A 57,671-nucleotide genomic window follows, 5' to 3' on the forward strand; every position below is an offset into this window, starting at 1 on the left:
AGCTACCGCGCAGCTCGCCGTTTTCGTCAAACAGGTCGAAGAAGCGCACTTCCGGGTGCCATACGTCCACATCCTTGCGCTCTTTGGCGGTGATGCCGTAAATGCGCTTAACCACTTCAAACAGCCCCTCGACGACGCGCTGTTCCGGGAAATAGGGGCGGAGCTGTTCGTCGCTGATGGCGTAGAGATGCTGTTTTTGCTGTTCGCTGTAGTAGGTGATATCCCACGGCTGCAGCGTCTCGACGCCGTAATGCTCTTTGGCGAAGGCGCGCAGCTGCGCCAGCTCCTCTTCCGCCTGAGGGCGCGCGCGTTTGGCCAGATCGGTCAGAAAATCGATGACCTGCTGGGGGGTTTCCGCCATTTTGGTGGCCAGGGATTTGTGCGCATAGCTGTCGAATCCCAGCAGCTGCGCCAGTTCATGGCGCAGCGCCAGCTCTTCCGCCATGACGCCGCTGTTGTCCCATTTGCCGGCGTTCGGCCCCTGGTCGGACGCGCGGGTGACATAGGCGCGGTACATCTCCTCGCGCAGCGCCTGATTGGCGCAGTAGGTCATCACCGGCAGATAGCTGGGAATATCCAGCGTCAGCAGCCAGCCGTCCTGCCCTTTGGCTTCCGCCTGCGCTTTGGCGGCGGCCAGCGCGCTTTCCGGCATGCCTTCCAGTTCGGAAACGTCGGCGATCGACTTGCTCCAGCCCATGGTGGCGTCCAGCACGTTGTTGCTGAACAGCGAACCCAGTTCGGACAGGCGCGCGGCGATTTCACCGTAGCGCTTCTGTTTTTCGGGCGGCAGGCCGATGCCGGACAGTTCAAAGTCGCGCAGCGCATTATCGACGGCTTTTTTCTGCGCCGTGCTCATGGCGGCGTAGTGTTCGCCGTCTCTCAGACTGCGGTACGCCTGATACAGCCCGGCGTGCTGGCCGACCCAGGTGCTGTGTTCGGACAGCAGCGGCAGACACTGTTCGTAGGCGCTGCGCAGCTCGGGGCTGTTTTTTACCGCATTCAGATGGCCGATCGGCGAAAAGATTCGGCCGAGACGATCGTCGCTGTCGGCCAGCGGCTGGCAAAGGTTATCCCAGGTAAAAGGGCCGGGTTGCGCGACCACGCGCTCTACGGTCTGACGGCAGGTTTCCAGCGCGGCCTTTACCGCCGGGACAATGTCTTCCGTTTTAATTTTGGAAAAAGGGGGCAGGGTAAATGGGGACAGTAATGGATTCGTCATAGCGCAGTCCTGATGTTATGGGGTCGTTATTGACCGACAAGGCTGATACAAATTGCTGATTAAGTCCAAGATGAGGGTGCCGATGGTTAAAATCAATGGCGGCGCGCGCGTTCGGTGTAAATTCGCCGCCGCCGGCCCCGGTTGAAAACGCGCCGGACTCCAGGCGTCGCCCCGGCGTATCGGCATAATATGACGCCGTGCGCTTACCCGCCATCATGAGGAAAATTCAAGTTGGGCGCGGCGGGTGAAGAGTTTTCAGCTCGGCGCGGGAACGTTGCGTGCTAGTCTCTCTGCATGATTTCCAAATGAAAAATAGAGACTGAACCCATATGGCCGTATCACAACAGCTGATCCCCCCTTTCCGCGCCGATGTCGTCGGCAGCTACCTGCGCCCGCAGTATCTTCATGACGCTCGTCGTCAATTCGCCGACGGCGAACTGTCCGCCGAACGGCTCGCGCAAGTGGAAGACAAAGCGATTGCCGAACTGGTTGAGAAACAGAAGCGCGCCGGATTGCAGGTTATCACCGACGGGGAGTTTCGCCGCAGCTGGTGGCATCTGGACTTTATGTGGGCGCTGAACGGCGTTGAAAAAGCGTCTATCTCCAAGGGATACGTGTTTGCGGATAAAGAGACGCGCGCGGAAACCGCTCGCCTGACCGGGAGGATTTCCGGCGAAAACCATGCGTTTGTCGAACATTTCAAATTCCTGAGCCAGTTCGCCGAACCGGGCATCGTGCCTCGGATGACGGTGCCGTCGCCGGCGCAGTTTCTGGCTGAGCTGCAGCGTGCGGACAACCAGGCGTCGACCGCTGCGATTTACCCGACGCTGGATGCGCTGGTGGCGGATATCGCCGGGGCGTATCAGACCTTTATTCAGGAAATTTATGCCGCCGGCTGCCGCAATCTTCAGCTGGACGACTGCACCTGGGGCATGCTGGTGGATCCGAAATTCGGCGGGGCGGGCGCGGCGGAGACGCCGGGAGCCACCCGTTGCGGCTGCGGTCAGGCGCATGACGAAACGCCGGAAAACAGCCGGGTCGGCACGTTGGCCGAGCTCTATCTGACGGTCAACAATGCGGCGATTGTCGGCGCGCCGGCGGATCTGGCGTTGACCACCCACGTTTGCCGCGGCAACTACCACTCATCCTGGGCCGCCAGCGGCGGCTACCAGCCGGTGGCGGACGTTCTGTTCGCGCGCGAGAATGTCTCGGCGTATTACCTGGAGTTCGATACCGAACGTTCCGGCGACTTCTCGCCGCTGGCGCAGGTCTCCGGCGACAAACAGGTGGTTTTGGGACTGATCTCCTCGAAATTCGGCGAGTTGGAAGACCGGCAGGCGGTGATTCAGCGCATCAACGAAGCGACCCGCTATATTCCTCTGGAGCGCCTGTGCCTGAGCACCCAGTGCGGCTTCGCCTCCACGGAAGAGGGCAATATTCTGACGGAAGAGCAGCAGTGGGCGAAAATCGCGCTGGTGAAGGCGATCGCCGACGAAGTGTGGGGCTAACACGCCAATCTCTGCGGGGGGCGGCGATATCCGCCGCCTTCGCTTTACGCCAAACCTGCCCGGCGCGCCCGCGCGCCGTCATTCCTGTTCTTACCCGCTCCCTGTTTGCCCACCGCCTGCTGCGTAAATTCACTGCCGTAACCGAGTAAAAGTAAGCGAAACAATCGTTTTGGTTGCCTGTTGGTTTATAATGCCGGCCTAGCGCCAGACCGGTGTAATGTAATAAAGAGGAACAACGGCATGACTCATTCCCAGCATACTTCTCTGGCAATCGGTATCGATCTGGGAACCACCAACAGCCTGATTTGCGTCTGGCGGAACGGCGAAGCGCAGCTGATTCCGAACGCGCTGGGCGAGTATTCCACGCCGTCGGCGGTCGCCATCGACGATGACGGCAGCATATTGGTCGGCAAACCCGCGGTTTCTCGTCTGACCACGCATCCCCATCTGTCGGCATCGCTGTTCAAACGCTATATGGGAAGTCAAAAAACTTTCCGCCTGGGCGAGCAGAGCTTTTCCCCCACCGAACTTTCCGCCATGGTGCTAAAGTCGCTCAAGGCGGACGCCGAAAGTTTTCTTGGGTGCGCCATCGAGGATGTGGTGATTTCCGTTCCCGCCTATTTCAGCGATGAGCAGCGAAAACAGACGCGTTTTGCGGCGGAACTGGCGGAGTTGAATGCCGTGCGGCTGATTAACGAACCCACCGCCGCCTCTATGGCCTACGGTCTGCACACGCAGGATCTGGGCCGGACTCTGGTATTCGATCTGGGCGGCGGAACCTTCGACGTCACGGTGCTGGAGTACGCTTTTCCTTTGATTGAGGTGCATAGTTCGGCGGGCGATAACTACCTCGGCGGCGAAGATTTCACTCAGGCGATAGTGAAAGCCTGTTTGCAGCGCTGGAAACTGGATGAACAAGATATTCCGGCACAGGCGCTGGCGGGGTTGTATGGTCATGCCGAAGCCCTGAAATGCCGGCCGGGCTATCCTGCCGCTGAGAACATCATGCTTTGGCGCTGGCGGGAGCAAGAGTGGCCTATGGTCGCGGATGAGCAATCGATAGAAGCGGCCTGGCTGCCGTTGCTGAACCGAATACGCGCGCCGATTGAACAAGCGTTGCATGATGCGCGTTTGCAGCCCGAACAGCTGGATCACGTGGTGCTGGTGGGGGGCGCGTCGAAAATGACCGTTATTCAGAAGCTGGTCGCCAGGCTTTTCGGCAAGCTGCCGTATCAACATTTGGATGCCGACACCGTGGTCGCGCAGGGCGCCGCGGCGCAGGCCGCCTGTCGGCTGCGTGAACAGGATATTGAAGAGATTATCCTCACCGACGTCTGCCCGTATACCTTAGGCATCAGAACGGCCAACGATACGCAGGACGGTCTTTTCTCGCCGATATTAGAGCGCAATACGGTTGTGCCTACCTCGCGGATAGAAACCTTCTCAACGTCTTCACCCGGTCAGGAGAGTATCCGTATCGCCGTCTATCAGGGGGAAAACCCCTATGTCGCCAATAACGTGTTTATCGATGAATTCGATATGTCGATAACGCCAAAGGCGTATCACCAGTCTATCGATGTTCGCTTTAGTTACGACATCAACGGGCTGCTTGAAGTGGACGTCAATTTGCCGGATAGCGGGGACACCTTTACCAAGGTGATTGACCGTAGTCCCATGGGGCTAAGTCAGCAGCAACAGCAGACCAGCCGCCAGCGATTAAAGGCGTTGAAAATTCACCCCAGAGATAACCTGATCAATCGTAATTTACTGGCGCGGCTGGAGAAGGCATGGGCGCAATCGCGGGCGGATGAGCGCGCGTTGGTCGGCGGCTGGCTAGGTGAGTTCGAGCGGCAGCTGGCGGCGCAGAATACGCAGGCGATTGAGGAAACGCGACGGCGTATTGAGCGGAATTTGGATGAAATACAACGCTGATCCCGTAAAGCGGCACGAGGGGCGTACCGCTCTACCCGACGGATGAGGGTTAGTCGCGCGCCTTCGAACGCGGCGGTCCAAATTTATTCCACCGCCTCGTACCGGGGGCGATTAGCGGGATCGCGAAGAGTATCGGCAGTATAAACGTGACGATCGTCGCGGTTTTCGGTGAAATAAACCCCATGTCATTAAATCGCCGGCGCGTCGCGATAAATATGTTGCACAGTATCAGCGACCACGGAATCAGGTAATAATAGAAAACGTCCGTGAAGAGGAGAAAGTCGCTCACGGAGCTGATAAGCATGCTGCCCAGCCCGGCCTGAAGTAGGTATTCGCGCCGGCTGATGCGGTCGTCTAGACGCCAGCAGCGCCATAGGCTACGCGTTTTGACCGACGTATCCCTGAGCCGGTTTTCCCGCTGTTCGGTCAATTGCAGCAAAATTTTTGCTATCAGTCGCAGGGTTATCTCTTCATGCGGATCGTTGACGCGTTCGAGCAAAAACGTCAGGCTGAGGTCGGTCGGCAAAACGTCGTTCCGCTCATACAGATGGCGCAGGATATCGGCTATTTGCGCGGCCTTTTGATCGTTGGAAAGCCGTTTTAACCGCGCCGAAAAAGCGTGTGACGGCCCCTCAAGCAGCGCATTTCTGATTTGCTCTTCCGGTTCGGTTTTAACCTCCAGCCGTTCCAAGCGGCTGCGATGCCGTTCGGCTGACTCGCCTTCGCCCAGCGATGCGTAAAGGGCGTGGAACAAAAGCTGATAGATAACCGGGGATTGCGCCACTATTGCCGGCCAATGGCGGTTTTTATCGTAGCAATCGCTGGCGGAGGTAAAAGGGGTATCTTCCTGATTATCGATATACTCTTCCGGCGAAAGCGGCAGTTGGAGCCAGCAGTGGCGATGCAACGGATCGCTCAGCGTCAAGCGCTGCTTCAACGCCGCCGCCGCTTCTTCCTGCGGTTTGCCCATCCCATCGAATAGCTTAACGAGCGAATAAACCGGGTGCGTCGGCGCAGGCCGCGGCAGCGTCGGTTTGGCGGCGATAATGATGTCGTCCAGCGGATCGTTCAGGATGACGATCAGGAGGATGGCCTGCCGCAACGCGTCCCGGGCGCCGATGTTCGCTCCGGCGCCGGCGAGATCGAGCGCAACCGCCGGCAGCAGATCGGCCAGACAATCTTTGATCGGCTCCGTCGTCTGGCGCGGTAGTGCGCCGTTATAGAGTTTTCGCAGGCTGTCCGGCGGCAACGCGCGAAATTGCCGGAGCCAGGCCTGAGCCTGCTGCCAGCCGGCGGCGTCTTCCCGAGCGAACGCCTCAGGCAGCGGGGATGCCGGGTCCGCCAGCCATTGGGTGAAAGATTGAATAATCGCGGAGGACTCCAGCCAAGACAACCGCTGCGCCGCCTGCGTCTGCAACCCCCGGAGAATCAAGGCGTGCAGCGGGTCTTCCGGCGGCGGCTGATCCAGTATGTCCTGCAACAGGCGCTCATCCCCCAGCGTCAGCATGCAGGCGTGCCAGTAGAGCGTCTGGGCGATGTCGGCGCCGTCGTTTTGCAACAGGCGGCGGTAAATGGGCAACACATCCTGCCTGCCGAGCTTCCACAAGATATAGTCCTGCGCCTGCGGGGCCGGCGACAGCCGCAGCGCCTGTCCCCAGCGCGTCATCATTTGCGTATTCTGCGGCGCGATAAAGAAGCGTTGCTGCGGCGCGTCAGCCGGCAGTCCGGCCAGATCCGGCGCCGGCGTGGGGTTTAGCGACTGAATCAGCAAGGGCAGCAGGTCGCTGCGATCGCGGGCGCACCAGCTCAGCAACCACTGCTCGGCGTGAGGATGGCCGTTACGCTGATACAGCCTGAGCCAGAGCGTCAGGGCCTGCTGCCGGTCATCGCACAGGGAGCAGTGGCGGGCGGCGAGATAGAGACAGTCATCGTCTTCCGGGGTTTCCGCCATCTGTTGCAGGCAGTAATCCCGCAGTTGGGCGTTGGGCTGTTCCGCATAGCTGTGCCAGCGGGCCAGCCGTCGCATTATGTCCGGCGCGTCGGGCCAGTAAAGAGCCGCGGCGTCGCTCAGCAGGCTTTTCAGCATAAACGGCGGACGGCTCCAGAACAGCTCGTTGGCCTGCTGAAAGTAGGCGATGGTTTGCAGCTGCGCGGGCAGGCTGAGGTGCGATAAAACAGAAAAATCGAACAGATCGTCATGCTCGAGCGAGTCCAGAAAATCTTGGATCTCCTTCGGCAGGCCTGCGTCGAGGTCGTTCAGACGCTGCTGCCAGCGCAGACGATCGGCCAGTATCCGCGCGCAGCGGTTTGACAGGCCGGGCTCCTGATAAAGACGTTGCAGCATGGGCCAGCGAAGGCGGTCAATGACGTCTACGCTGTGCTGGTTTAGTAAATGGATGTAACGTTGCCAATATGGCGGGTCGCACCGCTCCGCCGCATTACTTAACAGTTGATCAAAAGCGTCCTGTAGCGACGTCAATTCACTATCGGCTTCCGGGATATCCGCTTCGTCTTTATCGTTGTTTTCGGTGGGCGGGGTTTGCGCCAACTTACAGGCGGTATCGTAGGCCTGACGCAGCAGTTTGAAGCCTTGCGGGTCGGTCTCCGGGTGGAATTGCGGCACTTTTTGTCGATAAGCCTGACGAATAACATCTTGATCTTGTGTTGGCGGTATACCCAATATCTGCCAGCAGCGTGTGTCCATTATATCTCTACTCCTGATAGCGACTCAGGTCTGTCTATTTGAAAAACATTAACGTCCCATTCAAGGTCATGAATCGGGCTGTCGGGGTGGGTGTAAAGCGAGCCGATTTGGTTGATATAGCTAGGCTCTTGAGTGTAATGGCTATAGGCATGACGTTGCAGAATCGGATCGTCTTCATCCGATGCAAGCCAGTAGGTGCGGCCGACGAAAAAAGCGGCGAAATAGTTCTGCCAGCTGCGGTAGTAGTAGCGGGCGCGGTCGGCCAATCGGGTATGGAGCCACAGGCTTTCCGTTTCATTAATCCATCCATTTAATACGCCAATTCGGCTGAGAAAACTCATCCTCCCCAGATCCCAGGCGCGTATTCCCCCTTCGCCGCACAGCGCCGCCGTTTCGCCGACCAGCGTCATTATCGCCTGCTGCTCCGGCGCTTGATGGGCGCAGTAATCCCGCCATTCCGCCAGCGATATGTGATGCCACAGGAAATAGTGGTAAGCCAGATGCTCCGCATGACCGCCATCGGTCATGTTATTGATCGTGGCGATCAGGGTATCGCGGGAGTCTATCCCCCAGGAATCGTTAAGATCTACGGTCGATCCGGGTGGGTAAAGCGAATGGATGCCGTAATTGGCGCCATATTTGATATTGAGTGCAGCCATAGGCGCGGAAAGCGCCAGTAGCCAACGCTGATGTTCAGGTTCCATGCCAATAATGTTCCGTTTCATCATTTGTGGCAGAAAATCGTACTTCATATTCGTTAATATCGGTAATTTTCTATGTGTTGCAAACGGCGGCGCTTAGAACAAAAGTAATAAAAATCATACGCAAACCCGCGGTTCGTCAGCCCGTACTCCGCCTTGGGCCGCATTGTGAGGATATTTTTCCCGACGGAGCGTTTATACTGTGCGCTATGGCTTTTCTTTCCCGTTTACTGTGTTTTCTGAGGCGTTGAGGTCGCCGCGGGTCGGCACGGGGGAATAAAAAAGCATTAACCGATTTTTCTTATAAAATATCTCACCCGCAAAGCAAGAGAGCCTAATGCTAAGTTACCGCCACAGTTTTCACGCCGGCAATCATGCCGACGTGGTGAAACACACCGTTCAGAGCCTGATCGTCACCGCGCTGAAAGAGAAAGAGAAACCCTTCCTGTATCTGGATACCCACGCGGGCGCCGGGCGTTATCAATTGAGCGGCGAACATGCGGAACGCACCGGAGAGTATCTGGACGGCATCGCCAAAATCTGGCAGCGCGACGACCTTCCCGCCGAACTGGAGCCTTACATGCAGGCGGTGCGCGCCTATAATCATAACGGCCAGCTGCGCTACTACCCCGGCTCGCCGCTGATTGCCCGCCAGCTGCTGCGCGAGCAGGATAAAATTCATCTGACGGAGCTGCATCCCAGCGATTTTCCGCTGCTGCGCAACGAATTTCAGAAAGACGCCCGCGCCAGAGTGCTGCGCGAAGACGGCTACCAGCAGCTGAAATCGCAGCTGCCGCCGCTGTCCCGGCGCGGCTTTATTCTTATCGACCCGCCGTATGAGTTGAAAACCGATTATCAGGCGGTGGTGAAGGGGATTCAGGAAGGGCACAAACGCTTCGCCACCGGCGTGTTCGCGCTGTGGTATCCGGTGGTGCTGCGCCAGCAGATCAAACGGCTGCTGAAAGAGCTGGAGGCCACCGGCATCCGCAATATTTTGCAGATCGAACTGGCGGTATTGCCGGATAGCGATCGGCACGGCATGACGGCTTCCGGGATGATTGTGATCAATCCGCCGTGGAAGCTGAAAGCGCAAATGGAGAGCGTACTGCCCTGGTTGCACGGCGCGCTGTCGCCGGCCGGCACCGGGCACGTCGGCGTTGAACAGATCGTGCCCGAGTAGCGCGGCGAAATGCGCCGACCCGCGCCGCGGTTTTTTCCTATTGCAATCATAGGAACAACCTTTGCGGCGCGCCGGACGCCGACGTTACACTTTAAAAAACTATTTACCCAAGTATGGATATTGTGATGACTAAACACTATGACTACCTGGCAATTGGCGGCGGCAGCGGCGGGATCGCCTCGATCAACCGCGCGGCGATGTATGGGAAAAAATGTGCGTTGATCGAAGCGAAATATCTGGGCGGTACCTGTGTCAACGTCGGCTGCGTGCCGAAAAAAGTGATGTGGCATGCGGCGCAGATTGCCGAGGCGATCCGCCAATATGGCCCGGATTACGGTTTTGACGCCACGGTTAACCGCTTTGACTGGGAAACGCTGATTAAAAATCGCAGCGCCTATATCGACCGCATTCACCAGTCATACAACAATGTGCTGGGCAAAAATAAGGTTGAAGTGATCCGGGGATTCGCCCGCTTCGTCGATGCGCGCACGGTGGAAGTCAACGGCGAAAAAATCACCGCCGACCATATTCTGATCGCCACCGGCGGCCGTCCGGTGCGGCCCGATGTTCCCGGCGCCGAATACGGCATTGATTCCGACGGCTTCTTTGCCCTGGAGGCCTTGCCGAAACGCACCGCCGTCGTGGGCGCCGGCTATATCGCGGTGGAAATCGCCGGCGTGGTGCACGCGCTGGGTTCGCAAACGCATCTGTTTGTGCGTAAGCAGTCGCCGCTGCGCAGTTTCGATCCGCTGATCGTCGAGACGCTGGTTGAAGTGATGAACAGCGAAGGGCCGACGCTGCATACCGGTTCGATCCCGAAAGCGGTGGTGAAAAACGCCGACGGCAGCCTGACGCTGCGGCTGGAAAACGGTAAAGAACAGACCGTCGACTGCCTGATTTGGGCCATCGGCCGCACGCCGGCGACGGATAACCTGAACCTGGAGGCGGCCGATGTCGAGCGGGATGATAAAGGCTATATCCGGGTCGATCGCTTCCAGAATACCAACGTCCCGGGCATTTACGCCGTGGGCGATAACACCGGCGCGGTCGAGCTGACCCCGGTCGCCGTCGCCGCCGGCCGCCGTTTGTCCGAGCGTCTGTTTAACAACAAGCCCGATGAGCATCTGGATTACAGCAACATTCCGACCGTGGTATTCAGCCATCCGCCGATCGGCACCGTCGGGCTGACCGAGCCTCAGGCGCGCGAGCAGTATGGGGAGGGCAAGGTGAAGGTGTACACCTCTTCGTTCACCGCCATGTACACCGCCGTGACGCAGCATCGCCAGCCGTGCCGTATGAAGCTGGTCTGCGTCGGCAAAGAGGAGAAGATCGTCGGCATCCACGGTATCGGCTTCGGTATGGACGAAATGCTGCAGGGCTTCGCGGTGGCGCTGAAGATGGGGGCGACCAAAAAAGATTTCGACAACACGGTGGCCATCCACCCGACGGCGGCGGAAGAGTTTGTCACCATGCGCTGACTTTCAGTCGACAACCCGCGCTTATTAATCCGCTTAACGGCGTTCGCCTTGAGCCGCAACGGTAGCCGGACGGCATAGTCCATCCGGCAAACCCGCGGCGATTGGCGGCGCAAAAAGGTCATGATAAGGCCGCATCCGCTTTGCTTGGGTCACCAGCGATATTTTAGGGACGCGGTGATATTCCTCTCTTGTCCCAAATAGCAGTAGCCTTCATTGCAGACGGTGTCGCGATGATCGGCAATATTGCGCGCGCTGAGGGAGACCGTCAGCCCATCATATTTTTTGACGATGGCACCGAAATTATAGCTGAGCGTAGCGTCAAGATAATAAGCGGCGTCATTCTTGGTCGTGTTGGCCGTACTGGTATAATTCGAGCCGGTATACCGCAGGCCCGCGCCGGCCGACAGGCCCGGTATTAAGCCGCTGGCGGCGAAGGTATGGTTCACCCAGAGGCTGGCGGCGTGTTCAGGGGTGACGGCGGGCGAATTTCCGTCATCGTCTCCGGCCGTAATCCGGGAGTGAGCGTAGGTGTAAGCGGTAATAATGTCCCAGCCGTCGGCGATATCGGCGCGGGCTTCCAGCTCGACGCCTTTGTTCGTTACCTCGCCGAGCGCACGATAGGTCAGCGCCGTCGCATCGACCAGAACCGGCTTGTTCTTCTCCACGAGATGGTAAGTTGTGGCCGACAGCAGGATGTTCGAGCCGGGAGGCTGGTATTTCATCCCCAGTTCGAACTGCTCGCCTTTGGTTGGCGCCAGAATATCCCCCGATGCCGAGCGGTTAGCCACCGGCTCGAACGAGGTCGCATAGTTGGCGAATGGCGAGAAACCATTGTCGAAGGCGTAAAGCAGGCCGGCCTGCGTGGTGAAGGCGTCTTTTTTCAGACTTTCGTCGATGGGAACGCCGCTGCTCGGATAGAGGCCGGTACGGCTCTGTTCGACCCAGGTGTGGCGTCCGCCAAGCGTGAAATGCCAATTGCCGAGCGCGATCTGATCCATGGCGTAAAGCCCGCTCTGCCGCAAATCCGCATTGCTCTGATAGTAGCCATATCCCCCTGTCGGGCCGGACACGCCGTAACTCGGGTTGGCGATGTCGAAGTCGAAGGCGGAATCGACGGCGCCGTATCCATACGCGACGGAGGAGTCGATGTCCGTGTAGTCGAAGCCGGTCAACAGCGTATGGGAAAGCGCGCCAGTATCGAACGCCCATTCCAACTGCGTGTCCACCTGGAAAACATCCAATTCGTCGCGGATCTCCCACGGATAGCGGTGAGCGACCGTTCCGGTCCAGTGGCTTACGCTCAAATACTGGCCGTGCAAATTGAGGTGCGAATAGCGCAGGTTCTGCCGGAAGGTCACCAGGTTGTTGAAGTTGTGTTCAAACTCATACCCGACCTGTTGCTGGCGGGTCTTCTGGTGGTCGTATTCCGGATCGCTGGACCTAAAAGGTCGCACCTGGCCGCTTGCATCGGTGATTGCGCTGACCGATGCATCGGATTCGCTGTTTTGAACCAGGCTGTATACCGTGAGGCTGGTCCGATCGGATGGTGTCCAGGTCAGCGACGGCTGGAGAAAATAGCGATTATCGGCGATGTCGAAATTCGTTTCGCCCTCCCGCGCCAGACCGACGAGACGATAGGATAGATCGCCGCTGTCGCTCAGCGTGTCGGCCACATCGAAGGCGAACTGCTTACGGTTTTTGGTACCGTAAAGTATCCCCGCTTCGCGAATACGGCTGCCGTCGGCAAATTTCGAAACTTTATTCACGATGCCCGCCGGCGTTCCGGCGCCATAGAGTACCGAAACCGGCCCTTTAACGATTTCCGTACGCTCCAGCGAATAGGGATCCGTCCGGAACATGCCGTAGTTCAGATAAGGTTGTCGCAGGCCGTCTTTGTAGTCGCCCATTGTCGTCGCGCTGTAGCCGCGGATGTAGATCTGATCGAAACGGGGATCAAAACCATAGGGGCCCGTCGTTACGCCGGCGGAATAGCGGACGGCTTCGACGGTGTCCTGAACGCCGCGCTGTTCCATCTCCCGCCTGGTGATAACGGACACGGAACGGTCGGTCTTGATAAGAGGCGTATTCAGCTTCGTAGCGGCGCGACTGTCTCTGGCGACGGTCGTGGCGTTATCATCGCCAGCGGCGTTGGCCTCGACCACTATCGTGTCGCGCCCCGTCGGGTCGGCGGCGGTTTTTTTGCCGTCGGCATCCAACGGATCGGCCGGAGCCGCATAGTCGCTCTCCGATGCCGCTTGGGCATGCGCCGAGTGGGGGGCAAATCCGGCGGTAAAGATGAACATAGACGGCAACAGCAGTGAAAATCTGGTCATGGCTTGGTTATAGGCAAGTACCCTGCAACGCATATGTACTCCGAAAATTCAAAGAGATAGATTTAGGTTGTTGACGTTGTTGGTTCGGAGCGTCGATGAGTCGCCCTAATCGGCGGCATGGCGAAAGAAAAGTCGATATCGCCTTCAGCGAAGGCCGCATGACCTGGTCAGATTCGGTTATTCAGAACATATCCGTCTGCCGTAAGAGAAAATATCGCCGCGAACCTGCAACCGCGTAGATGACAGGTATCTACTATCTACATGAAAAAATTAGAATTGTATTTATTTGCAGGCTAATGAGCCGGAGTATACTATCCATTGAATCTTTATGTAAATAATTTTCATTCGTATTTTATGCCGATCGGCATCAGCGACACCGCCAGAGAGACGCTAAGCGCGCCTTTGGGGGAGTAACGGTAACGCGGGTGAAATAGGATTCGAACCCGGCCGGGGGAACGCGCGTTGTCCCGACGTATGATGGACTACGAGAATTTGACGGCAAAAAACCGACCGGCGCATTGCGCCGGTCGGTAGGGGCGGGTGTTTCGGCCTGCGCGATTACGCCAGGTCAAAGCGATCCAGCATCATCACTTTGTTCCACGCGGCGACGAAATCCTGCACGAACTTCGCCTGGGCGTCGGCGCTGGCGTACACTTCCGCCAGGGCGCGCAGCTGCGCGTTGGAGCCGAACACCAGGTCGGCGCGCGTTGCGGTCCACTTCACTTCTCCGCTGTCGCGGTCGCGTCCTTCATAGAGGCCGGCGCCGTCCGCAACGGCTTTCCACGCGGTGCGCATATCCAGCAGGTTGACGAAGAAGTCGTTGGTCAGCGTGCCCGGCCGCCGCGTAAAGACGCCGTTGGCGGAGCCGTCGGCATTGATGTTGATGGCGCGCAGGCCGCCTATCAGCACGGTCAGTTCCGGCGCGCTCAGCGTCAGCAACTGCGCCTTGTCGATCAGCGCCACCTCGGCCGGCGTCGCCAGTCCGGCCATCTCGTAGTTGCGAAAGCCGTCCGCGGCCGGTTCCAGCTTGGAGAAGGAATCGACGTCGGTCTGCTCTTGAGAAGCATCGGTGCGGCCCGGCGTAAAGGGGACCGTCACCTTCTGGCCGGCCGCCTGCGCCGCCTGTTCGATCCCGGCGTTGCCCGCCAGCACGATCAGATCCGCCAGAGACACCTGCTTACCGCCGCTCGCTTCCTGATTGAACTCGCGTCGGATGGCTTCCAACGCGCCCAGCACTTTGGCCAACTGTTCGGGCTGGTTGACTTCCCAGTCTTTTTGCGGCGCCAGGCGGATGCGCGCGCCGTCGGCGCCGCCGCGCTTATCGCCGCCGCGGAAGGTGGAGGCCGAAGCCCAGGCGGTGCCAACCAGTTCGGAGACGCTCAAACCCGCTTCCAGCACTTTGGCCTTAAGCGTCGCGGCGTCCGCCTCGTCAATCAGCGGATGATTGACGGCGGGCAGCGGATCTTGCCAAATCAGCTCTTCCCGCGGAACTTCCGGGCCGAGGTAGCGCGAGCGCGGCCCCATGTCGCGGTGGGTCAGCTTGAACCAGGCGCGGGCGAACGCTTCGGCGAACGCCTGCGGGTTCTCCAGGAATCGGCGTGAAATTTTCTCGTAGATCGGATCGACGCGCAGCGACAGGTCGGTGGTCAGCATGGTCGGCTTGCGCTTTCTCGACGGGTCGTGCGGGTCGGGAATGATCTCCTCGGCGTCCTTAGCCTCCCACTGGATCAGGCCGGCCGGGCTGCGGGTCTGGACCCACTCATATTTGAACAGGTTTTCGAAAAAGTAGTTGCTCCACTGCGCCGGCGTCTGCGTCCAGACGACCTCCAGGCCGCTGCCGATGGCGTCGCCGCCGTGGCCGGCGCCGTAATCGCTGGCCCAGCCAAGCCCCTGCGCCTCCAGGCCGGCGGCTTCGGGGTCCGCCCCTTTATGCGACTCCGGCGCCGCGCCGTGGGTTTTGCCGAAGGTGTGGCCGCCGCCGATCAGCGCGACGGTTTCCTCGTCGTTCATCCCCATGCGCGCGAACGTCACGCGGATGGCGTGGGCCGCCGCCGCCGCATCGCCGCTGGCGTTCGGGCCTTCCGGGTTGACATAGATCAGGCCCATCTCGGTGGCGCCGAGATTCGCGTCGAGCTTATCGGCCGGCCGGTGGGAGGCCCAGGTGGTTTCGGAACCCCAGTTGACGTCCAGATCCGGCTCCCAGGTGTCTGCGCGCCCTCCGCCGAAACCGAAGGTGCGGAACCCCATGGTTTCCAGCGCCACGTTGCCGGTCAGGATAAACAGGTCGGCCCAGGAGATCGCCTGGCCGTATTTTTGCTTGATCGGCCACAGCAGGCGGCGGGATTTGTCGATATTGACGTTGTCCGGCCAGGCGTTCAGCGGGGCGAAACGCTGCTGACCGCGCCCGCCGCCGCCGCGGCCGTCGGCGGCGCGGTAGGTGCCGGCGCTGTGCCACGCCATGCGGATAAATTGCGGTCCGTAGTGGCCGAAGTCGGCGGGCCACCAATCTTGCGAATCCGTCATCAGCTTGCGCAGATCGTTCTTCAGCGCCTGATAATCCAGCTTCTTGAAGGCTTCGCGATAGTTGAATGTCGGGTCGAGGGGATTCGAGCGAGATGAGTGCTGACTCAGCAGATCGACGCGCAGTTGATTCGGCCACCAGTCGCGGTTGGTGGTGCCGCCGCCGGCGAGGCCGTGTTTACCGGCGGCGTCGTGTGAAAATGGGCACTTTGCTTCAGTTGACATAATATCCTCTACCTTGTTCTGAGTAATCGGCTATCCGGTCTCGTCGGGCTGCCGGATTCCAGATGATGGGCACGACAATGCTTTTACTGACGCGGTTCGGTAATGCCGTCCGCCGTTTCCGCGCGGCCGTCGTCTGCGGCGCCGGTTGCGGCGGTCTGGCTGCGTTGACCGACGTCGTCCGTGGGGCGCTTCGGTTAACGCTGGATTCATCTTAGAGTTTGTCTGGTTATAGATAAAATCGAATACAATTAACATTGCAATAGGAGGGGGCTATCTAAACGGCCCGGGGCGGCGGGAAGCGCGAACGGCGCCGCCCGAAGCGGCGCTGAATGTGGTGCGCGAAGGTTGAAGATGCGGCGGGCCGCCTTTATAACGTGACGCCGCTTTTAAAGATCGCCAGTTCGCGAAAGTCATTCACTTCGTTGCATGCGGGTTTGCCGTTGGCAATCGCTACGATCAGATCGACGAACTCCTGCAACAGCGTATCCATATCGACGCCGTGGATCAGCCGGCCGGCGTCAAAGTCTATCCAATGCGGTTTTCTCGCCGCCAGCTCGCTGTTGGTGGCCAGCTTGACCGTCGGCACGAAGCCGCCGTAGGGCGTGCCCCGTCCGGTACTGAATAGCACCATATGGCAGCCGGCGCCCGCTAATGCGCTGGTGGCGACGGCGTCGTTGCCGGGAGCGCTTAACAGGTTCAATCCGGCGGTTTTTAGCCGTTCGGCGTATTTTAATACATCAACCACCTGACTCTGCCCGGCCTTCTGGGTACAGCCCAGCGACTTTTCCTCAAGCGTGGTGATGCCTCCGGCCTTGTTTCCCGGCGAGGGGTTCTCATAGATGGGCTGATGGTGGTCGATGAAGTATTGCTTGAAATCGTTCACCATGCTGACGGTTTTGTCGAATGTCTCCGCGTCGCGGCAGCGGCTCATTAAGATCCGCTCCGCGCCGAACATCTCGGGCACTTCGGTCAATACCGAGGTGCCCCCGTTGCCGATCGCATAGTCGGAAAAGCGTCCCAGCAACGGGTTGGCGGTAATACCGGACAATCCGTCGGAACCGCCGCACTCCAAACCGAACTTTAACTCGCTCAGCCAGCCAGGCTCGCGCCGGTCCTGCCGCATCGCCTGGTATAACGACTGTAACAGCGCCAGACCGACCGACACCTCGTCGTCCTGCTGCTGACACACCATGAATCGCACCCGCTGAGGATCGACATCCCCCAGCGTGTTGCGAAAGGCGTCCACCTGGTTGTTTTCGCAGCCCAGGCCGATCACCAGTACCGCGCCGGCATGCGGATGGTGAACCATATTCTGCAGCATGGTTCGGGTGTTGTCGTGGTCGTCGCCGAGCTGCGAACAGCCGAACGGGTGGCTAAACAGATAGACGCCGTCGATTCCCGCGGTCTCGGGGTGGGCGCGTAAAAAGCGCTGCTGGATTTGCCGGGCGATGCCGTTGACGCAGCCCACGGTCGGGACGATCCACAGCTCATTGCGAATGCCCACCGCGCCGCCGGCTCGGCGATACAGCCGTATCGGCCGATCCGGCAACGGCGCCGGCAGTACGCCGGGCTGCGGCCGGTAGGTATAGCTATCCAGATCGCTCAGATTGGTTTTGGCGTTGTGCGTATGGATATGTTCGCCGGCCGCGATCGCGCTCAGGGCATGGCCGATAGGCAAACCGTATTTCATGATGTGCTGTCCGGCCTGTAGCGGGATCAGGGCGCATTTATGCCCGCGGGCCACCGGCGACGCCAGGATGAGCGTGCGGCCCTCAACCTCGACCCGTTCGCCGCCGGCGAGGTCGCGCAGTGCGACGCCGACATTGTCCAGCGGATGTATTTTTATCATATCTTGCATGGGAGCACCTTAACGACAAGCGGCCAAAGCAGCGCGCATCCCCTGAGTTTGGATATCCTGCAGCCGGCGGGCGACGGTTTCCGTCAGCTGTGGAACCGTATTCAGATCCGCGCCCCAGTGTTCGCGGTCGGCCAGCACGCTTTGCGCCAGGTCGCCGAGCGTGGCGGCGCCGGCATCGACCGCCTGCCAGAGGGCGGCGAAGCGATCGAGCCAGCGGGCGTCGTCCTGTAAGGGGTAGCTCTCGTCCCGGCGTTTGCCGCGATAAAACATCAATAGCGCGGCGAGGGCGAAGGTCAGACGCGGCGGCAGCCGATGGTTCCTGCGCTGATAAGCCAGCAGCTGCGGCAAAATTCGGGTGCGGAATTTGGTCATGCCGTTAAGGGCGATGGCGAGCAGCTGGTGTTGGATAAACGGGTTGCGGAACCGGCTCAGCACCGCCAGGGCGAAGTCGCGCAGCTCTTCCGGCGGCAGATCAAGCACCGGGACGATCTCCTGCGCGATCGCCTGTTCGACAAGCCGGCTGATTTGCGCGTCGTCCATCGCTTCGCCCACGGTATTCAATCCGGCCAGAAACGCCACCGGAACCAGCGCGGTATGGGCGCCGTTCAAAATCGCCACCTTGCGTTCCTTATACGGTTTGATGTCGTCGACAATTCGAATGTTCAGCGGGTAATCATCCAGATGCAGCGCTCGCGCCAGCCACTGCGGCCCCTGAATAACAAACAGATAGAAATGTTCGGCGGTATCAAGAAACGCATCGCGGTAGCCCAGCCGCCGCTCCAGCGCCGCCGCCTCATCGCGCGGGTAGCCGGTGACGATTCTATCGACCAGCGTAGAGCAAAACGTATTGTGCGCGCTCAGCCAATGTACGAACGCCTCTCCCAGCCGCCACTGCCGGGCGTAGCGCAGCACCAGCGTTTGCAGCGCTTCGCCGTTATAGTCGATCAGTTCGCAGGGCAGTATCACCCACCCCTTGTCCGCCGCGCCGTCGAAATGCCTGAAACGCTCATAGAGCAGACGGGTCAGTTTGGCGGGGAAGCTGGCCGGGGGCGCGTCATCGAAGCCGTCCTGCTCCAGATAGCCGATCCCGGCTTCGGTGGTGTTGGAAAACACCCAGCGCATCTCCGGATTGCGCGCCAGCGCTAAATACTCCTCAAACTGCTGATAAACATTAATTTCCCGGTTGACCGAGCGAATAATCCGCGCCTCGCTGACGCTGTCGCCATGCGGGTTTAGGCCGCGAATAATCGTGGTATAGAGTCCATCCTGGGCGTTCAGCGAAGGGGGCGCGTCGCTGTCGATCGGCCGGACGATCACCACGCCGGCATTGAGGGCGGTGTGCTCATTGAGCAAATCCAATTGCCAATCGACGAACGCGCGCAGAAAGTTTCCCTCGCCGAATTGGATGATTTTTTCGGGATGGCGGCGGCCGGGAAAATCGTGACGATTCAGCGTTAACATAGCGATATCCTTAAGTGAAAAGCGTTATCGGGATGGCGTCCCGAGAGATGATGGGGTCGCCATGATTCAGAACTGAATCACGCCCTTGATGAGCGCCCTGTTCTTCACCACGTCCGTTTCATACACTTCGGCCAGCGTATGAAAATCAAAGCGATGCGTGAGCATCATGTCCGCGGAGAGTTTTCCCGCCGCCATTAAGCGGCCGACTTTGGCGAAGTCCTCCTCGGTGGCGTTGCGGCTGCCCATCATCGTGGTCTCTTTTTTGTGGAAGTCCGGATCGGCAAAGCTGAGATCGCCTTTGAACAAGCCGACAAAGACGATGCTGCCGCCGTGGCGGATGAGGTTAACGCTGTTATTCATCGCATGCTGGTTGCCGGTGGCGTCGATGACCTTTAGCGGCAGCGCGCCCGAGAACGCCTCACGCAGCTGCCGTTCGAATGCTTCTGCCGCGGGGTCCAGGGTGGCGATCTCCAGTTTCTCTGCCACATGGCGGCGGCGTTCGGCGCTGGTGTCGGCCATGACCACCTGCGCGCCGTCGGCCTTGGCGATGGCCGCCACCCCCAGGCCGATCGGCCCGGCGCCGACCACCAGCACCTGTTCGTCGGGTTGAACGGCGGCGCGGCGCACGGCGTGGGCGCTGATGGCGAAAGGTTCGATCAGCGCGGCGGATACCGGATCGACGTCATCGACGATCAGTAAATTCTGTACCGGAACCGTGAGGTATTCGCAGAATCCGCCGTCCTGATGTACCCCGATGACCGAAATATTTTCACAGCAGTTGGTTTTGCCGCTCAGGCAGGAGCGGCACCGGTGGCAGGCGACATAGGGAATAACGGCAACCCGTTGACCGGCATGCATATTGTGCACGTTATTTCCCAGCGCGATCACTTCGCCGCAAATTTCATGACCTAAGACGCGCGGATAACTGAAAAAAGGCTGATTGCCGCCCCAGGCATGAATATCCGTACCGCAAATACCGACGTTTAAAATCTTGATTAACGCCTCGTCATCTTTAGGTATCGGCTGTTTCCGCTGTTGATAAACCAGTTTTGTCGGTTCCTCGCAAACCAGCGTTTTCATGGTATTTATATTTTTCATAAAAAAATCCTCGTGAAGGGTGGATTCTTTTATTAAATAAAAAAACGGTTTCGGGCTATGCCTTAGAAATTATTTGTGAGTCGCCGCTTAATATTCAGCTTTAAATTAGTTTTAAATGAATAAAAAGCCAAAGGAGCCATAATGAGCCGCACGCAAAATCTTCGTCATAACGTGATCAATCAGATGATCGACGGCATCAGTAAAGGACATATCCGCTCGCCGCTTCCTTCGCAGGCGGCCCTGGCGGAAATGTATAACGTCAGCCGCACCACGGTGAACCATACCCTGAGCTATTTGCATCGGCAGGGGGTATTGGAAAAAGTGGGCGGCAATTATCTTATCATTCGCGATCCCACGGAGGATGACGGCTTCGACAGCGTCAGCCAGCCGCTCGAAGAGCAGACCCGCGTATTTGAACGCGCCTTTTTCCATATGATTAATCAGCGAAAATTACGCGCGGGCGACAGTTTTTCCGAATTGCAGCTGGCGCGGGAAGCGATGGTCAGCCCGATAGTGGTGCGCGAATTTTTACTGCGTTTTTGCCGCTATAACCTGATAGAGAGCATACGCCGCGGCCAGTGGCGCATGAAAAAATTCGATAAGGAGTATGCGGAAAAGCTGTTTGAACTCAGAGAGATGCTTGAGACTCACGCGCTGAATAAGTTTATGAATTTGCCGCCGGATGATGAACGCTGGCTACAGGCCAAAGAGCTGCTCGGCCGGCACCGTCAATTGCGTGAAACCATCGGCGATAACTACCGCACGTTCTCCCAGCTTGATCAGGCCTTTCATAAGTTAATCCTATCGGCGGCGAACAATCCGTTTTTCAACCAGTCTCTTGAGATTATATCGGTAATTTTTCACTTTCATTATCAATGGGATGAAAGAGATTTGAAACAGAGGAACATTATTGCCACCGATGAGCATATGGCGATACTGAGCGCGTTGATCTGCCGCAACGACCTCAATGCGATGCGCGAAATGCGCCAGCATCTGGATAGCGCCAAGCAGTCTATGCTGCACTCCATCAGTCAGTATGCCGACTAGCCGGCGCGTCGCGGCGCTTTTTATGCCGCCGGCGCCTTATGCTGGATATGACGAACTATTTGTTACTAATGCATTGATATGTATCGATAATTTTATCCAGCCCGTCCATGCGTAAAGACTCCGCCGGGCAAAAAAACCGATAAAAAGCCGATTAAAAGCCGATTAAAAACAGCAAAATATTAAACGCTGCACGAATCTGCGACAAAAAGGCGCGATGCTGATAATTATCCCTCTATTCTCAAACGCACCGGATTGTGTTTGCGCAATGAGGTGAAAATTAACAACGGAATAGGTGAAAAAGTTTTAGCCTGAGCGTTATCGAATTAACAAATCGGTCGTCATGGTAAACGTTTTTAACCATTTTAATTCGTGGCGCAGCGTTATTTTTATAAAAAGAGAGAGAAGCATTACGGCGATTTATTATTTATCGTGAAATAAATCGTTACGCCGTAAATGAGTAAATTCCTGACCGAAGAGTTAGCGTCTCTGATAAATGCGTCGTTATGGATAGCGCCATTAAAACTAAATGAGATCAGTGGCAAATATCGATTAATGGCCCGGATAGGGTCGGGGTCGATATGAGAATCATTGATGTATTGGCAGCCTGAAATTTATTGGTTTTCGAGCCGAGGAATAAAATGAAAAGAAAAATAATTGAAATTGAAGTTAAAGATATCCGCTTCCCTACCTCAAGAAATCTTGATGGCTCCGATGCCATGAACGCCGTTTCGGACTACTCCGCCACCTATGTGACCTTGCGAACCGACTCGGATGACGGGCTGGTCGGCAACGGTCTGACCTTCACCATCGGACGAGGAAACGAGCTGTGCGTGGAGGCGGTGAAATCGCTGTCCCGTTTGTTTGTCCAGGATCGCTATCTGGAAGATATTACCGCCAACTTCGGCAGCTACTGGCATGAGCTGGTGGCGGGCGATTGCCAGCTGCGCTGGGTCGGCCCGGAAAAAGGGGTGATACATCTCGCGACCGCGGCAATTATCAATGCCATGTGGGATCTGTGGGCCAAGAAAGAGGGCAAACCGGTCTGGAAACTGCTGGTGGATATGTCGCCGGAAGAGCTGGTCAACTGCGTCGATTTCAGCTATCTCACCGATGTGCTGACTCCCGAAGAGGCGATCACGCTGTTGCGCAAGGCGTCGACAACCAAGGCGCGGCGCGAAGAGGAGATGCTGCGCGACGGCTTCCCCGGCTATACCACGGCCGCGGGATGGCTGGGCTATTCCGAAGAGAAAATGCGTATGCTGGCGCGTCAGGCGGTTGCCGATGGCTGGACCCACCTGAAGCAGAAGGTGGGGGCGGATATTGAGCAGGATATTCGCCGGGCCACCATTTTGCGCGAAGAGCTGGGCTGGGATTATAAGCTGATGATGGACGCGAACCAGATCTGGAGCGTCGATCAGGCGGTGGAAAATATGCGCCGTTTGGCGAAGTTCGATCCCTGGTGGATTGAAGAGCCTACCAGCCCGGACGACATTTTAGGCCACGCGGCGATTCGCCGGCGCATCGCCCCGATCGGCGTCGCCACCGGCGAACACGCCCACAATCGCGTGATGTTTAAACAGATGTTCCAGGCCGGCAGTCTCGATTTTTGCCAACTGGACCCCGCGCGGCTTGGGGGATTGAATGAGGTATTGGCCGTAATTTTAATGGCGGCGAAATACAATATTCCGGTCTGTCCGCATGGCGGCGGAGTCGGCCTCTGCCAATATTCACAGAATATCGTTTTATTTGATTATATCGCCGTATCGGCGTCGCTGGATAAACGTGTTCTGGAATATGTCGACCATTTGCACGAAAACTTTCTGGAGCCCATCAATATTAAACGCGGCCACTATATGCCGCCCAAAATGCCGGGCTACGGCGTAACCATGAAAGAAGCCTCTGTAGCGCAATTCGAGTACCCGAAAGGTACGGAGTGGCGCAGCTGAAAATCATATTAACCATCGTTATAACAACAGGTTGCATTTAATGCGATGGTTATATTCTACCATTATGAAAATGATAGAGGAGTGGGCCAATGTTACCGTACGATAAAAAAGAAATATTATCGGTGGCAATAAAGAAGTCCGTGAGACGGTTATTACCTTTTCTGGCGTTAATGTATATTCTCGCCTATCTCGATAGAGCGAATATCGGTTTTGCCAAAGAGACGTTTCAAATCGATACCGGATTAAGCACCGCGGCATACGCATTCGGCGCCGGTATATTCTTTATCGGTTATGCCATATTTGAAGTGCCGAGTAATATTTATATGTTTAAATACGGCGCCCGTATTTGGCTTGCCCGTATTATGGTGACCTGGGGCGCGATTTCCGCGCTGATGATGTTCGCCGATTCGGAGCTGACCTTCTATGTCCTGCGCTTTCTGTTAGGCGCATGCGAAGCCGGCTTTATGCCGGGCGTGATGCTCTACCTGACGTTCTGGTTCCCCATTACGGTGCGGGCGAAGGTCGCCGGCTTCTTCTGGTTCGGACCGCCGTTGGCGTTTATTTTAGGCGGCCCCTTATCCGGCGGTTTATTGGCGATGCATGGCGCTTTCGGCCTGCACGGCTGGCAAATCATGTTCCTGGTTACCGGTCTGCTCACCATTCTGGTGGGGATCTGGGCCTATTTTTATCTGGATGACCGCCCGTCCGATGAACGCTGCGCTTGGCTGACGCCGCAGGAGCGCGCGGTGTTGTGCGAAACGATGGCCGCGGAAGAGCGTGAAAAGGTGAGCCACGGTCCGAAAGGCATTTTGCAGGCGCTGCTTGACCCGAAAGTGATCTTCCTGTGTCTGATCGCCTTTACGATTCAGGTCGGCTCGTACGGCATCGCCTTCTTCCTGCCGACCCAGGTCGCCCACATTATGGGGACGAAAGTCGGGTTCTGGGTCGGCGTGGTTACCGGGATTCCCTGGCTATGCGCGCTGCTGGCGGCCTACTACATTCCTCATTTATCGACGATTATCCGCGAACGGCGCTGGGTGGCTTCATTGACGCTGGCGGCCGGCGCGGCCGGGGTCGCGGGGTCGGGCCTGCTGGCCGGCACGCCGATGGTCGCCTTTATCGCGCTATGTATCGGCTGCGCCGGTTTGCTGGCCGTTCAGCCCATCTTCTGGACCTTCCCCACCGGCTACCTGGGGGGCGCGGCGGCGGCGTCGGGCATCGCTTTGATTAACTCGCTGGCGAATCTGGGCGGCTTTGTCGCGCCGAACATTCGCGTCTGGGCCGAATCCGCGTTCAATAGCGACGTCGCCGGCCTCTATCTGCTGGGCGGCATCGCCTTTGTCGGGGCGTTGATGATCCTGGCGGTGTACCGTCTGGGAATCGGCAAACAGGAAGAGCGCGACGATAAAGTGGCATTAAGCCGTACGCAAAAGGCGTGATGGCCTGATAGCCACACCAATAATATTTATTGCACCAATACCGGGGAAAGCACCTCAGCCGATGGCGAGGTGCTTTTTTTGACGCTGCCGCCGGGGATTGACGGCGCCTGTCGTACCCTAAATAACGCCGATCTGTGTATATTCGTTTTGATATGTTGCATGTAGCCTTGTTATCCATGCGGGTCTTTATCCGGAGGCGATCGCCGGCGGCGCGGCGACGATCTTTCCGTGGTTTAATAAGGGAATCATCATGGTGGTAAAAGATAGGCTGCTTGCTCTTTGCGTTGTGATTTTGTGGGGCGTGAATTTCGTGGCGATTAAGGTCGGTCTGCAAGGTATGCCGCCTTTCCTGCTCGCCGGGCTGCGTTTCTCTCTGGTGGCGCTGCCGGCCGTTTTCCTGGTGCCGGCTCCCCGCATCCCTTTACGCTGGCTGCTGGCCTACGGCATGACCATCAGTTTCGGCCAGTTCGCCTTTCTGTTCTGCGCCATCAAGTTGGGCATGCCCGCCGGCATCGCTTCGCTGGTGCTGCAGGCGCAGGCGTTTTTTACGCTGCTGATCGGCGCGGCGCTGCTGGCGGAAAAACTTCGCTGGAACCATATCCTCGGCATGCTGGTGGCCGCGGCGGGGATAGCGGTGTTGGCCGTAGGGCGCACGGACACGCAGACCGCCGCCGGCATGACGCTGACCACGCTGTTGCTTACGCTGGCCGGGGCGCTGTCGTGGGCGTTCGGCAACATCAGCAACAAGGTGATCATGAGCCAAAGCGGCGGCGTAAAGATTATGTCGCTGGTGGTGTGGAGCGCGCTGGTTCCCATCGCGCCGTTTTTCGCCTGTTCGTGGCTGTTCGAAGGCGAAGCGCGAATTGTTTCCAGCCTGGCGAATATTCAGCTCTCTACCTGTCTGTCGCTGCTTTATCTGGCTTTTGCCGCGACCATTGTCGGCTACGGCATTTGGGGCGATCTGCTGGCGCGTTACGAAACCTGGCGTGTGGCGCCGCTCTCGCTGCTGGTGCCGGTGGTCGGGTTAATCAGCGCCGCGCTGTTTCTCGACGAATCCCTTTCGCTATTGCAGATAGCGGGCACCCTGCTGATTATGCTTGGGCTGTTAATCAATATGTTTGGCGCTCGCCTGCGGGCATTGCGCCTGGCGCGGCAGGCCTAGCGTCGCCGTCTGGGGCGGTTTAGCCGCGCTTCTGCCCTGCAACGGGGCGCTTTTACCGTGCGGCCCGATAGAAACGCCCTCTTTTTTTGCTATTCCCCGTTTATTTTCTACGCTTTTACGATTACCCGCGCGGCCCGGCGCGCATGTCTCGTCGGCGTATTTGTGGCGTGAACTTTGCAACGGCACAGCCACGCTTGGCAAATAAAATCAAAAGGGTTACGGAAATGATGATAACAAAAGGAAAATGGCTCGCGTCTTTGACCGCGGCGGCGTTACTGGTCGGCGCCGCCGCGCAGGCCGCCTCCGCCCCGGCGGTGGAGGCGCGCAACGGTATGGTGGTCAGTTCGCAATATCTGGCTTCGCAGATCGGGGTCGATATCATGAAAATGGGCGGCAACGCCATCGATGCCGCGGTCGCCGTCGGGTATGCCCAGGCGGTGGTTAACCCCTGCTGCGGCAATATCGGCGGCGGCGGATTTATGACTATCCATCTGGCGGACGGTACCGACACCTTTATCAACTTTCGCGAAACCGCGCCCGCCGCCGCCAGCGCCGGTATGTATCTTGACGCGCAAGGCAACGTGAAAAAAGGCGCCAGCCTGTACGGCTATCTGGCCGCCGGCGTGCCCGGCACGGTGCTGGGACTGGATACGGCGCAGAAAAAGTACGGCAAGCTGAGCCGCGAACAGGTGATGGCGCCCGCTATCAAGCTGGCGCGTTACGGCTTTGAGCTCACCCGGGCGGATACCGATATTCTGGATACCACCGTCAAGCGTTTCAAGGAGGATCCTGAGGCGGCCCGCATCTTCCTGCGTGCGGACGGCAGCCCGCTGCAGCCCGGCGACAGGCTGGTGCAGCGCGATTTGGCGCAGACCCTGCAGGCGATTGCCGATAACGGCCCGGACGCTTTCTATAAGGGCCGGATTCCGCAGGCGGTGGAGCAGGCGGCGAAACAGGGCGGCGGCATTTTAACGGCCGCCGATTTTGCCGATTATCGCGTTACCGAAACGGCGCCCGTCACCTGTGATTATCGCGGCTATAAATTCGTTTCCTCGCCGCCGCCCAGCTCCGGCGGGGTAACCCTGTGCGAAATTTTGAATATCGTCGAAGGCTACGATATCAAAGCGATGGGCTTCAACTCCGCGGCCTCCGTGCATGTGCTGACGGAAGCGATGCGGCATGCCTATATGGATCGCAACACCTATCTCGGCGATCCGGAGTTCGTTCATAACCCATTGAATCGACTGCTTAGTAAAGACTACGCCGCCGAAATCCGCAGTCAAATCGCGCCGCAAAACGCCACGCCGTCGCAGCAGGTGCAGCCAGGGTTCGGTCCGCATGAGAAGCCGGAAACCACCCACTACTCGATTATCGATAAGCAGGGCAACGCCGTTTCCACCACCTATACGGTGAATGGCCGCTTCGGCGCGGTGGTGATTGCGCCGGGCACCGGCTTTTTCCTCAATGATGAAATGGATGACTTCACCGCCAAAGTGGGGGAGAAAAACCTGTACGGACTGGTGCAGGGCGAACGTAACGCCATCGCCCCCGGCAAGCGTCCGCTCTCATCCATGAGCCCGTCGCTGGTGACCAAGGACGGAAAAGTCTTTATGGTGCTGGGCTCGCCGGGCGGCTCGCGCATTATCACCATCACGCTGCAAACGGCGCTGAACGTCATCGATCACGGCATGGCGCCGCAGGAAGCGGTGGATGCGCCGCGCATCCATCATCAGTGGCTGCCGGACGAGGTTTACTACGAACAGCGCGGGCTGTCGGCGGATACCCTGGCGTTGCTGAAACAGCGCGGCTATAAGATGGTCGAACAGACGCCCTGGGGGGCGGCGGAGCTGATTATGGTCGGCTTGCCCGGCGCCGCCGGCGTGGCGGCCGCCAGCTCCGGCAACGACTCCGCCGTATCCGGTAAAGTGCGCGAAGGCTACCTGTACGGCGCCAACGACATCCGTCGTCCGGCGGGCGCCGCTATCGGTTATTGATGCGGGAGTGAAAATGAGCGCTCCCCGGCAACGCCGCCCGGCGCTGGGGAGCGCTATCAGTTACCGGTTACGCCTGTGAGTGATGGCTGAATTCCCGCACGATAAAATCGACAAAAGAGCGCAGACGCGGCGACAGATGGCGATCGCCATGAAACAGCAGGTGCATCGGGCGTGAAGGCGTTTCATCGCCCGGCAATATGCGCACCAGATCCCCCCGCGCCAGCCCGGCCCGTTTCCCGATGGATAAAGATTTACAATCGGCGTCAATGCTCGGTCGGCTATCGAGTTGCACCGTAATCGATCGCCGACGCACGATCTTTGCGCTTTTCCCTTACCTTATTCTCCCTCTCTCCCTGCAAAATGGCCCTTTTCGCCGCGGATAAAAACTGGCACGCCCCCTGCATTGTTATTTTCATAACATTATTTTTGTCAGTGACAGAAAAATAACATCGGGGCGGAAAATGGCGGAAAAAACGCAATTAGTCGCAAAAATCGAAGCAACTTTTAGCCGGCAAACCCCAAGCGGCAAGCGTATCGCCGCCTGGCTGCTTACGCATACCGATCAGATTCCGTTTGAGACCGCGGATAGCATCGCCAAGGCGACGGGAACCAGCGGCATTACCGTCGGCCGTTATTTACGCAAGCTGGGCTTCCGCAATCTGGAAGATGCCAAAAGCTGCCTGCGCTCCGCGCCGGATATTCCCTACCAGCCCTGGGGCGTGACCGACCGTCTGGATTCATGGCAACAACAGCGCGCGTTGCCGGAGCGTCTTTCCCAGTCGCTGCAGCTTGAGCTGGATGCCATCGCCAAGGTTTATCAGCTGGCCCGCAGCGACGCCTTCGCGCGCGTGAGCCAACAGCTTGCGGAGGCGGAGGCGGTGTTTGTGCTGGGGATTCAATCCACGCGCGGCATCGCCAACGCGTTTTTTAGCCACCTGGAGTATCTGCGCCCGCGCGTCAGCTATGTCGACGGGCTATCCGGCACCTGGGTGGAATCGCTCAACTCGGAGTTTGCCCGTCCCTATCTGGTGGTGACCGATACCCGCGCCTACTCCGCGGTGGCCCGCCAGTACTGCCGCGCCGCCAGCGAACGCAACCTGCCGCTGGCGCTGGTGACGGATATTTGGTGTCCGTGGGCGCGCGATTATCCGATGGATCTATTACAGGTTCACACCGATACCGGCCATTTCTGGGACTCGCTGGCGCCGCTGAGCTGTCTGTTCAATCTGCTGCTTTCGGCCGTGGTGGAGCATCTTGGCGAACGCCTGGCGGATCGTCTGGCGCTGAACCGCCGGCTGCAGCAGGAGTTCGGACAATTTGAACGTTAAACAAGGTCTGTTTATATGATTCAAGATATTGAATTAGTTGATATTTGTTCTTCAATGCCGCAGGTGGGCATCGATATGAAATACGCAACGACGGATAATATTACCGGCCAGACCATTTACGGAGAAAACCGCTGTTTACTCCATCCCGACGCCGCCGACGCGCTGAAGCGCTGCGTGGAAATCTCCGCGCTGGCGGATGTCACGCTGCTGATTTACGACGCTTATCGTCCGCAGAAAGCGCAGGAGTATCTGTGGCTGGCCTGCCCGGACCCGCGCTATGTGATGGAGGTTTCGCTGGGTTCCAACCACAGCCGCGGCACCGCGGTTGACGTCACCCTGATCGACGCCGACGGCCGGATTATGGATATGGGCACCGGCTTTGATGAGATGAATGAACGCTCTCACCCCTATCACCCCGACGTACCGCCTGCGGCGCAGCGTAATCGCCTATTGCTGAACGCCATTATGTTTGCCGGCGGCTTTGTCGGCATCAGCAGCGAGTGGTGGCATTTTGAACTGCCCAACTCCACGCGCTACCCGCTGTTAAGCGACCGTTTTAGCTGTATCGCGCCGCAAAAGACAACGATATCCAACACACTTTGAAGCCAGGAGCACTGCCATGAAGATGACTCACACTGCTGTTTCGCTGTTTCGGCCGGCGCTGATCGCCGTCGCCATCGCCATGAGTACGACGCCGGCTCTGGCGGCGGTGCCGAAGGATATGCTGGTGATTGGCAAGGCCGCCGATCCGCAAACCCTCGATCCGGCGGTCACCATTGATAATAACGACTGGACGGTCACCTATCCGGCCTATCAGCGCCTGGTGCAGTATAAAACCGCGGCGGGAAAAGGCTCCACCGAGGTGGAGGGCGATTTGGCCGAGGGGTGGCAAACCTCCGACGACCAGAGAGTCTGGACCTTTAAGCTGAAGGGCGGCGCCAGGTTCGCCGACGGCGCGCCGGTTACCGCCGACGCGGTGAAATTCTCGTTCGAGCGTTTGCTGAGAATCGGACAGGGGCCGTCGGAAGCCTATCCGAAAGATTTAAAGGTCGAGATCGTCGATCCGCTGACGGTGCGTTTTACGCTGAGCACCCCTTTCGCCCCCTTTCTCTACACGCTGGCCAACGACGGCGCCGCGATTATTAATCCGGCGGTGATGAAAGAGCACGCCGCCGATGACGCCAAGGGCTGGCTGGCCGGAAATACGGCGGGTTCCGGGCCTTACATGCTGCAGCGCTGGCAGAAAGGGCAGCAGCTGGTTCTGGTTCCCAATCCGCATTACGCCGGCGCCAAACCCGCCTTTAAGCGCGTCTCCATCAAGATTATCGGCGAGAGCGCGTCCCGCCGCCTCCAGCTTGCCTGCGGCGATATTGATATCGCCGAGTCGCTGCCCGTCGATCAGATGGCGGCGCTGAAAAAGGAGGGGAAAGTGGCCGTTGACGAATACCCCTCGCTGCGCGTGACCTATCTCTATCTGAATAACGGCAAGGCGCCGTTAAACCAGGTCGATTTGCGGCGCGCCATCTCCTGGTCGACCGACTATCAGGGCATGGTGAACGGCATCCTCGGCGGCAACGGCAAACAGATGCGCGGCCCGATTCCCGACGGGCTGTGGGGCTACGATGCGCAGGCCATGCAGTACGGACTCGATGCGGAAAAAGCGCGCGCCGCCTATGACAAAGTGGCGGATAAGCCCGCCGGCCTGACGTTCCTCTATTCAGACAGCGACCCCAACTGGGAGCCGATCGCCATCTCCACGCAGGCGAGCCTCAAGACTCTGGGGATTAACGTCAAGCTGGAAAAGCTGGCTAACGCCACCATGCGCGATCGCGTCGGAAAAGGGGATTACGATATCGCCATCGGCAACTGGAGCCCCGACTTCGCCGATCCCTACATGTTTATGAACTACTGGTTCGAGTCCGATAAGAAGGGCCTGCCGGGCAACCGCGCCTTCTACGACAACAAAACCGTCGACGAGCTGTTGAAGAAAGCCGTGGCGACCGCGGATCAGGCGCAACGCGCCAAAGATTATCAGGCGGCGCAGAAGATCGTTATCGACGAGGCCGCCTACGTCTATCTGTTCCAGAAGAATTATCAGGTGGCGATGAACAAAGCGGTAAAAGGCTTTGTTTACAACCCGATGCTGGAACAGGTGTTTAACGTGGCGGCGATGAGCAAAGAGTAAATAAGAAGATAAGCCGTGCTTTTTTTCAGGGCCGCGGCCGGCCCTGTTCTTTGACTGGGGGCTTTAAACATGACCTTCTGGAGCATTTTACGCCAGCGCTGTTGGGGGCTAGTTCTGGTGGTGGCGGGGGTGTGCGTCATCACCTTTATTATTTCCCATCTGATCCCCGGCGATCCGGCCCGTCTGCTGGCGGGCGATCGCGCCAGCGACGAGATGGTGCGGCATATTCGCCAGCAGCTGGGGTTGGATCTGCCGCTGTATGCGCAGTTCGTCCGTTATGTCGGCGAGTTGCTGCACGGGGATCTGGGCACTTCCATCCGCACCGGGCGCCCGGTGCTCGACGACCTGCGCGCCTTCTTTCCCGCCACGCTGGAGCTGGCCTTTTTCGCTCTGCTGCTGGCGCTGGCGCTGGGGGCGCCGCTTGGCGTGCTTTCCGCGGTGTACCGCAATCGCTGGCTCGATCATCTGGTGCGCTTACTGGCGCTCACCGGTATCTCGACCCCCGCATTCTGGCTGGGATTGGGGGCGATCGTGCTGTTCTACGGGCAGCTAAATCTGCTGCCGGGCGGCGGTCGTCTGGATGACTGGCTCGATCCGCCGGCGCGTGTCACCGGATTTTATACCCTCGACGCGCTATTGGCGGGAGACGCGGAGGCGTTTTTCAATAGTCTGCTGCATCTGATTTTGCCTGCGCTGACGCTGGCCTTTGTGCATCTGGGCATCGTGGCGCGGCAAATTCGCTCCGCCATGCTGGAGCAGCTGAGCGAAGATTATATTCGCACCGCGCGCGCCAGCGGATTGCCTGCGTGGCGCGTCATTCTTTGCTATGCGCTGCCTAACGCGCTGATCCCCTCGGTCACCGTGCTGGGGCTGGCCTTGGGCGATTTGCTGTATGGCGCGGTGCTGACCGAAACCGTCTTTTCCTGGCCGGGCATGGGCGCCTATGTGGTCTCTTCGATCCAGGCGCTCGATTTCCCCGCGGTAATGGGCTTTGCGGTGGTAGTTTCGCTGGCGTATGTGGTCGTTAACCTGGCGGTGGATCTTCTCTATTTGTTGATCGATCCCCGCATCGCGCGCGGAGGGGCCGAATGATGCTAACCCATGGAACGACGGCCGCGCCGGCTAAGAGCGAGCGCCGGCAACGCTGGGGAAAACGTTTCTGGCTGCTGAGAAGCAGTCCGCTGACGCTGATAGGCGGCGTCATCATGCTTATCATGCTGTCGCTGATGATCTTCTCCCCCTGGCTGACGCCGATGGATCCGAACGCCATCGATCTGGCGGGGCGTTTGCAGCCGCCCTCGGCGCAGCACTGGTTCGGCACCGACGAAGTCGGGCGCGATCTGTTCAGCCGCGTACTGGTCGGCAGCCGGCAATCGGTGGCCGCCGGGCTGGCGGTGGTGCTGTTTTCCGGGGTTATCGGCTCGCTGCTGGGCTGCTTCTCCGGCATTTTGGGAGGCTGGGCCGACGCCTTGATTATGCGCGCGATGGATATCATGCTGTCGATTCCTTCCCTGGTGCTGACCATGGCGCTGGCGGCGGCGCTGGGGCCGAGCCTGTTTAATGCGATGTTGGCCATCGCCATCGTCCGCGTGCCTTTTTATGTGCGTCTGTCGCGCGGGCAAACGCTGGTGGTGCGCCAGCTCGCCTATGTTCAGGCGGCCAGAATCTTTGGCGCCGCCCGTTGGCACCTGATTAGCTGGCACGTGCTGCGCAATGCGCTGCCGCCGCTGATCGTGCAGGCCTCGCTGGATATCGGCACCGCCATATTGATGGCCGCGACGCTGGGGTTTATCGGCCTCGGCGCCCAGCAGCCGACGGCGGAATGGGGCGCGATGGTGGCCAATGGGCGCAACTATGTGCTCGACCAGTGGTGGTATTGCACTTTTCCCGGTTTGGCGATTCTGATTACCGCCGTCGGTTTCAACCTCTTTGGCGACGGTCTGCGCGACCTGCTCGATCCGAAAAGCGGAGGACGACACTAATGCATGACGCTGTTCTGAATATCGATAATTTGCAGTTGAGCTTCCCCATTTATAACGGCGAAGTTCGCGCGCTCAACGCGGTCTCCCTGCACGTGAAACGCGGAGAAATCGTCGGCGTGGTGGGGGAGTCGGGCTCCGGCAAATCGGTGACCGCCATGCTGGCGATGCGTTTGCTGCCGCCCGACAGCTATCGCATCCGCGGCGGCGGCCTTACCCTGCTGGGTCAGGATGTGCTCAACGCCGATGAGAAACAGATGCGGCGGCTGCGCGGGGCGAAAGTGGCGATGATTTTTCAAGAGCCGATGACCGCGCTGAACCCGACGCGCCGCATCGGACGGCAGATGACCGACGTCATCCGCCAGCACCGGCCGCTTTCCCGCGAAGCGGCGCGGGCCAAGGCCGTCGGCCTGCTGAACGATATGCAGATTTCCGATGCGGCGCGGGTGATGGAGCGCTACCCCTTTGAGCTATCCGGAGGCATGCGGCAGCGGGTGGTGATCGCGCTGGCTTTCTCCTGCGATCCGGCGCTGATTATCGCCGATGAACCGACCACGGCGCTGGATGTCACCGTACAGCGGCAGGTGCTGCGTCTGTTGCAGCAGAAAGCGCGCGCCAGCGGCACCTCGGTACTGTTTATCAGCCACGATATGGCGGTGGTGTCCCAGCTTTGCGATCGGCTGTATGTGATGTACGCCGGCCGGGTGATAGAGAGCGGCGTGACGCGGGAGGTGATCGGACGCCCCGTCCATCCTTACACCATCGGTCTGTTGCGCTGCGCGCCGGAAGCGTCGGAACCCCGCGCCGCGCTGCCCGCGATTCCGGGCACGGTGCCTAACCTGGCGTCCCTGCCGGCCGGCTGCGCCTTCTGCGAACGCTGCTTCGCCGCGGACGAGCGCTGCCGGCAACGGCCCGAATTAACGTCTTGCGGCGCCGGCGGCCGACTCGCCGCCTGCTGGCACCCGCAGCTGGAGGCGGAATATGTCTGAGGTGTTGCTTGAATTACAGGATGTGCACGTCAATTTCCCCGCGCGTAAAAACTGGCGCGGAAAAGTGATCGAACAGGTGCATGCGTTGAATGGTCTGGATTTACGCATCGTCCGCGGCGAAACGCTGGGCATCGTCGGCGAATCCGGCTGTGGTAAAAGCACCCTCGCCCAGCTGCTGATGGGGATGCTGGCGCCCGCCGCCGGCGACTGTTTTCGCGCCCGCAGTCCGAACTCATGGCTGGGCAGCGGTATGCAAATGGTGTTTCAAGATCCGCTTTCCTCGCTGGATCCGCGCTTACCCGTGTGGCGCATCATCACCGAACCGGTGTGGCTGCAGAAACACAATAGCGAACGCGAACGGCGCGCGCTGGCGGTGGAACTGGCCGAGCTGGTCGGCATTCGCCCGGAATATCTGGATCGGCTGCCCCATGCTTTTTCCGGGGGACAGCGGCAGCGCATCTCCATCGCCCGCGCGCTCTCATCACAGCCCGATATCATCGTGCTTGATGAGCCGACGTCGGCGCTGGATATTTCCGTTCAGGCGCAAATCCTCAACCTGCTGGTGACGCTACAGCGGCAACGTCAACTGACCTATGTGCTGATTTCACACAACGTGTCGGTGGTGCGTCATATGAGCGATCGGGTGGCGGTGATGTATCTCGGGCAAATTGTCGAACTGGGCGACGCCCGCCAGGTGCTCGGCGCGCCGCGGCATCCCTATACCCGGCTGCTGCTTGATTCCGTGCCGCGCGTGGAGAGCTCGCTGGACGGCGAGATTGAGGATCGAAAAGGCGAACTGCCGGGCAACCGCGTCTTGCCGCAGGGCTGCTTTTTTCGCGAACGCTGCCCGCAGGCGACGGCCGGGTGCGAACAAAAGCAGCCGATGCGCGCGGCGTCGCAGGGCATAGAGGTTCGCTGCTGGCGCGCAGAATAGTTTTTTATCCGACCGGGGAGACCGGATCGGAGGGCGGCGGCGTTATTCTGAACGCCGTCGCCGCTTCCGGCTGAAGGGCGTATGCATCAAGCCCAACGGAGAGTTGGGCTTTGCCGGAGCATATAAGGAAAATGGATCAAATCAGTTTTAATAAAGACATGTCGTAAATAAGATCCTTACGTTCCTCTTCACTGATATCAGCAATAAGCTCATCGAGTTTATTCTCTGACAAGATCCCTGCGATACGAACGCGATGATAGTTTTCCGCCTGCTCCGGCCCCCTGCCTGCTATAAGGACTAGCGTGACGACTTCAAGCATTAGATTTTCAATAGGGAGATCATAGGCGTTATCGAATAGCTCATAGGCATACGCCTGCTCGGATTCGTTATTAGTCCATATTGAACCATGTAAGTTGATGTTATTTATTTTATGTTGGCAATATGTGTAGCATCCATCTAGAAAAGAGGATTTAATTTCTTTGTAATTAATTCTTTCTACGCGCATTTTCCCTCTTCCCGACTTAATTAATGATCTCATCAAAAAATGACATAAAAAATGCTCCTCTGTTGTGGAAGCCGTTATAGCGATCTGTCCTTGATTTAGCGCCCACCTTGTTTTCAAATCAACCAACGAAAGCGAGATCGCTATGACAAAATGACAATACTCCCCCGAATTAGCCGAGTAGTTTTTCTTGTTTGAGTGATAAAAAAACAGCCAGTGTCCTGTAAACTTAAAGGTCTCAGGCTGTAATTCTATCACTTTATCTGCATTTTAACGCAGCCAGAAGGGGGGATCGTTGGGACCTAAAGCATCATACTGTTCTAAAGGCCTATTTTTATCTTCGATAAACCAAGGTAGATCAGATATTACGATTTTTACTGCTTCATATTCATAGCCTGGGTGAGACTTAAACATACTATAATTTATTTCTGCTGATTCAGCACATTCTATGAATGCATCAAAGTAACGAGAAAATACGTCTGATAACCTAGGTTTATTAATATTAAGCTTGCTTCGTTCTGGATCATCCATCATGTCGGAATCCCATTGAATTGAGGCGCTTGGTAAGGTAGCGAAAATTTTTCGTATGTGTTCCATCTGTTCTCTAGCAACAGAAATATCCTTCTGACATAAATATCTTCTGTAAAGTCTATCAAGCAGAAGGCTCCAATCTCTATCTGGGAATTTCCATGCAGTAACCCCTTTGATGCATTCAAAAAAAAGTACAAAATCGTTTCTTGTACCGAGTTCTACTAACAGATCTCCGCCACTAAGCCCTATATTTCTCATTCTGTTTTAAACCTGATTGATGAAAGATTAATTATGCCATTAGACTTTTCAACGATACTCTGCCTGATTATCGCTCTTTGCTGAGGAGTCGCCGCTTGCCCCCGAATATCAATAATGACTTCCTGTTTCATACCCACTGGTAAATTCGCCTGTCTTTCAAGCGCTTGTTTTGACACATTATTAATAAGTCCGTTCTGGTTTTTCGCAATATTATAGTTCTTTACCTCGACACTACAAAGTGTCCCTAAACACCAGTCCGGGCGCACACTACCCGTCGTACCGAAGGGGACTTCTTGCCGGGAATTCCCAATACCTGACCGTTATCGCCGATCAGATTGGCGCCTTCGGCGTTAATCTGGCCGCCGACATTGGCGAGCAGGGCGGTGGTGAAGTTATCCTTAAAACTGCCGCGGTTCATAGCATAAGGCTGTATGCAATAAAGCCCAACGGAGAGTTGGGCTTTGCCGAGACATAAAAGGGAAAGGGATCAAATCAATTTTAATAAAGATATGTCATAAATAAGATCCTGTTTTTCCTCTTCACTAATGTCAGCAATAAGCTCATCGAGTTTGTGCTTTGACAGAATATCTTTAATATCTTCCCGAAGGCTTTTTTCTGCTTGTTCCGGCCCCCTAGTGGCCATAAGAACTAATGTGAGAACATTAAGCATTAAATTTTCAATCGGTAAATCATAAGCGTTTTCAAATTGATAGTACGCATAGCTTATCTCCGATTCATATTCGGCCCACCCTTCACCTCGACGATTAAATGAGTCAAGCTTGTTTCTACAATAGATATAATAATATCTTAAAAAAGAATCTCTTATTTCGTCATAGCTAATTCTTTCGTAGTTCATTTCTTTACTCCTGGTCTCAGTAACACACCGTTGTTATCTCAATCAGGTCCAATCCGACGTCAGGAAGCTGTAACGCGATATGTATGTATCTACATGAAAATAATAATATTTTATAATAAAGTCTATTTTTTGACACAGCCTAAGCGGTCCGAATAGACCGCATATCATATGAGATTCAACTTTGACGTTAATGCCGGTTATTGAATAGAAAGAAGATCAATAAAATTCCTGATCGACTAATCCTTCTTCTTTGATGATATTCAGAAACTTAACATAAGCTTTCTCATCTTTTTCAGAAAGACCCAGTAATAAATCTTCCTCAACAATAGCATGATGAAAAATACCAGGAATTCTATTGTCAAACAAAAAATTACCCGACCAGTTAGGATCCGCAATAGTTACGCGATCTCTGTCTCCTGGTTTCCCCAATTCAAAAACCATTAGTCCTCCTGTGTCTTTAGGAAAAACCCAAAAACACGTTTTATTGTCATACCAATACACGCCGAAAACGTTTAGCAACTCACCATAATAGTTTCTAACTAACATGATACTACCCCTTAAACCTATTATTTATCTTAGATACAATTTTCATGTCATATGCCTTCCCCGTATATTTATTATACTGGTAATGTATTTCAATATTTCCACCACCTGAAAAATTATAATTCATTGTTTTTTTCTGAAAACCTGCCTCAATAGCAAAATGGGGATCTATTTTTTCAGCAGGAAAAATAAGATTTGTTCCTTTCGACGGGTTAGACTTCACTGACTCCCAGAATAGCTGTTCATTTAGGTCGCGCGGCGTTGTTACCTGTATTTAATCTCTATCTTCTTTTTGACTTTGCCTTACAGATTATCTATTTGGCTGTTTCCTTCAATTTCCACCGTCCATCTGGTTTTAGTCTGATCTGCACTTTTTGATACATTTCGCAGGTTGATTATTGATCCATCAACTAATTTTTCCGTCCAGACCATACCTTGACGGGTTTCCTTAAACGCCACGCTGCCGGTCAGCGATTGCGCATAATTGCGGATTTCGCGGTCGCTAAGGATTTTACTATGAATATTGCTAATTTGGTGACTGTTTAAACAGTCACCGATTTAAAAAATATGGTTAAGCCAATATTATTAATATATAAAGAATATCATCTATCATTTTTTTGTGGCTCACTAGGCCACTTTATTCCATTGCAAAATTTTTTATGCCAGTATTTTTTAATATCAATGTCATCTAATCTATCCAAAAAATAAACAAAATCTTTTATTTCTTGGCTTACAGGGATATTTTCTTTGTAAGTAATGTTTGAGAAAATTTCTTGAAATTTCTCTAACTTGTAAAATTCTTCATTACATTGAATAAAATCTTTTTTAGATATTATTTCAATTAGTATTCGGCATTCTTTTTCACTAGCATGTATATATTGTCTCAGTCGCGTTACACTAGACTGATACTCGTTTAATGCAGATTTTAACAACTCTATTGTGATCATTTTATTTTCCTTACCGGCTGAATATGCCACACTTCTTTAGTCGTTGGATTATATATCATTTCTAGGCCAGCCCCTTCGTACTTTAGGAATCCTTCTTTTTTATTTGGATCAGTAGTGACTATTGGTTTACTTTTTAAAATTTCTTCTGCTTGTAAAAATGGAGCCGGACGACCACCAATACCCCATAATTTTTCATAATAAACTTCACTAAATTTGAAGTTTTCAGTCATATAATACTTACCATCAAAAGTAATATAGCGGCCGCCTTTTGTTGCTTCAAGAACTAATCCCATTGATGATAATATGGTAACCGTTTTCTGTAGAGAATCCGTTGAAAAACCACTGTATTTACTTAGTTCTTCAATGAATTGATTACGCGCAAAAATCTGGCTGTCGGAAATGCTGTCGCCGGCGGTATAAGTGAACAACTGCTGCATATCATACCCGGCATAAAGCGGATAATTCCCCGTACGTTGCCGCTCTTTTTGCACCCAGTAGTTGGCGAGCAGCCCATCCTCCTCGCGCGTGGCCGGGTATTTTTTCATCAGCGCTTCATATTGCTGACGCTCGGCTGAGGTTAAAGACTCCTGCGCTACGCAATTGACTTTGCGACAGGATGCGGCCAGCAAGCGTTCTTCTTTTGCCTTATCGCCTTTGGCCAGTTCCTTGATTGCCTGTAGTTCATCAAGATGAAGCTGGCGATTGAAGCGTTCGACAATCTCGCCGGCATTGGCGCCGCTGTTGGCGCCGCTTGCTTTACCGGTCGCTAATGCGCCGGCAAAGGCGCCGGCGACCCGGCTGATTTGCGCCTGTTGTTCCTGCCAGCCTTCGGTTTTGACCAGGTTGTCATTGATGATAATCCCCGCCAGCTCCGCCGCCATTGCGCCGGCCGCCGCGCCCTTGCCGTTGCCGCGTCCGATTTCGGCGGCGACGCCGGCGACGACGGCGTGGCTGAGCGCCTTGCCGGGAATCCCCAATACCTGGCCGTTATCGCCGATCAGATTGGCGCCTTCGGCGTTAATCTGGCCGCCGACATTGGCGAGTAGAGCGGTGGTGAAATTGGCTGTGAAACTGCCGCCGTTGATGGCGGTGCCGACACTGGAGCTGATGACCGATTGACCGGCGACGCGCTGGGCGATTTTGCTCCAGCCTTCATTTTTTATCAGCGCGGGCAGGCGAGCTTTGTCCGGCGAGACGTTGACGTTCATAACCTTGTCGAATCCCGCCAGCGCGCCGCCGATCACCATGGAGGTCGCCAGCGATTTGACGGAATTGCTGTTGCCCAGCGCCTGCAGGGTTTTGGACAGATTGCCCTGGTTTTCAACCAGCGCCACGGCGGCCTGCGACGCCAGCGATGACATCCCGGCGGTAACGGCGCCGTTGGTGACGGCTCCGCCGCCGACGGCGGCCGTAACATTACCCGCCACCGTCGCCGCCAATGAACTGCCGGCGGTGACCGCCGCCGCCGCGATGGCGATCACCGCCGCGACGGCCGGATTCAGGCTCTGGCTCTTGTAATTCCAACTGCTGTAGGCGTCCCTGACTGCGTTCCACTGCACATCGCCGCGCTTGTCGAGGTCTTTCAACCATTCCGTTCCCGACGCGTTGCCCAGCGCCGCCACCGCATTTTGCAGTATCTTGCCGTTCTGCGTTTTCACATCGGCGCTGATGCCGCTGGCGGCATCAATGGTCAGCCTGCCGCCGGTGTAAATGCTCGGCAGTTGCCAGGCGTCTTTGGTGTAGCCTTTGTTGGCGTTCTTGATAAAGAACCCTTTCGAGGTGGTGATGGTCTGCTCGAATGAGGTGTTCTTTACCGCCTTGAAATTGACTTTGCCTTTGGTGCTGGTGAGCCTGGCGTTTTTGCCCGCGTTGATCTTGCTGGCTTCATAGGTGCTGTCGTCGCGGCTCAGCAGGTTGATATCGCCGCCGGCGCTAAACTCCGTCACTTTGTTGGCGACGTTATGGCTGGTTTGCCGAATGGTGGTTTTTTTACCGTACCATTTGCGTTTTGTGGTGGTTTTTTCGTAATGGCTGCTCTCTTCCATCGCCTGGGCATAGAGGAATCCGCCTTTGGCGGCGGCGTCCAGCGTACCTTTGGCGACCAGTCTGGAAGCCTGGAATAAAATGCTGCCATTGGAGAGCAACGTCAGTATCCCGCCGCTGTTCAGTACAGCGTTTTGTTGGCTGACGGATTCGCTATATTCTCTATTTCCTTCGCGATAGATATGATTGGCGACCGCGTTGAATGCCATTTTGCCGCCGGAACTCAGCGTCATATTGCCGCCGGAAGAGAAATCCGTGCCGTTGGCGATAAGCTCGCCATTGGCGGCCAGCGTCAGGTTTTTGCCCGCGTAGATTTTGGCGATAACGTTGCGGTCGTCTTTGTTGTTATCGTTATTGTTATCAATGGCGGAGTAAGGGGTCGCCGGTAATTGCAGGCTATTGCCCGCCAGCAGCGTGGCGCTGCCGTTGGCGGATAAATTGGCGGAGCGGGCCAGTATATCTTTACCGCTGGAGATCGCTAATTGATTCCCGGCGTGGATATTGCTGCTAAGTTCCGCCTGTCTTGAATTAACGAATAGCGATTCAGGTATGGCATTGAATACCCTGGGGTTTAAATTGATATCGGTGGCTGCCGCCAGGCTGATGTCTTTGACCGCGTTAAGGGTAACGCCGGCGATATCCATCGCTTTCCCGGCATTTAATGTGATGCTGCCCGTGGTATTTAGACGGCCCAGTAAGTTAAAGGTATCGTTAAACGCTTTCTGTTTTTCTGCGTCGGTAGGGGTAATGCCCGAGCGTTGCTGATTTAGATATGCATCATCATTTTTAATTATCAGGTTATCGCCGGCCAGCAGCGCGGCGTTCTGGTTTTTCCCGATATTGACGCCGTTTAGGGTGAGATCTTTGCCTGCCTGAAGGGCTAAGTTTCCGGCGGCGTTTAACGTGCTGAGCTGACGCGTTCCGTCTGCGGCATAATGCCGGATAGTATTGTCCGAATAGACGCTGATATTGCCTTCACGACTGGTCAGGCTGATGTCTTTGCCTATGAAACTATTCTGTTTAGCGTCAATCGCATTGGCGGCAAGCAATGAAAGGTTATTTCCTGCTTTTAATGTCCCGTTATTTAGCGTGATGTTTTCTTCGGCGACAAGCGTTAAATCGCCTGTCGCATTGATCGCCTCTTTACTATTAATGTTTTTTGCATGTAATACGATATTTTTAGCATCAAAAACATTTGTCTGTGGTGAGGTGTTCGTTATTTCACCGTACTCTTTTCCCTTTGTTGGTATTATTGAATCGATATTTATGTTTTCTTTTAAATCCAATACGATATTATTCCCTGCAACAATGCCGGCACTAACTAATCCAGTGCTTTTCCAACTGTATTTTGTTCCTGTTTTCTTCCATTCCGATGATCGTTTTGTATAATAATTTGTCTTTTGTTGATATTGACCTTTTTTACCATCAACGGAAACATAATTATTTTCCTCGCCGGAAAGATAGCTGTTATTTTTAAAAGATAACCCGGTTATTATTGTGTCTTTGGCGGATTTTATTGTGCTGGCGGTGTTTTCTACAGCGTTGCTATTTATATAAATATTCTTGCCGGAATGAATGAGCCCGCCCGGCGATGTCGTCACTGGGGAAATTAACGTGCGTTTATTATTGATTACCGGATTCTTTAATAAATCCACATGGCCAAACCATTTCTTTAGATCGGGATCGCTAAATGTGGCTTGCATAACGAACGCTTTCATCGGCCAACCGGGTAATGGGATGGGGATAAGATCAAAGCCGACGTCACTGTCGATAGACGTTGAATCAGGTTCAACATTTTTTTCCTGTATAATTAATTTGTCCCGTACATTCGCCAACTGCTCCGTCCGAATCACCAAATCCCCGGAATTGGTTTTTATCGTCCCGGAACGGTTTTCGACCTTAACGCTTTTATTCCCCTGCGCATCTTTCTGTATCCACATCGAATGATTGGCGTGCATGACGGCCTGGTTGCCGACGTTGCGCACCGTATCGCCGAATATCCGCATATCCCCATTGGAGACAATACTGCCGTTATTGTTCAGCGCGGCGCTCGCCAATGTCATATCACGCCCGCTGCGCAGGTTAATTCCGGCAGCGACATTTGTTTCTCTGGCGCTCAGGTTCAAATCAGTTTTGGCATTGGTGTGACCGAGCTGAATTTTACCGTTGGCGCTCAGCGTGATGTCTTGCTGTGTGCTGGTTAAGTTATTGAGATTGGCGCCCACGCCGTCTTCGGTGGCGACCAGCCGGATACGTTCGGCGTACATGCCGCCCAGCGCTTTGGTGTCCACCGCCAGCGTCGGTTTGGCGCCTTCCCCGGCGATAGGCGTAACCGCGCCGCTTTTAAAATCGACCCGGTTGGCTCCCTGCGTCAGCGTCAGTTTTTTGGCGTTAATCTTGCCGTTTAGTTCGGCGGCGCGGCTGAGGATATCGACATACTCGGTTGTCGCGCCATCCAGTCCTTTGCCGCCGATGGTGATGGCGCCTTTTTTAATCTCCAGCGCGTCGAGCGCGCCCTGTTTATCCAGCAACGGCCTGCCGGTGGTCAGCGTGACGGCCGGCGTGTTGATAAATCCGCAGCCGTCGCAGGTGATGCCGTTGGGGTTGGCGATCAGCACGTTGGCTTTGTTGCCGAACGTCTCCAGTTTGCCTTGCAGGTCCGAGCGGCCGCCGCCGGTCACCTCGTTGATAATCAGCCCGGCGGCTTTGCCTTTGAGATTCGGGTTGGCGCCCAGTTGACCGGCCAACTGCGATTTTCCCGCCGCCGTGGCGTTGTTCAGCACCGCGCCCGGCGCGCCGACGTTGAAGTCCTTGTAACTGTTGTGGGAAACCCCGGCGGCGTTCGGCGTAGCGATATTGACCACTGGCACGTTGCCCGGTTTTACCTGGGTGTTGCCGTTGGCGGCGTTGATGCCGGCGGCGAAGGCCGGGTGCAGCGGCTGTACGGCGGTCAGATATATCAGCAGGTAGCTGAAACCGCGCGTGGCGCGGTTATTGAATTTTTCCATGTAACTTTCCTTGCTTTCCTTTTTGCTGTGTTTGACTCAACGAAAAAAAGCGCTGACCGGCAGGTTGACCTGCCAGTAAACCGCGGCGTTATCCGGGTGCAGTTCATGTGGAAAATGCAGCGGAACGCCGAGCGAAATGGCTTGGTTGATCCGGCGGGAGGCGGCGGACAGCCCCAGCGCGGCGCCGGTCATATTGCCGCCGTCCGCCTGGCCGGTTTGGCCCGCTATCCAGCCGCTGTCCAGCGCGGCGGTTAATGACAAATCACCCAGCAGCGGCAAGGTGGCGAAAGACCAGTTCAGTTCGTTACGCCAGTAAAGGCCGCGGTTGCCGGTCAGCGTCTGTTCTTTAAAGCCCCGTACTGAATATTCGCCGCCCAGCGAGATACGTTCGCCGGCATACAGGTTGTCCGGCGTGGTTTGTCCGTAGGCGGAAGCGAGGAAATAGAGCGAGGGGGCCAGCGGATAGAAATAGCTGGCGCTGAGTGCCAATTTGCGGAACTCGGCGCGCGGCAGTTCGCCGGCGTCGTTGGTCGCGCTCCAGGCGCGTAATCCGCGGCTGAGTACCGGATTAAAAGTGAAATAACCGCCTGCCAGCGAGGCGCTGTAGTTCAGGCCCACGCTGGCGCTGCTCAATGTCGGGCTGTTTACGCCAAGACGTTCTCCCGCCAGTCGATTTTCGGTGCGGCGGCGGTTCAATGCCCCTTCCAGCGCCAGTTTTTGTTTTCCGTCGCGGTACAGCGTGTTGTTGATGCTTAATCGGTGGGCAGCGCTTTGGCCCGTATAAGGGTACGCGTTATTCCCGATGGGAATCGGTTGAAAGAAGTCGTTCCAGGCGTACTGATAAGCCAGCGTCCAGTAGCCATAAGGCAGCGACAGGCCGCCGGATAGCGCGCGGCTGCCGTAACGGTGGCTGAACGCGCCGTCCCGGCCGGCCGTCAGCCACCAGCGATCGGCCAGACGCAGCGGGTTGTCGAGCGCCAGGCTGGCGGAAAGCTGTTCCCGGCCGGTGCTTTTCTGCCCGCTGTTGTCGGCGGCGATGGAAAATTCAACCGGCAACGTATGGGGCGCGCGTTTCAGTACCGCGATAGCGCTCCCCGGCTGTTTCCCCGGTTGAATATCGATAGTGATTTGTTGAGAAGGCAGGCGATTGAGCTGCTCCATACCTTGTTCTAAATCACGTAAGTTGAGGATACGTCCGGTCAAACCGGGAAACGCCATATCTAATGCCGGCGGCGTTTCCCCGTCTAATTCGATGGCCTCCAGCGTACCTTCGCTGACGCTGATGGTCAGCGTACCGCCGGCGAGATCCTGTTCCTGCAAATAGGCGCGGCTGGTGATATAGCCGTGGGTAAGGTAGTGATTGGTGGTTTCCCGCACCGCATGATTAATATCCGTCAGATTCAGACAGCGGTTTTGATAGCGCCGGCGTAAATCGGCTTTATCGCCGGCGGGCAGATGTGTCGCGTCGCTAAAGGCTAAGTGATGAACGGGGAAGCAGGGGCCATCGGCCGTCGTCGCCGTCGTCGCGGGAATATTCAGATCGGCGGCGTTTTCCAGCGATTCGCGCTGCTGGCGGGCCTGCTCAAGCAACGCTTTTTGCCGCTGTTCCAAGGTGTCCCGATCCGCCGGGGTGACGTCATCTATCGCCAGAGATGGAGGGACAACGAAGAACAGCAAGAGGAGGGCTAAAAATGCGCAATACTTACACAAAACAAACGCAATCCTTACGTTAATTTACATTTCGGCGCATTCTACCTAAAGCGAACCTCATTGCTATTAAAAATCATACGGTTAGTAAAATTTAACATAATGATCTTTAAATCATAGGATTTTTGATGATAACGCTCTTTATTTTTAGCTAACTGGCTGGAAAATCAGTAGATATGACGATGGTTGACATCTGTATGCATATTTATCAAATGGTTATCATATTTAATGTTTAACCGACGAGAGAGAAATTCTGTGGCGCTGTCTATAAAGGGGGCGGCTATAGACCTTTTTTCGCCCCAGTCGGGGCTCCCTTGTGCAGGAAACCCCGCCGGCGGCGTTTTCCGCCGGGCGGGATAGCGTTATTTAAAATCGGCGTAGGGCGTCAGCGGCTGGGGCGGGCTGTCGAGATCGCCCTGCCAGCCGGACGCGGAGTAGCGCAGATAAATCATTCCGTGGCTGGGGGTATAGTCTTTCGCCTGTTGAATATCGACGCCGACGCCCAGCGTCCAGTGCGAACTCAGCCGCCGTTCGATGGCCGCCTGCACGGTATAACCAATGCCGTGGCTGCCGCCGCCCGGGTCGACGGGGTCCGGGCTGCCGAGCGCGCCCGAGAGCGGATAACGCCGCTGGCTTTTGGTGGAGGAGCGCGACCAGGACACGGAACCGCCCAGCTCCCACGACCAGTTTTCCGTGCGCTGGCGGTAGTTGACCGGCACGCCCACGGAGAAGTAGCGTTGCGGACTGTAGTAACCGCCCTGCCCGAATGAGTAGCCGCTCAGATCCTTTTGATAGTGCATCCACATATTGTTGAGGCCGACGGTAACCCGCCGGTTATCCTGGTTGACGATTTTATAGTAGTAGCCCCCCATCGCGCGGATGCGGTAGTTATCGGCCACATTTTTTCCGCTAAGCTGGTGGGCGCTGAAATTGCTCCAGACGCCGTGCTCTTGGCCGCGATCGTAACTGAGCCCCAGCGCGGCGCCGTTTGCCCGTACGCCGCCCCAGGTAATGCCGGGATGATTGGCGTCCTCCTTGGCGTTGACGGTCAGCGGGTGTTTGACGCCGCCGAAAGCCAGCAATGAGCTGGAAATAGGGCGGCGCGAGGCGGTGGCGGTCCAGCCGATATTCCGCCATTTATCGCTGTAGCTGACGCCGCCGACGATATCGACCACCTCAAAACCGATCGGCGTGGTGCCGACGTCCGCTTCCCAGCGGTCGTTTTTCCAGCCTGCGGCGACGCTGGTGCCCGTGGCCCGCTGCGGGCTGCGTCCGCGGCAGAGTAAATCGGCGCAGGCGCCGAATCGCGCATCATTGACGCCGTTCTTGTTAAGCGCGAACGAACCGGCGTTCATCCGAATGGTGTCGGTGCGGAAAAACGCGCGCCCGTTATGCCAGGGCATATCCACCTGCAGCATGGTGTCGTGCGCCTTCAGGTCGGAGATGCCCGGGGTGCCGCTGGATTGCCAGTAATCGTGGTCGAGCGTGACGTTGATATCCTGCTGGCGATAGGTCTCCGCGGCTTCGGCGCGAACGCTGCGTTGCAGCCAGTTATCCGCGGGGTTGTTGCGCGTCAGTCTGGTGTAGGCGTCGTTATCCAGCGGCAATGCCGGCGCGATGCCGCTGGACGCCATCGCCTGGCGGTAGTCCTGCTGCGCCTGAAGCGGCCGTAAACGCCAGCGCTCAAACCGGGCGGCGTCGCGGTAAACCAGCGCCTGGTTCTGTCCGGGCGCCTCTTGGCGCGCGTCGATTCTCAGGCGCTGAAACAGCGTCTCCGCCTGTTCCGTGTCGCCGAGCGCCAGCCAGGCGTTGGCGATCCTGCGCCGGTCGTTCAGCGAGTTATCCGTTTTACCCGCCTGCGCGGCGGGTTGCCGCAAGCGCTGGCGGGCTTCATCCAGCCTTCCCTGCGCGATAAAGGCTTCGACTTCGCCCAGGCGCGCATCGGCATTTTGCGGCTCCCGCGCGTTTACTCGCTGGTAGGCCGCCAGCGCGTCGTCGTATTCGCCGCGCGCCAGCGCCCAGTCTGCCAGTTCCAGATCGATGCGCGGGTCGGCCGGCAACCCGCGCAGATAGGCGACCGCGCCGGGCTCATCGCCGGCATCGCGCATAGCCTGCGCCTGAGCCAGCGCCTGCTGTAGCGTCAGACGCTGCGCGAGCTCCCGCATGTTGCCGTTCCACTGTCCGGCTGGCAGCGTATTAAGGTATGCCAGCGCCTGCGCGTCGCGATCGGTCGAGGAGAGGTACAGCGCGTACGCATAGCTTTTCTCGGCATCGGCGGGGAGCTGGGCGGCCATACCTTGCAATAGGCTATCCGCCTGCTCGGTTTGTCCGAGACGGCGCAGGGTCAGGGCATAGCGATAGGCCATCCAGATATCGTCAGGATCCAGCTGCCGCGCCTGGCTATATTGGTCGGCGGCCTGCGCCCACTGCTGCCGTTCGAAAAACTGGTCCGCCCGCTGTTTGATAATATCGCGTTGCAAAGCGTTGAGCGTTTCACGCAGCCTATTTTGCTGGCCGCGCGGCAGGCCGTTGATATAGGCCAGCGCGTTCTCCGGCGATTGGCGCAGATGGATGTTGACCAGTCCCCGCAGCGCGCTGGCGTTGTTGGGCGCCAGACGCAAAGCCTGCCGATAGGCCGTTTCGGCGGCCGCGTCGTTCTTGGCGGCGACGGCGACGTCCCCCAGGCCGATAAGGGCGAAAGCATCGGTGCTATTCCATTGCCGCGCCTGGTTGTATTTCAACTGGGCCAGCATCAGGTTGTTGGCTTTTAACGCCCGATCGCCTTCGTTGAGTATCTGCCAGTAACGGGTGCTTTTTATCAGCGTTTCCCATTTCTCCGCGTTAAGGCGATTAACATCGGCCTTTAGCGCCAGCTGAAACTGGCTTAACGCTTTTTCCCGATCGCCGGCCCGCAGATAGGCGACGCCGATGGCGCCGATGAGTTCCGGGTCGTTTGGCGCGGCGGCCAGGGCTTTGTTTAACTCGCTGATAACGGCGCCGCCGCTATCGCCCCTGCCGATTTTATTCAGTCCGCTGAGCCGCGCCTGATAAGCCGGGTCGGCCAGCATGGCGAGCTGTTGGTTCAGCATTCTGCGCCCGGCTTCCGCCTGATTGCCTTCTCCGAATACCGTCATATAGCGTTTTAACGATTCGAGGCTTTGCGGCGTGACGTCCATTCTGCCGACGATCTCCAGCCACAGCGAGGATGCCGGGCCGACGCCGGCAGGATCCGTCGCCAGCTGCTGCAGCACCCCGTAGGCCTGTTCGTTACGGTGCTGGCTGAATAGCAGACGCGCCAGCATGACGCGCAGCGACACATTGCCGGGATAGCGCCGATCCAGCGCCGCCAGTTGGTCAATGGCCGTCGGCTCCTGGTCGGGCAAGCGCGCCACCAGTCGCCAGTATTCAACGGCAAGCTCAATCGTGGGCGGTTCGCCGTGAAATAGCTCGTCGTACTGCACCCTGGCTTCGGCGTAACGGCCCGCGGTTGACAGCAGACGCGCCTGCTGGAGTTTTTGCCGCATCTCTTGCCGCGTCAGCGCCAGATTCATTTCAGCCTGACGATAAAAGGGCGAATCCGGCGCGAGCGCTTTCAGTTTTTCCAACTGTTGGCGCGCCAGCGTTTGATCGCCCTGACGCAGCGCCAGGCGGATCCGCGCGGCTAGAATCTCCGGATTATTCGGGTCGATCAGCTCCAGGCGATAAAGCGACTGGCGCACCAGATCGTCTTTGTAGCGGGCCTCGCCCAGGCGGATCTGCTCTATCAGAAACTGTTTCGGCGATACCGCTTCCGCCCCGCGCGCCGCCGGAACCGCCGCCAGATAAAAAGGCAGCAGGGCGGCGCAGAGGCCGACGAAAGCGCCGGCCGAAATCCGCGGGCGCCGCCGCGCCGCGCCCTGGATGAACGCCTTCAGCTCGCTCATCGCCATCACTCTTCTTCGTCAGGCGAGAGGCGGCGACGGCTGATGATCTTCAGCGCGCGCCACAACAGCCAGGCGATGACGATCACCGTCAGCGTGGAAATGGTCGCCAGCAGCACCGGATGCGTCGCCAGCGCGTGCCAGATACGCTCCCACCAGGGCAGATGGCCGACATAATACACCTCGCCCACGCGTAAACTGTTAACGCCGGAGTCGCGGATAACCGCCGCCGAGCCGAATATGGCGGCGCGCTTGGCGTCATCGGTCAACGCATCATTCAGCAGCGCGTAACCCTGCGGGCCGTCCGCCAGCAGCGCGACGATGCTGCGCTGGTGGTGATAGGGCGACTGGATACCGATGATGGCGGACATCGGCGCCGCGGCGCTGATGGTCGTTTTGGCGTCCGGTTTGGCGTCGTCATCCCGCGCGCCGCTATCCGCTATCGCGGTCTGTCGGGCCGGCTGTTTTACCCAGCTTTGGGCCGCATCCACCAACAGGTTGATTTTTTCATCATCCCGCAGCGCCGGCGGGATCCGTCCGATCATCAGAATATCCCTGTCCTGCTCGGCGGCCTGCGCCCAGTCGTCGCTTAACTGCACGGCTGTCGCCGGGTAGCCGGTGCGCGCGCCGATGCTTCCCAAGGCGTTCAGCAACGTGCCGACCTGCGAAGGCGTCGGCTGTTTATCGATCAGCACCAGCGTTTGCGACAGGTCGGCCAGCCGGCTGAAAGGGTAGCCCGCGCTGGTAAAGACCTGCAGGTCGGGCATGGCGATAAAGTGGCGGTAGCCGGCGAAGTTGACGGTTGAGCCGCCGTCGATCGCCGCATGGTTGACGACGGGGGTATAGGTTTCGCACCGTCCCTCGGCGCCGCTGGCAAGCAGCGTGGTGTAGTTGAAATCAAAACGCAGCTGGTTGGTGGTGCCCAGTTTTAACGCCGGGATCGTCAGGTTCTTATCCGCATCCCATAACCCCTGCGTCAAAGGCAGACGCAGCAGCAGCGAATCCTGATCGTGCTCCGGCACCAGAGAGAACGCCTGCACAAACTGGTTGTTCAGACGCACGCTCAGGCGCGAACCGTCTTTAAGCTGCGGCGCGGTGTAGCGATATTTCAGCTTCATATCGATGCCCTGGCTGCGGATCAGGAAGAGATCGGGCGGCAGGTTCAGGTTCAGCGCGATAGGATAGGGCACGGTGCCGCTGGTTTGGAACTGTCCCTCATATTGCTGAAGTTCGGCAAAGGTCATCGGACGGTCGGTTCGCACCCAGTTCGGCGCGTCGTAAGGCTGCCGGGGCGCCAACTGCTCGACTTTATCCACGGTGAGGCTTGAGCCGCGGAATAGAATGTTGCCTTGCACGATGCCTTTCACCGCGGTGATCAGGTCGTTGTCATCCCGGCCTTGCACCAGCAGCAGCTTGACATAGGGCGTATCCGGATGGTCGATCATGGAAACGGTCGGTCCGCCGACCGGCGGCATATCGCGCAGGAAGTCCGGGCGCTGCGCGTTGGTGGCGAACACGATGGCGTGGCGGTTCGGCAACTGATTAAACAGCGCCGGGAATGATTGCCCGCGCCACTGCGCCTTGCTGCCGAACCAGGAGGCCAGGATCGCCGCCGCGCGCTGCTGCGCCGCATCCGGCTGGCGGCCGAACACCATCGGCAGCGTCAGCGGCCGGCTGTCTCGGCTGTCAAAAAAGGGCACCGGGAAAGGCGAAAGCTCATTTTTCAGCGGCAGTGCCTGGAACTGTAAGTCGAGCGAGCTTGATTTGCTCACGTCCAGCCACAGGGTGGTGCTGGCCGGGCTTTCGCAAATGTTGCGGTAGTGGCCGATAAACTCCAGCCGCACCCGGTTGAAGTCGCTGATGTAACGCGGGTCGATCGGCATCTGGACGCGGTTGGGTTTGCCTAACTGCTCCTGCGTGATGCTGGTTACCCCCATCAGTTCGTCATTGAGATAGACCTTGACGTGAGACTCTATCGGCGTCAGCGACGGCGAGGGCGTGAACTCCAGATTGAGCGTCGCCTGAGTGACGACTTCATCGCCGCGTACGCCGAATTCGATTTGCCCGTTCGGGTTGGTGCCGCGCAGGGAAAAGGTGCCGGGCGCGGGGGCGATCTGCGCGAACTTCAGCTTCACGTCGCGTACCGGCGCCGGGGTTTCTTGCGGTGTCGCGGGCGCGGTAGGCGCGGTAATGGACGTCGTAGGCTGAGAAAGGGTCTCGGTGGTCGGCGTCATGGCGGCCTGAGACAACGAGCTGATGCCTAAAGCGAATACGGTAAACCAGGTTGTTTTTTTCGTCATCATGTCATCATCAATATTAAAAGCCAATCTCGCCGTAGCGGAAAGAAATACGCGTTACGGCCTTGGGGTTAAAGTCAGTATTTCTGGCGGATGCCTTATGCCGGACTTTTTCCCACATAGCGTGGAATAAACGACAGCAGCCAGCTAATCAGGGTGGTAAACCCAACAATGACGCTGCGAATAACCGGCGGCGCGTAATCCGCCATGCGTAAGTAACCGCGGAAGCCCAGCATCAGTACATCGCGCAGGCTTTCGAGCGGTTTGTCTTCCGGTACGTTGTCCTGCCATAGCGCCCAGGTATCCGCCCGGGCGAAGGTACACTGAATAAAATCAATATGCTGCCGGGTGGTCAGATCCTTCATGCGCAAACCGATTTTATTGCCGAAGACTCGGGTAACCTGAAAAGGAAAGGCGTACTCCTGCTGGCCGCGATGTAATAGCAGGGAGATGTTGTCCCCTTCCCGCAGCAGTTCGGGCTGGCGTATTTCTATTCCCACGCCGCCGTCTGAATAGTCGTTCATGATGCAGGAAAAGAGGTGGCCGTCGGCGCAGAGCACCGCGGCGCGCATCGACATTTCCACCCGATGGGCCTGCCGCACCTGTTTGGTTTCCACGGCGACCGCCACGGCCCCGCCGAGGATCGTCATGTTATAGCCGACCCACAGCAGGCTGATGATCACGGTCATAATCTCTTCGGGCGCGCCGTAGTATAGCCGCCATATTCCGGCCGCCAGCCCGGCGATATTCAACAGCACCAGAATCAGGTACGGCCGGGTAATCAGCCAGTCGACGTGCTGCTTTTCGACCAGGCCCCCTTTGGCGGTGACGTTGAATTTGCCTTTATGCGGGTTAAGCAGCGCCACGGTCGTGGGCCTGGCGATGTACCACGCCAGCACGGTTTCATAGATTTCGCTCCAGAAAGAGTGGCGGTAGCGCCCCTGGATGCGGGAGTTCGTCAGGCTGGCGTGAACCATATGCGGGAGAACGTACAAAACGATGGCCAGCGCCGGGGCGAAAATAATATAGGCGTGCAGCAGCAGAAAGGCCAACGGCGCGGTAAGGAAGATCAGGCGCGGAATGCCCGATAAAAAGTGCAGCATGGCGTTGGCGTAACACAGCCGCTGCCCCAGCCTCAGCCCTTTGCCGAACAGGGGGTTATCCAGCCGGAAGATTTGCGCCATCCCTCTGGCCCAGCGGATGCGCTGCCCGATATGCGCCGACAGGCTTTCCGTCGCCAGGCCGGCCGCCTGCGGAATACGGATATAGGCGGAGGAGTAGCCGAGCCGGTGCAGACGCAGCGAAGTGTGGGCGTCTTCGGTGACGGTTTCAACGGCGATGCCGTTGATTTCATCCAGCGGCTTACGGCGCAGAATGGCGCATGAGCCGCAGAAGAAGGTGGCGTCCCACATGTCGTTGCCGTCCTGCACCAGGCCGTAGAACAGCGTTCCTTCGTTGGGGGTGCGGCGAAAACGGCCGAGGTTGCGCTCGAAGGGATCTGGGGAGAAAAAGTGGTGGGGCGTTTGCAGCATCGCCAGCTTTTTATCTTTAAAGAACCAGCCCATCGTCAATTGCAGGAATGAGCGCGTGGGAATATGGTCGCAGTCGAAAATGGCGACGAATTCGCCTTTCGCCTGTTTTAGCGCGTGATTGATGTTCCCGGCTTTCGCGTGTTCATGCGTGGCGCGGGCGATATAATTTACCCCGACGTCCGCGGCGAACGCTTTGAAGTCGGCTCGGCCGCCGTCGTCGAGGATGTAGATATTCAGTTTGTCCTGCGGCCAGTCCATGCCCAACGCGGCATAGACCGTCGGTCTGACTATCTCCAGCGGTTCGTTATAGGTCGGGATGAACAGGTCCACCGTCGGCCACGTCTCGATTTCGGCGGGCAAGGAGATCGGATGGCGGTTAAGCGGCCAGATAGTCTGAAAGTAGCCCAGCACCAGCACGGCCCAGGAATAGGTCTCCGCCGCCAGCAGCAGCAAACCGCAGACCAGGCTGAGCCGGTCGTCCCAGTTGAGCGTCGCGGTATAGCGCCACCACAAATACCGGCAGGAGATGGTGAAGGAGAGGGCGATCATCATCAGCGTCGGCATGCGTCCCGGAATACGGCGGAAAACCATCGCCATGCTCCAGAGCAGCAGCATAAAAATAAACTGCGATAACAGTTCAAACGGCTGGGTGATGCATAACAGCGCCAGCGCGGCGCAGATCAGGCTGAGGAGGGTAACCCACAGCGTTTGCCAGCCTTTTTCCTTGCGGGGGTCGGCGTCGCGCGTCGCGCTGCGGTCGGCGTTAGCCGCCGAGCGCATAAAGTAGCGGGAAAGGTTTTGCAGGCCGTCAAAATAGCGCTGCCGCCAGCGCGCCAGCCGGGAAAAATAGTTTTTGCGCGGCGTCGGCGTCCGACCGTTCCTGACGATCAGCAGCCATAGTCCTTGCACCAGATAGCGCAGAATGTCGGCCGGGCGCGGGCGCCGGGGAGAGATATGCGGAAACCAGTGGCGGTGGTTTTTGCGAACCTGTCGCCAGCCGGCGGATTCCAGCCGTAGAAAAGTCCAGCCGACTATAACCAGAAAGGCCGTCAGATAGGCGGCAAACACGGAGGATCCCCGGCGGCGATAGCCGAGGTAGCGTTGCCGCACCGCCTGATAAGCCTGCGGCATGAGGAAGAAGCGCAATATCCGGTTCATACCGTCTCTTTGGTTAGATTAATCAGGCACCAGTTGGCCAGCGTGACCAGCTCTTCCGCCGCGACGCTTTCCGGCCGATACTCGCCCAGCGGCTGTTTCGCCGCCAGCGATTCCGCCAGCGCTTCATCGCGGTGAATAAGCAGCGGCAGCAGACGCGACAGCGAATACAGCCATAGCTGATGCAAATCCTGCTGCACCGTGCTGATGGCGGAAAACTGGTTGACCAGAAAATAGCGCCGCTCCGGCAAAGCCTGCTGGTGTAGCCGCGCGTGGCAGTTCGCGTCCGGCGCGAGGAGCAGGAAAACGGCGTCCGCGGCGGCCAGCGCCTGACGGGTCAGCGGCGTGTTGTCCGCCGGCGCGTCGATCAGGATCCAGCGGTGTTTGCCGTGCGCGATAATCTGCGACAGGTTATCCCGCCAGTACGTCGGGGCGTGAACGCCCCGCTGCTGCAGCGCGTCGATCTCGGCTGGGTTGAGCCGGCCGAACGGCAGGAAATCGAGCCCGGGGGTATATTGCATCGCGCCTTGCTGCCAGCGCTCGCCGTCGGTTACCGCGCGGGCCCAGCCGCGTGATTGGGCAAACGCCATATTAAAATGCAGGCGCAACAGATTATCCGGCGAGACATCGACGCCAAGCACGCTTTCGCCTAACTGGCGCAACGCCCATGCCAGTCCCGCGGTGAGGGAGGTCGTACCCAGACCGCCGCGAATACCTTGCAATACGATTACCGGCATCGTCAGCGGCTCCCCGTCGATTCTTTTAGTTCCGCCAGCAGAGGCCAGCGTTCCATCATCTGGGCCAAACGGGTTTGACGGGAGATGTCGATATAATTTATTTCGGGCAATGAAAAAGCCTGGCTCAATACACGAAAATCATCGTGCATCTCCGCATAGACGACAGTTTTTGAGGGCGCAATTTTATCATTCATTCCAGATCTCTGAGAGAACAGGCTTAATTGATGGAAACATAGTAATGATAGCGGGAAATAACAATTACATGGGATAATAAAGAACATCTTTATTTGTAATTGAGAGGTTGAGATCTCTAGGATTAGTGCTAGAGTCTTAAGCCCTATCATTATTCAATGATAAACCATAACATCATTCTTGGAAAAGAAAATTATCATATGGCGCAGTCATTTTCATTAGGTATTCGAAAGCTTTGGCATGATCTCTCATTACTGCAATTGCCGGGGTTCTATTGGGTTAATATTGCACGTCAATCGGATGCGTCCTTATTTTTCCAACAAATAATCAATTCCCAGGATGCCGATGCTCGTGTAGCGTTAATATGCAGTGGCGAAAGCGACGAAACACTGTTTAATTCATTATATTTAACCAAATTAGAACAATTCCCTTACTATGTTTTGCCGGAAAAGAAAGCGGCGCTATTTAGCCTTACTGACGATCTGATGCGCGCATTAAAACCGAAGAAGCGATTATTAATCCTTTATGCGCCGGCCAGCCTTTGGGGGGATATTTCTCAGGAAAGCATGGCGCGTTGGATAACGGAAACCGGAGAATGGCTGCAACGGCGGGAATGCACCTTAATTATTCTCAGCCATAGCGGCGGCGGCGATAAGCTTAAGAATATTCTTATTTCCCAGCATCGCGCGTTATATGGTTTAGCCAGCCTGAATTGGCAGCAGGATCATGCGCAATATTTGGTCTCCTGGTGGAGTACGGAAAATGGCATGACGGCCAATCAGGTGCGGGGGCTGCAGCCCGAACCGGAGGGATGGCGGGTGATGGAGAGCCAGGAGTCGGCGCCGCCCCTTTTGCTGAATGACGAGCAACTCTATCTGGCGGAAAAAAGCGTCCTGGAAGGCGCGCCGGCGTTATCGGGCAACTGGCGGCTTTTTGCCGACAACGGCGCTCTGGCGGCGCGCGGTATGTCGTTCCATGCCGCGACCCTGATTTTTGCGCTGAATAAAATCGGTGAGGTGGACGATTTGGCCAGACAGATTCATCGTTTGCGCAGTCAGCGCGGCAAGGCGATGAAAATCGTGGTGCGCGAGATGAGCGCCTCCCTGCGATCCAGCGATGAACGCCTGCTGCTGGCGTGCGGCGCCAATATCATCGTGACCCATTCCGAACCGCTTTCCCGCTTTCTCTCCCGTCTTGAAAGCGTGCAGGGGCAGCACTTCACCAAACATGTTCCCACGGATATCGAGGAGATGCTGGTTATGATGCGGCCTTTACGGGTTAAAGGCTACCTGCCGCCGGAGCGGTTTGTTCAGTCCGTCAAGCATCTTATGAGCAATACGCTGATCCCGGAAGGAAGCAAAGGCCTGTTGGTGTCGCTGCATCCGGTTGTCGGCCTGCTGGCTGAACAGGCGTTAACCATTTGCCATTTAAGACGTTTCGGCGACGTCGCGACCCTATCGCAAGGCCGCCTGTTTCTGTTTCTTTCCACCTGCCGTATAAATGAATTGGATACGGCACTGAAATCGATTTTCCCCTTACCGGTAAATGAAATATTTAGCCGTCGGGCGGTATGGTCGCAGGATGTGCAAATTTTTTCCGAGATTAAGATATTATCGGAAAACCGGAAAGATGAAATAGTCCCCCTGGTTAATCATTATGTTCATGACAATAAGAATCAACCTGAACGGCGGGATGCGGCGGTACGGCGTCAGCCTACCGCTATTACTTTATTTACTGGCGACTAAAGAGAGAACGCATGCTAAATCTGAGCGATATAGTTCAATTGCTATTATTGAGCGCAATAATATTTTTTACGCTTGGTTATGTTGCCCATGGTTATATTCACCGGTGGTTACAATATTGGAAAAATCGTTTGTTATCACCGAGCTATCTGAAATCCGCAGGCATGTGGATGCGCGACGGTTCTCCATCGAAGATTAAGAAATAAAATGAACAAGAAAATACGTACGCAACAAAATCAAAACGCGTGGCGCCACTGGCGCGGGCTTCACGGCTGGAACCTCTATTTCCTGCTTAAATTCGCCCTGCTGTGGTTTGGTTATCTCAATTTTCACCCCTTGCTCAACCTGGTGTTTCTGGCGTTTTTGCTGGTCCCGCTTCCGCCCCTGTGGCTGCACCGCTGGCGGCATATCGTCGCTATTCCCATCGGGATAGGTTTGTTCTATCACGACACCTGGCTGCCCGGCGTCAGCACTATCCTCA

The 57,671-nt window shown here is 56.9% G+C and carries 42 protein-coding genes and 1 pseudogene (2 of these 43 cut by a window edge); 20 read left to right on the top strand and 23 right to left on the bottom strand.

The features are described from left to right. Positions 1 to 1,219, bottom strand: partial view of an oligopeptidase A gene (gene prlC / locus VSX58_RS11890; protein WP_327618271.1) — the 5' portion only. 824 nt of this gene lie to the left of the window's left edge; the window shows 1,219 of its 2,043 coding nt (coding positions 1-1,219); it begins with the start codon at positions 1,217 to 1,219; its stop codon lies off the left edge, out of view. 329 nt (positions 1,220 to 1,548) lie between these two features. Between prlC and VSX58_RS11895 the strand changes: the two genes are divergently transcribed. Both VSX58_RS11895 and VSX58_RS11900 read left to right on the top strand, forming a co-directional pair. Continuing rightward, positions 1,549 to 2,727, top strand: coding sequence for a 5-methyltetrahydropteroyltriglutamate--homocysteine S-methyltransferase (locus tag VSX58_RS11895; RefSeq protein WP_327618272.1), 1,179 nt, complete (start codon positions 1,549 to 1,551; stop codon positions 2,725 to 2,727). 240 nt (positions 2,728 to 2,967) lie between these two features. Then, the gene (locus tag VSX58_RS11900) at positions 2,968 to 4,659 is read left to right on the top strand and encodes a molecular chaperone HscC (RefSeq protein ID WP_327618273.1); all 1,692 of its coding nucleotides are present in this window, start codon (positions 2,968 to 2,970) and stop codon (positions 4,657 to 4,659) included. A gap of 49 nt (positions 4,660 to 4,708) precedes the next feature. Here the strand turns inward: VSX58_RS11900 and VSX58_RS11905 are convergent, their stop codons facing one another. After that, positions 4,709 to 7,363 (bottom strand): molecular chaperone DnaJ, encoded by a 2,655-nt coding sequence (locus VSX58_RS11905; protein WP_327618274.1) that lies wholly within the window; start codon positions 7,361 to 7,363, stop codon positions 4,709 to 4,711. Then, on the bottom strand, positions 7,363 to 8,067 hold the full coding sequence (locus VSX58_RS11910; protein ID WP_327618275.1) for a DUF1266 domain-containing protein: 705 nt from the start codon (positions 8,065 to 8,067) through the stop codon (positions 7,363 to 7,365). Before VSX58_RS11910 ends, VSX58_RS11905 begins: the two co-directional genes overlap by 1 nt. 334 nt (positions 8,068 to 8,401) lie before the next feature. Between VSX58_RS11910 and VSX58_RS11915 the strand changes: the two genes are divergently transcribed. Next, positions 8,402 to 9,244 carry a 23S rRNA (adenine(2030)-N(6))-methyltransferase RlmJ gene (locus VSX58_RS11915; RefSeq protein WP_327618276.1) on the top strand — a complete coding sequence of 281 codons (843 nt, stop codon included), beginning with the start codon at positions 8,402 to 8,404 and terminating at the stop codon, positions 9,242 to 9,244. Between the two features lie 125 nt (positions 9,245 to 9,369). Then, on the top strand, positions 9,370 to 10,722 hold the full coding sequence (gorA, locus tag VSX58_RS11920) for a glutathione-disulfide reductase (RefSeq protein WP_327618277.1): 1,353 nt from the start codon (positions 9,370 to 9,372) through the stop codon (positions 10,720 to 10,722). 149 nt (positions 10,723 to 10,871) lie between these two features. On the opposite strand, the gene VSX58_RS11925 is transcribed toward gorA, so the two are convergent. Together VSX58_RS11925 and katG are read right to left on the bottom strand one after the other, a co-directional pair. Next, positions 10,872 to 13,088: a TonB-dependent siderophore receptor gene (locus tag VSX58_RS11925; protein ID WP_327618278.1), complete on the bottom strand. Its 2,217-nt coding sequence runs from the start codon at positions 13,086 to 13,088 to the stop codon at positions 10,872 to 10,874. A gap of 525 nt (positions 13,089 to 13,613) precedes the next feature. Then, complete coding sequence (gene katG, locus VSX58_RS11930) at positions 13,614 to 15,800, bottom strand: catalase/peroxidase HPI (RefSeq protein WP_327618279.1); 2,187 nt, start codon at positions 15,798 to 15,800, stop codon at positions 13,614 to 13,616. A 62-nt stretch (positions 15,801 to 15,862) separates the two neighbouring features. On the opposite strand from katG, the gene VSX58_RS11935 reads away from it, so the two are divergent. Continuing rightward, positions 15,863 to 16,015 carry a hypothetical protein gene (locus VSX58_RS11935; protein ID WP_327618280.1) on the top strand — a complete coding sequence of 51 codons (153 nt, stop codon included), beginning with the start codon at positions 15,863 to 15,865 and terminating at the stop codon, positions 16,013 to 16,015. A 152-nt stretch (positions 16,016 to 16,167) separates the two neighbouring features. Here the strand turns inward: VSX58_RS11935 and VSX58_RS11940 are convergent, their stop codons facing one another. From VSX58_RS11940 to VSX58_RS11950, 3 genes are all read right to left on the bottom strand, one after another. After that, entirely contained in the window at positions 16,168 to 17,658 is a 1,491-nt protein-coding gene (locus VSX58_RS11940) for a UxaA family hydrolase (RefSeq protein WP_327618281.1), read from the bottom strand. Between the two features lie 9 nt (positions 17,659 to 17,667). After that, positions 17,668 to 19,119: a tagaturonate reductase gene (locus VSX58_RS11945; RefSeq protein WP_327618282.1), complete on the bottom strand. Its 1,452-nt coding sequence runs from the start codon at positions 19,117 to 19,119 to the stop codon at positions 17,668 to 17,670. 66 nt (positions 19,120 to 19,185) lie between these two features. Then, complete coding sequence (locus VSX58_RS11950) at positions 19,186 to 20,208, bottom strand: zinc-binding alcohol dehydrogenase family protein (RefSeq protein ID WP_327618403.1); 1,023 nt, start codon at positions 20,206 to 20,208, stop codon at positions 19,186 to 19,188. 150 nt (positions 20,209 to 20,358) lie between these two features. Here VSX58_RS11950 and VSX58_RS11955 point away from each other — a divergent pair, with 150 nt between their 5' ends. From VSX58_RS11955 to ggt, 5 genes are all read left to right on the top strand, one after another. Then, a complete protein-coding gene (locus VSX58_RS11955; protein WP_327618283.1) occupies positions 20,359 to 21,264 on the top strand; it encodes a GntR family transcriptional regulator in 906 nt (301 codons plus the stop codon). A gap of 638 nt (positions 21,265 to 21,902) precedes the next feature. Further along, entirely contained in the window at positions 21,903 to 23,210 is a 1,308-nt protein-coding gene (locus tag VSX58_RS11960; RefSeq protein WP_327618284.1) for an enolase C-terminal domain-like protein, read from the top strand. An 89-nt stretch (positions 23,211 to 23,299) separates the two neighbouring features. Beyond that, a complete protein-coding gene (locus tag VSX58_RS11965) occupies positions 23,300 to 24,649 on the top strand; it encodes an MFS transporter (RefSeq protein WP_327618285.1) in 1,350 nt (449 codons plus the stop codon). A 250-nt stretch (positions 24,650 to 24,899) separates the two neighbouring features. Next, a complete protein-coding gene (locus VSX58_RS11970) occupies positions 24,900 to 25,811 on the top strand; it encodes an EamA family transporter (protein WP_327618286.1) in 912 nt (303 codons plus the stop codon). Between the two features lie 227 nt (positions 25,812 to 26,038). Continuing rightward, the gene (gene ggt, locus VSX58_RS11975; protein WP_327618404.1) at positions 26,039 to 27,805 is read left to right on the top strand and encodes a gamma-glutamyltransferase; all 1,767 of its coding nucleotides are present in this window, start codon (positions 26,039 to 26,041) and stop codon (positions 27,803 to 27,805) included. Positions 27,806 to 27,872: 67 nt separating this feature from the next. Here the strand turns inward: ggt and VSX58_RS11980 are convergent, their stop codons facing one another. Further along, the gene (locus tag VSX58_RS11980) at positions 27,873 to 28,118 is read right to left on the bottom strand and encodes a type 2 periplasmic-binding domain-containing protein (protein WP_327618287.1); all 246 of its coding nucleotides are present in this window, start codon (positions 28,116 to 28,118) and stop codon (positions 27,873 to 27,875) included. 148 nt (positions 28,119 to 28,266) lie between these two features. Between VSX58_RS11980 and VSX58_RS11985 the strand changes: the two genes are divergently transcribed. The 7 genes from VSX58_RS11985 (at position 28,267) to VSX58_RS12015 (ending at position 35,220) form a co-directional block, all read left to right on the top strand. Further along, the gene (locus VSX58_RS11985; RefSeq protein ID WP_327618288.1) at positions 28,267 to 29,133 is read left to right on the top strand and encodes a MurR/RpiR family transcriptional regulator; all 867 of its coding nucleotides are present in this window, start codon (positions 28,267 to 28,269) and stop codon (positions 29,131 to 29,133) included. A gap of 15 nt (positions 29,134 to 29,148) precedes the next feature. After that, positions 29,149 to 29,736 (top strand): D-alanyl-D-alanine dipeptidase, encoded by a 588-nt coding sequence (gene ddpX, locus VSX58_RS11990; RefSeq protein WP_327618289.1) that lies wholly within the window; start codon positions 29,149 to 29,151, stop codon positions 29,734 to 29,736. Positions 29,737 to 29,752: 16 nt separating this feature from the next. Then, positions 29,753 to 31,318, top strand: a complete 1,566-nt coding sequence (locus VSX58_RS11995; RefSeq protein WP_327618290.1) for an ABC transporter substrate-binding protein — start codon at positions 29,753 to 29,755, stop codon at positions 31,316 to 31,318. Positions 31,319 to 31,387: 69 nt separating this feature from the next. Then, positions 31,388 to 32,410, top strand: a complete 1,023-nt coding sequence (locus tag VSX58_RS12000) for an ABC transporter permease (protein ID WP_327615275.1) — start codon at positions 31,388 to 31,390, stop codon at positions 32,408 to 32,410. Next, positions 32,407 to 33,300, top strand: a complete 894-nt coding sequence (ddpC, locus tag VSX58_RS12005; RefSeq protein WP_327618291.1) for a D,D-dipeptide ABC transporter permease — start codon at positions 32,407 to 32,409, stop codon at positions 33,298 to 33,300. Before VSX58_RS12000 ends, ddpC begins: the two co-directional genes overlap by 4 nt. Next, the gene (locus VSX58_RS12010; protein ID WP_327618292.1) at positions 33,300 to 34,286 is read left to right on the top strand and encodes an ABC transporter ATP-binding protein; all 987 of its coding nucleotides are present in this window, start codon (positions 33,300 to 33,302) and stop codon (positions 34,284 to 34,286) included. Before ddpC ends, VSX58_RS12010 begins: the two co-directional genes overlap by 1 nt. Next, positions 34,279 to 35,220 carry an ABC transporter ATP-binding protein gene (locus VSX58_RS12015; protein ID WP_327618293.1) on the top strand — a complete coding sequence of 314 codons (942 nt, stop codon included), beginning with the start codon at positions 34,279 to 34,281 and terminating at the stop codon, positions 35,218 to 35,220. Before VSX58_RS12010 ends, VSX58_RS12015 begins: the two co-directional genes overlap by 8 nt. A gap of 136 nt (positions 35,221 to 35,356) precedes the next feature. Here the strand turns inward: VSX58_RS12015 and VSX58_RS12020 are convergent, their stop codons facing one another. The 14 genes and pseudogenes from VSX58_RS12020 to bcsR form a co-directional block, all read right to left on the bottom strand. Further along, positions 35,357 to 35,980, bottom strand: a complete 624-nt coding sequence (locus VSX58_RS12020) for a hypothetical protein (RefSeq protein ID WP_327618294.1) — start codon at positions 35,978 to 35,980, stop codon at positions 35,357 to 35,359. A gap of 12 nt (positions 35,981 to 35,992) precedes the next feature. Next, a complete protein-coding gene (locus tag VSX58_RS12025) occupies positions 35,993 to 36,511 on the bottom strand; it encodes a hypothetical protein (protein ID WP_327618295.1) in 519 nt (172 codons plus the stop codon). A 292-nt stretch (positions 36,512 to 36,803) separates the two neighbouring features. After that, positions 36,804 to 36,932, bottom strand: a pseudogene (locus VSX58_RS12030) (DUF637 domain-containing protein); the annotation flags it as partial. Between the two features lie 66 nt (positions 36,933 to 36,998). Then, on the bottom strand, positions 36,999 to 37,367 hold the full coding sequence (locus VSX58_RS12035) for a hypothetical protein (protein ID WP_327618297.1): 369 nt from the start codon (positions 37,365 to 37,367) through the stop codon (positions 36,999 to 37,001). Between the two features lie 216 nt (positions 37,368 to 37,583). Further along, positions 37,584 to 37,913 (bottom strand): hypothetical protein, encoded by a 330-nt coding sequence (locus tag VSX58_RS12040; protein ID WP_327618298.1) that lies wholly within the window; start codon positions 37,911 to 37,913, stop codon positions 37,584 to 37,586. Between the two features lie 4 nt (positions 37,914 to 37,917). Further along, entirely contained in the window at positions 37,918 to 38,133 is a 216-nt protein-coding gene (locus VSX58_RS12045) for a hypothetical protein (protein ID WP_327618299.1), read from the bottom strand. Between the two features lie 379 nt (positions 38,134 to 38,512). Continuing rightward, entirely contained in the window at positions 38,513 to 38,857 is a 345-nt protein-coding gene (locus VSX58_RS12050; RefSeq protein WP_327618300.1) for a hypothetical protein, read from the bottom strand. Continuing rightward, the gene (locus VSX58_RS12055; RefSeq protein WP_327618301.1) at positions 38,854 to 43,908 is read right to left on the bottom strand and encodes a DUF637 domain-containing protein; all 5,055 of its coding nucleotides are present in this window, start codon (positions 43,906 to 43,908) and stop codon (positions 38,854 to 38,856) included. The genes VSX58_RS12050 and VSX58_RS12055 overlap by 4 nt, the downstream gene beginning before the upstream one ends. A 36-nt stretch (positions 43,909 to 43,944) precedes the next feature. Continuing rightward, the gene (locus tag VSX58_RS12060) at positions 43,945 to 45,618 is read right to left on the bottom strand and encodes a ShlB/FhaC/HecB family hemolysin secretion/activation protein (protein ID WP_327618302.1); all 1,674 of its coding nucleotides are present in this window, start codon (positions 45,616 to 45,618) and stop codon (positions 43,945 to 43,947) included. A 359-nt stretch (positions 45,619 to 45,977) separates the two neighbouring features. Then, complete coding sequence (gene bcsC / locus VSX58_RS12065) at positions 45,978 to 49,538, bottom strand: cellulose synthase complex outer membrane protein BcsC (RefSeq protein ID WP_327618303.1); 3,561 nt, start codon at positions 49,536 to 49,538, stop codon at positions 45,978 to 45,980. Positions 49,539 to 49,543: 5 nt separating this feature from the next. After that, the gene (bcsB, locus tag VSX58_RS12070) at positions 49,544 to 51,835 is read right to left on the bottom strand and encodes a cellulose biosynthesis cyclic di-GMP-binding regulatory protein BcsB (protein ID WP_327618405.1); all 2,292 of its coding nucleotides are present in this window, start codon (positions 51,833 to 51,835) and stop codon (positions 49,544 to 49,546) included. A gap of 95 nt (positions 51,836 to 51,930) precedes the next feature. Next, positions 51,931 to 54,522 (bottom strand): UDP-forming cellulose synthase catalytic subunit, encoded by a 2,592-nt coding sequence (gene bcsA, locus VSX58_RS12075; protein ID WP_327618304.1) that lies wholly within the window; start codon positions 54,520 to 54,522, stop codon positions 51,931 to 51,933. Continuing rightward, positions 54,519 to 55,256, bottom strand: coding sequence for a cellulose biosynthesis protein BcsQ (bcsQ, locus tag VSX58_RS12080; protein ID WP_327618305.1), 738 nt, complete (start codon positions 55,254 to 55,256; stop codon positions 54,519 to 54,521). Before bcsQ ends, bcsA begins: the two co-directional genes overlap by 4 nt. Positions 55,257 to 55,258: 2 nt before the next feature. Beyond that, entirely contained in the window at positions 55,259 to 55,450 is a 192-nt protein-coding gene (gene bcsR, locus VSX58_RS12085) for a cellulose biosynthesis protein BcsR (RefSeq protein ID WP_407654870.1), read from the bottom strand. Positions 55,451 to 55,648: 198 nt separating this feature from the next. On the opposite strand from bcsR, the gene bcsE reads away from it, so the two are divergent. The 3 genes in view from bcsE to bcsG are tightly spaced (at most 11 nt apart) and all read left to right on the top strand, a layout consistent with a single transcriptional unit that may run on beyond the window. Next, positions 55,649 to 57,193, top strand: a complete 1,545-nt coding sequence (gene bcsE, locus VSX58_RS12090) for a cellulose biosynthesis protein BcsE (RefSeq protein ID WP_327618306.1) — start codon at positions 55,649 to 55,651, stop codon at positions 57,191 to 57,193. Positions 57,194 to 57,204: 11 nt separating this feature from the next. After that, positions 57,205 to 57,396 carry a cellulose biosynthesis protein BcsF gene (gene bcsF / locus VSX58_RS12095; protein ID WP_327614177.1) on the top strand — a complete coding sequence of 64 codons (192 nt, stop codon included), beginning with the start codon at positions 57,205 to 57,207 and terminating at the stop codon, positions 57,394 to 57,396. A gap of 1 nt (position 57,397) precedes the next feature. Continuing rightward, positions 57,398 to 57,671 carry the 5' end (the start) of a cellulose biosynthesis protein BcsG gene (gene bcsG / locus VSX58_RS12100; RefSeq protein WP_327618307.1) on the top strand. The gene runs 1,382 nt beyond the window's last position, so only the first 274 of its 1,656 coding nucleotides appear in the window; its start codon is at positions 57,398 to 57,400; its stop codon lies off the right edge, out of view.

It is taken from the genome of Brenneria populi, assembly GCF_036016195.1.
GTDB classification, from domain to species: domain Bacteria; phylum Pseudomonadota; class Gammaproteobacteria; order Enterobacterales; family Enterobacteriaceae; genus Brenneria; species Brenneria populi.

Bases quoted from the DNA above. Each gene is read 5' to 3' on its own strand.
- VSX58_RS11955 (WP_327618283.1), top strand. From the start codon at position 20,359: ATGAGCCGCACGCAAAATCTTCGTCATAACGTGATCAATCAGATGATC.
- VSX58_RS12040 (WP_327618298.1), bottom strand. From the start codon at position 37,913: ATGTTAGTTAGAAACTATTATGGTGAGTTGCTAAACGTTTTCGGCGTG.
- VSX58_RS11985 (WP_327618288.1), top strand. From the start codon at position 28,267: ATGGCGGAAAAAACGCAATTAGTCGCAAAAATCGAAGCAACTTTTAGC.
- VSX58_RS11915 (WP_327618276.1), top strand. From the start codon at position 8,402: ATGCTAAGTTACCGCCACAGTTTTCACGCCGGCAATCATGCCGACGTG.
- VSX58_RS11910 (WP_327618275.1), bottom strand. From the start codon at position 8,067: ATGGAACCTGAACATCAGCGTTGGCTACTGGCGCTTTCCGCGCCTATG.
- bcsQ (WP_327618305.1), bottom strand. From the start codon at position 55,256: ATGCCGGTAATCGTATTGCAAGGTATTCGCGGCGGTCTGGGTACGACC.
- VSX58_RS11900 (WP_327618273.1), top strand. From the start codon at position 2,968: ATGACTCATTCCCAGCATACTTCTCTGGCAATCGGTATCGATCTGGGA.
- VSX58_RS12010 (WP_327618292.1), top strand. From the start codon at position 33,300: ATGCATGACGCTGTTCTGAATATCGATAATTTGCAGTTGAGCTTCCCC.
- VSX58_RS11945 (WP_327618282.1), bottom strand. From the start codon at position 19,119: ATGTTAACGCTGAATCGTCACGATTTTCCCGGCCGCCGCCATCCCGAA.
- VSX58_RS11940 (WP_327618281.1), bottom strand. From the start codon at position 17,658: ATGCAAGATATGATAAAAATACATCCGCTGGACAATGTCGGCGTCGCA.
- ggt (WP_327618404.1), top strand. From the start codon at position 26,039: ATGATAACAAAAGGAAAATGGCTCGCGTCTTTGACCGCGGCGGCGTTA.
- bcsF (WP_327614177.1), top strand. From the start codon at position 57,205: ATGCTAAATCTGAGCGATATAGTTCAATTGCTATTATTGAGCGCAATA.
- bcsR (WP_407654870.1), bottom strand. From the start codon at position 55,450: ATGAATGATAAAATTGCGCCCTCAAAAACTGTCGTCTATGCGGAGATG.
- VSX58_RS12035 (WP_327618297.1), bottom strand. From the start codon at position 37,367: ATGAACTACGAAAGAATTAGCTATGACGAAATAAGAGATTCTTTTTTA.
- VSX58_RS12000 (WP_327615275.1), top strand. From the start codon at position 31,388: ATGACCTTCTGGAGCATTTTACGCCAGCGCTGTTGGGGGCTAGTTCTG.
- VSX58_RS11965 (WP_327618285.1), top strand. From the start codon at position 23,300: ATGTTACCGTACGATAAAAAAGAAATATTATCGGTGGCAATAAAGAAG.
- VSX58_RS12055 (WP_327618301.1), bottom strand. From the start codon at position 43,908: ATGGAAAAATTCAATAACCGCGCCACGCGCGGTTTCAGCTACCTGCTG.
- bcsE (WP_327618306.1), top strand. From the start codon at position 55,649: ATGGCGCAGTCATTTTCATTAGGTATTCGAAAGCTTTGGCATGATCTC.
- bcsB (WP_327618405.1), bottom strand. From the start codon at position 51,835: ATGACGAAAAAAACAACCTGGTTTACCGTATTCGCTTTAGGCATCAGC.
- VSX58_RS11970 (WP_327618286.1), top strand. From the start codon at position 24,900: ATGGTGGTAAAAGATAGGCTGCTTGCTCTTTGCGTTGTGATTTTGTGG.
- VSX58_RS12015 (WP_327618293.1), top strand. From the start codon at position 34,279: ATGTCTGAGGTGTTGCTTGAATTACAGGATGTGCACGTCAATTTCCCC.
- katG (WP_327618279.1), bottom strand. From the start codon at position 15,800: ATGTCAACTGAAGCAAAGTGCCCATTTTCACACGACGCCGCCGGTAAA.
- VSX58_RS11960 (WP_327618284.1), top strand. From the start codon at position 21,903: ATGAAAAGAAAAATAATTGAAATTGAAGTTAAAGATATCCGCTTCCCT.
- VSX58_RS11935 (WP_327618280.1), top strand. From the start codon at position 15,863: ATGATGGGCACGACAATGCTTTTACTGACGCGGTTCGGTAATGCCGTC.
- bcsA (WP_327618304.1), bottom strand. From the start codon at position 54,522: ATGAACCGGATATTGCGCTTCTTCCTCATGCCGCAGGCTTATCAGGCG.
- gorA (WP_327618277.1), top strand. From the start codon at position 9,370: ATGACTAAACACTATGACTACCTGGCAATTGGCGGCGGCAGCGGCGGG.
- VSX58_RS11905 (WP_327618274.1), bottom strand. From the start codon at position 7,363: ATGGACACACGCTGCTGGCAGATATTGGGTATACCGCCAACACAAGAT.
- ddpX (WP_327618289.1), top strand. From the start codon at position 29,149: ATGATTCAAGATATTGAATTAGTTGATATTTGTTCTTCAATGCCGCAG.
- VSX58_RS12050 (WP_327618300.1), bottom strand. From the start codon at position 38,857: ATGATCACAATAGAGTTGTTAAAATCTGCATTAAACGAGTATCAGTCT.
- bcsC (WP_327618303.1), bottom strand. From the start codon at position 49,538: ATGAGCGAGCTGAAGGCGTTCATCCAGGGCGCGGCGCGGCGGCGCCCG.
- ddpC (WP_327618291.1), top strand. From the start codon at position 32,407: ATGATGCTAACCCATGGAACGACGGCCGCGCCGGCTAAGAGCGAGCGC.
- VSX58_RS11995 (WP_327618290.1), top strand. From the start codon at position 29,753: ATGAAGATGACTCACACTGCTGTTTCGCTGTTTCGGCCGGCGCTGATC.
- VSX58_RS12025 (WP_327618295.1), bottom strand. From the start codon at position 36,511: ATGAGAAATATAGGGCTTAGTGGCGGAGATCTGTTAGTAGAACTCGGT.
- VSX58_RS11925 (WP_327618278.1), bottom strand. From the start codon at position 13,088: ATGCGTTGCAGGGTACTTGCCTATAACCAAGCCATGACCAGATTTTCA.
- VSX58_RS11895 (WP_327618272.1), top strand. From the start codon at position 1,549: ATGGCCGTATCACAACAGCTGATCCCCCCTTTCCGCGCCGATGTCGTC.